Source organism: Pseudolysinimonas kribbensis, from assembly GCF_039531715.1.
Lineage (GTDB): Bacteria > Actinomycetota > Actinomycetes > Actinomycetales > Microbacteriaceae > Pseudolysinimonas > Pseudolysinimonas kribbensis.
On record NZ_BAAAQO010000002.1, the window covers coordinates 590,495 to 641,843 of the forward strand.

The 51,349-nt window shown below is 72.5% G+C and carries 46 protein-coding genes and 1 pseudogene (1 of these 47 only partly in view); 16 read left to right on the forward strand and 31 right to left on the reverse strand.

Annotated features, from left to right (window positions below):
• A protein-coding gene (locus tag ABD285_RS03535) for a MarR family winged helix-turn-helix transcriptional regulator (protein WP_344200344.1) crosses the window boundary here: on the forward strand, positions 1–399 show its 3' portion. It extends 108 nt beyond the left edge of the window; only the last 399 of its 507 coding nucleotides appear in the window; its start codon lies beyond the left edge, outside the window; it ends in the stop codon at positions 397–399.
• Between the two features lie 12 nt (positions 400–411).
• On the opposite strand, the gene ABD285_RS03540 is transcribed toward ABD285_RS03535, so the two are convergent.
• The gene (locus tag ABD285_RS03540) at positions 412–1,179 is read right to left on the reverse strand and encodes an SDR family NAD(P)-dependent oxidoreductase (protein ID WP_344200347.1); all 768 of its coding nucleotides are present in this window, start codon (positions 1,177–1,179) and stop codon (positions 412–414) included.
• A gap of 155 nt (positions 1,180–1,334) precedes the next feature.
• Here ABD285_RS03540 and ABD285_RS03545 point away from each other — a divergent pair, with 155 nt between their 5' ends.
• Positions 1,335–2,693 (forward strand): FAD-binding oxidoreductase, encoded by a 1,359-nt coding sequence (locus ABD285_RS03545; protein WP_344200350.1) that lies wholly within the window; start codon positions 1,335–1,337, stop codon positions 2,691–2,693.
• 3 nt (positions 2,694–2,696) lie between these two features.
• Here ABD285_RS03545 and ABD285_RS03550 read toward each other — a convergent pair whose 3' ends face one another.
• Both ABD285_RS03550 and ABD285_RS03555 read right to left on the reverse strand, forming a co-directional pair.
• Positions 2,697–3,728: an NAD-dependent epimerase/dehydratase family protein gene (locus ABD285_RS03550; RefSeq protein WP_284253921.1), complete on the reverse strand. Its 1,032-nt coding sequence runs from the start codon at positions 3,726–3,728 to the stop codon at positions 2,697–2,699.
• A gap of 62 nt (positions 3,729–3,790) precedes the next feature.
• The gene (locus ABD285_RS03555) at positions 3,791–4,732 is read right to left on the reverse strand and encodes a DNA-3-methyladenine glycosylase family protein (protein WP_344200361.1); all 942 of its coding nucleotides are present in this window, start codon (positions 4,730–4,732) and stop codon (positions 3,791–3,793) included.
• A gap of 76 nt (positions 4,733–4,808) precedes the next feature.
• Between ABD285_RS03555 and ABD285_RS03560 the strand changes: the two genes are divergently transcribed.
• From ABD285_RS03560 to ABD285_RS03570, 3 genes are read left to right on the forward strand one after another with little or no spacing between them, the layout of a single operon-like run.
• The gene (locus ABD285_RS03560) at positions 4,809–5,351 is read left to right on the forward strand and encodes a GNAT family N-acetyltransferase (RefSeq protein ID WP_344200367.1); all 543 of its coding nucleotides are present in this window, start codon (positions 4,809–4,811) and stop codon (positions 5,349–5,351) included.
• A 47-nt stretch (positions 5,352–5,398) separates the two neighbouring features.
• A complete protein-coding gene (locus tag ABD285_RS03565) occupies positions 5,399–6,421 on the forward strand; it encodes a 6-phosphofructokinase (RefSeq protein ID WP_284253925.1) in 1,023 nt (340 codons plus the stop codon).
• A 35-nt stretch (positions 6,422–6,456) separates the two neighbouring features.
• Positions 6,457–6,861 (forward strand): DUF1304 domain-containing protein, encoded by a 405-nt coding sequence (locus ABD285_RS03570; RefSeq protein WP_344200372.1) that lies wholly within the window; start codon positions 6,457–6,459, stop codon positions 6,859–6,861.
• 52 nt (positions 6,862–6,913) lie between these two features.
• On the opposite strand, the gene ABD285_RS03575 is transcribed toward ABD285_RS03570, so the two are convergent.
• From ABD285_RS03575 to hemE, 11 genes are all read right to left on the reverse strand, one after another.
• The gene (locus tag ABD285_RS03575) at positions 6,914–8,221 is read right to left on the reverse strand and encodes a glutamate-1-semialdehyde 2,1-aminomutase (protein WP_344200375.1); all 1,308 of its coding nucleotides are present in this window, start codon (positions 8,219–8,221) and stop codon (positions 6,914–6,916) included.
• Positions 8,218–9,201, reverse strand: a complete 984-nt coding sequence (gene hemB / locus ABD285_RS03580; RefSeq protein WP_344200378.1) for a porphobilinogen synthase — start codon at positions 9,199–9,201, stop codon at positions 8,218–8,220. Before hemB ends, ABD285_RS03575 begins: the two co-directional genes overlap by 4 nt.
• Entirely contained in the window at positions 9,198–9,959 is a 762-nt protein-coding gene (locus ABD285_RS03585; protein WP_284253927.1) for a uroporphyrinogen-III synthase, read from the reverse strand. Before ABD285_RS03585 ends, hemB begins: the two co-directional genes overlap by 4 nt.
• Positions 9,956–10,966, reverse strand: a complete 1,011-nt coding sequence (hemC, locus tag ABD285_RS03590) for a hydroxymethylbilane synthase (RefSeq protein WP_425564930.1) — start codon at positions 10,964–10,966, stop codon at positions 9,956–9,958. Before hemC ends, ABD285_RS03585 begins: the two co-directional genes overlap by 4 nt.
• A complete protein-coding gene (locus ABD285_RS03595; protein ID WP_425564931.1) occupies positions 10,909–12,081 on the reverse strand; it encodes a ferrochelatase in 1,173 nt (390 codons plus the stop codon). Before ABD285_RS03595 ends, hemC begins: the two co-directional genes overlap by 58 nt.
• Positions 12,078–12,734 (reverse strand): hydrogen peroxide-dependent heme synthase, encoded by a 657-nt coding sequence (hemQ, locus tag ABD285_RS03600; protein ID WP_344200382.1) that lies wholly within the window; start codon positions 12,732–12,734, stop codon positions 12,078–12,080. The genes ABD285_RS03595 and hemQ overlap by 4 nt, the downstream gene beginning before the upstream one ends.
• Positions 12,735–12,904: 170 nt before the next feature.
• Entirely contained in the window at positions 12,905–13,111 is a 207-nt protein-coding gene (locus tag ABD285_RS03605) for a hypothetical protein (protein WP_284253929.1), read from the reverse strand.
• A complete protein-coding gene (locus ABD285_RS03610; RefSeq protein ID WP_284253930.1) occupies positions 13,108–13,539 on the reverse strand; it encodes a phage holin family protein in 432 nt (143 codons plus the stop codon). The genes ABD285_RS03605 and ABD285_RS03610 overlap by 4 nt, the downstream gene beginning before the upstream one ends.
• Before the next feature lie 16 nt (positions 13,540–13,555).
• A complete protein-coding gene (locus tag ABD285_RS03615; protein ID WP_284253931.1) occupies positions 13,556–13,906 on the reverse strand; it encodes a YtxH domain-containing protein in 351 nt (116 codons plus the stop codon).
• Between the two features lie 47 nt (positions 13,907–13,953).
• Positions 13,954–15,219, reverse strand: a complete 1,266-nt coding sequence (locus tag ABD285_RS03620; RefSeq protein WP_344200386.1) for a protoporphyrinogen/coproporphyrinogen oxidase — start codon at positions 15,217–15,219, stop codon at positions 13,954–13,956.
• Positions 15,220–15,221: 2 nt separating this feature from the next.
• Entirely contained in the window at positions 15,222–16,280 is a 1,059-nt protein-coding gene (hemE, locus tag ABD285_RS03625; RefSeq protein ID WP_284253932.1) for a uroporphyrinogen decarboxylase, read from the reverse strand.
• Positions 16,281–16,339: 59 nt separating this feature from the next.
• Here hemE and ABD285_RS03630 point away from each other — a divergent pair, with 59 nt between their 5' ends.
• Positions 16,340–17,566 (forward strand): glutamyl-tRNA reductase, encoded by a 1,227-nt coding sequence (locus ABD285_RS03630; RefSeq protein WP_344200389.1) that lies wholly within the window; start codon positions 16,340–16,342, stop codon positions 17,564–17,566.
• Between the two features lie 96 nt (positions 17,567–17,662).
• A pseudogene (locus ABD285_RS03635) lies at positions 17,663–18,605 on the forward strand (IS481 family transposase).
• On the opposite strand, the gene ABD285_RS03640 reads toward ABD285_RS03635, so the two are convergent.
• From ABD285_RS03640 to ABD285_RS03660, 5 genes are all read right to left on the reverse strand, one after another.
• Positions 18,547–20,769 carry a hypothetical protein gene (locus ABD285_RS03640; RefSeq protein WP_344200392.1) on the reverse strand — a complete coding sequence of 741 codons (2,223 nt, stop codon included), beginning with the start codon at positions 20,767–20,769 and terminating at the stop codon, positions 18,547–18,549. The pseudogene ABD285_RS03635 and the gene ABD285_RS03640 sit on opposite strands and share 59 nt — an antisense overlap.
• A gap of 308 nt (positions 20,770–21,077) precedes the next feature.
• Positions 21,078–24,050, reverse strand: coding sequence for a hypothetical protein (locus ABD285_RS03645; protein WP_344200395.1), 2,973 nt, complete (start codon positions 24,048–24,050; stop codon positions 21,078–21,080).
• A gap of 327 nt (positions 24,051–24,377) precedes the next feature.
• Entirely contained in the window at positions 24,378–26,651 is a 2,274-nt protein-coding gene (locus ABD285_RS03650; RefSeq protein WP_344200398.1) for a hypothetical protein, read from the reverse strand.
• Between the two features lie 178 nt (positions 26,652–26,829).
• Positions 26,830–27,699, reverse strand: a complete 870-nt coding sequence (locus ABD285_RS03655) for a serine hydrolase (protein WP_344200401.1) — start codon at positions 27,697–27,699, stop codon at positions 26,830–26,832.
• Positions 27,700–27,731: 32 nt separating this feature from the next.
• On the reverse strand, positions 27,732–29,714 hold the full coding sequence (locus ABD285_RS03660; protein WP_284253941.1) for a M13 family metallopeptidase: 1,983 nt from the start codon (positions 29,712–29,714) through the stop codon (positions 27,732–27,734).
• A 287-nt stretch (positions 29,715–30,001) separates the two neighbouring features.
• Between ABD285_RS03660 and ABD285_RS03665 the strand changes: the two genes are divergently transcribed.
• Entirely contained in the window at positions 30,002–30,979 is a 978-nt protein-coding gene (locus ABD285_RS03665; RefSeq protein WP_344201267.1) for an SDR family oxidoreductase, read from the forward strand.
• A 55-nt stretch (positions 30,980–31,034) separates the two neighbouring features.
• On the opposite strand, the gene ABD285_RS03670 is transcribed toward ABD285_RS03665, so the two are convergent.
• Genes ABD285_RS03670 through ABD285_RS03685 form a run of 4 tightly spaced genes read right to left on the reverse strand, consistent with a single transcriptional unit; the run spans position 31,035 to position 35,116 of the window.
• Positions 31,035–31,490 (reverse strand): GbsR/MarR family transcriptional regulator, encoded by a 456-nt coding sequence (locus tag ABD285_RS03670; protein WP_284253942.1) that lies wholly within the window; start codon positions 31,488–31,490, stop codon positions 31,035–31,037.
• Positions 31,487–33,091: an ABC transporter permease gene (locus ABD285_RS03675; protein ID WP_344200406.1), complete on the reverse strand. Its 1,605-nt coding sequence runs from the start codon at positions 33,089–33,091 to the stop codon at positions 31,487–31,489. Before ABD285_RS03675 ends, ABD285_RS03670 begins: the two co-directional genes overlap by 4 nt.
• Positions 33,088–34,008 carry an ABC transporter ATP-binding protein gene (locus tag ABD285_RS03680; RefSeq protein ID WP_284253945.1) on the reverse strand — a complete coding sequence of 307 codons (921 nt, stop codon included), beginning with the start codon at positions 34,006–34,008 and terminating at the stop codon, positions 33,088–33,090. Before ABD285_RS03680 ends, ABD285_RS03675 begins: the two co-directional genes overlap by 4 nt.
• Positions 34,009–34,045: 37 nt before the next feature.
• A complete protein-coding gene (locus ABD285_RS03685) occupies positions 34,046–35,116 on the reverse strand; it encodes a LacI family DNA-binding transcriptional regulator (protein ID WP_284253946.1) in 1,071 nt (356 codons plus the stop codon).
• 6 nt (positions 35,117–35,122) lie between these two features.
• Between ABD285_RS03685 and ABD285_RS03690 the strand changes: the two genes are divergently transcribed.
• Genes ABD285_RS03690 through ABD285_RS03700 form a run of 3 tightly spaced genes read left to right on the forward strand, consistent with a single transcriptional unit; the run spans position 35,123 to position 37,791 of the window.
• Positions 35,123–36,427 (forward strand): MFS transporter, encoded by a 1,305-nt coding sequence (locus tag ABD285_RS03690; protein WP_344201271.1) that lies wholly within the window; start codon positions 35,123–35,125, stop codon positions 36,425–36,427.
• A 9-nt stretch (positions 36,428–36,436) separates the two neighbouring features.
• Positions 36,437–37,132: an endonuclease NucS gene (gene nucS, locus ABD285_RS03695; protein ID WP_344200411.1), complete on the forward strand. Its 696-nt coding sequence runs from the start codon at positions 36,437–36,439 to the stop codon at positions 37,130–37,132.
• On the forward strand, positions 37,132–37,791 hold the full coding sequence (locus ABD285_RS03700) for an HAD hydrolase-like protein (RefSeq protein WP_284253947.1): 660 nt from the start codon (positions 37,132–37,134) through the stop codon (positions 37,789–37,791). Before nucS ends, ABD285_RS03700 begins: the two co-directional genes overlap by 1 nt.
• Before the next feature lie 94 nt (positions 37,792–37,885).
• Here ABD285_RS03700 and ABD285_RS03705 read toward each other — a convergent pair whose 3' ends face one another.
• The 4 genes from ABD285_RS03705 to ABD285_RS03720 form a co-directional block, all read right to left on the reverse strand.
• Positions 37,886–38,908, reverse strand: coding sequence for an NAD(P)/FAD-dependent oxidoreductase (locus tag ABD285_RS03705; RefSeq protein WP_284253948.1), 1,023 nt, complete (start codon positions 38,906–38,908; stop codon positions 37,886–37,888).
• Positions 38,905–39,495 carry an isoprenylcysteine carboxyl methyltransferase family protein gene (locus ABD285_RS03710; RefSeq protein ID WP_284253949.1) on the reverse strand — a complete coding sequence of 197 codons (591 nt, stop codon included), beginning with the start codon at positions 39,493–39,495 and terminating at the stop codon, positions 38,905–38,907. Before ABD285_RS03710 ends, ABD285_RS03705 begins: the two co-directional genes overlap by 4 nt.
• Positions 39,496–39,499: 4 nt before the next feature.
• Positions 39,500–40,561: a type III polyketide synthase gene (locus ABD285_RS03715; protein WP_284253950.1), complete on the reverse strand. Its 1,062-nt coding sequence runs from the start codon at positions 40,559–40,561 to the stop codon at positions 39,500–39,502.
• A 63-nt stretch (positions 40,562–40,624) separates the two neighbouring features.
• Entirely contained in the window at positions 40,625–41,554 is a 930-nt protein-coding gene (locus tag ABD285_RS03720; protein WP_284253951.1) for an aldo/keto reductase, read from the reverse strand.
• A gap of 58 nt (positions 41,555–41,612) precedes the next feature.
• Between ABD285_RS03720 and ABD285_RS03725 the strand changes: the two genes are divergently transcribed.
• The gene (locus ABD285_RS03725) at positions 41,613–42,959 is read left to right on the forward strand and encodes an MFS transporter (RefSeq protein ID WP_344200419.1); all 1,347 of its coding nucleotides are present in this window, start codon (positions 41,613–41,615) and stop codon (positions 42,957–42,959) included.
• Between the two features lie 43 nt (positions 42,960–43,002).
• Here ABD285_RS03725 and ABD285_RS03730 read toward each other — a convergent pair whose 3' ends face one another.
• From ABD285_RS03730 to ABD285_RS03740, 3 genes are read right to left on the reverse strand one after another with little or no spacing between them, the layout of a single operon-like run.
• Positions 43,003–43,644, reverse strand: a complete 642-nt coding sequence (locus tag ABD285_RS03730; protein WP_284253952.1) for a LysE family translocator — start codon at positions 43,642–43,644, stop codon at positions 43,003–43,005.
• A 9-nt stretch (positions 43,645–43,653) separates the two neighbouring features.
• Positions 43,654–43,956 (reverse strand): hypothetical protein, encoded by a 303-nt coding sequence (locus ABD285_RS03735; protein WP_284253954.1) that lies wholly within the window; start codon positions 43,954–43,956, stop codon positions 43,654–43,656.
• Positions 43,953–45,461 (reverse strand): PspC domain-containing protein, encoded by a 1,509-nt coding sequence (locus ABD285_RS03740; protein WP_344200423.1) that lies wholly within the window; start codon positions 45,459–45,461, stop codon positions 43,953–43,955. The genes ABD285_RS03735 and ABD285_RS03740 overlap by 4 nt, the downstream gene beginning before the upstream one ends.
• A 103-nt stretch (positions 45,462–45,564) precedes the next feature.
• Here ABD285_RS03740 and ABD285_RS03745 point away from each other — a divergent pair, with 103 nt between their 5' ends.
• From ABD285_RS03745 to ABD285_RS03755, 3 genes are all read left to right on the forward strand, one after another.
• Positions 45,565–46,728, forward strand: coding sequence for an ATP-binding protein (locus ABD285_RS03745; protein WP_284253957.1), 1,164 nt, complete (start codon positions 45,565–45,567; stop codon positions 46,726–46,728).
• Positions 46,725–47,366 carry a response regulator gene (locus ABD285_RS03750; protein ID WP_284253958.1) on the forward strand — a complete coding sequence of 214 codons (642 nt, stop codon included), beginning with the start codon at positions 46,725–46,727 and terminating at the stop codon, positions 47,364–47,366. The genes ABD285_RS03745 and ABD285_RS03750 overlap by 4 nt, the downstream gene beginning before the upstream one ends.
• A gap of 66 nt (positions 47,367–47,432) precedes the next feature.
• Positions 47,433–48,974 (forward strand): molybdopterin-dependent oxidoreductase, encoded by a 1,542-nt coding sequence (locus ABD285_RS03755; RefSeq protein WP_344200427.1) that lies wholly within the window; start codon positions 47,433–47,435, stop codon positions 48,972–48,974.
• Here the strand turns inward: ABD285_RS03755 and ABD285_RS03760 are convergent.
• Positions 48,971–50,383 (reverse strand): LLM class flavin-dependent oxidoreductase, encoded by a 1,413-nt coding sequence (locus tag ABD285_RS03760; RefSeq protein WP_344200430.1) that lies wholly within the window; start codon positions 50,381–50,383, stop codon positions 48,971–48,973. The genes ABD285_RS03755 and ABD285_RS03760 overlap by 4 nt on opposite strands.
• Positions 50,384–50,504: 121 nt before the next feature.
• Here ABD285_RS03760 and msuE point away from each other — a divergent pair, with 121 nt between their 5' ends.
• The gene (gene msuE / locus ABD285_RS03765) at positions 50,505–51,086 is read left to right on the forward strand and encodes an FMN reductase (protein ID WP_284253961.1); all 582 of its coding nucleotides are present in this window, start codon (positions 50,505–50,507) and stop codon (positions 51,084–51,086) included.
• Positions 51,087–51,349: the final 263 nt, after the last annotated feature.

The following is a 51,349-nucleotide window of genomic DNA, read 5'->3' on the forward strand; positions in this document are numbered from 1 at the left end:
GCCGGCATCTCCAGCGCCGATTACTCGGTGCTCATCACCCTCTTCGAGGCGCCGGATCGCCGGCTGCGCACGGGGGAGCTCGCCGAGCTGCTGACCTGGGAGAAGAGCCGCGTCTCGCACCAGATCTCGCGCATGGAGGCCCGCGGCCTCGTCGCGCGCGCGGAGTGCGCCGAGGACGGCCGCGGCACCTGGATCATCCTGACGACCGACGGACGCCGCGCGACCCTCGGCGCCATGCGCGACCACGCGGCGAAGCTGCGCGAGATCTTCTTCGACGTGCTGGACGACGACGAGAAGGACGCCTTCCGCTCGGGGGCGGCGCGCGTGCTCGAGAAGATCAACCTGCCCGGGTGCGAGGCCGCCGTGGAGGCCTTCGGGCGCGAGAAGGTCGGGGCGTAGCGGCTCGCGCCGTCACAACCCGACGCTGCCCTGCATGATCCCCCCGTCGATGACGACGGTCGTCGAGGTCATGTACGACGCCTTGCCGGATGCGAGGAACACCGCGACATCGGCGATGTCCTCCGGCTTGGCCATGCGGTGCAGCGGGATCGCGTCGTTCAGCTTCTCCAGCTCCGCGGGGTCGCTCATGGTCGACGCGTTGAGCGGCGTCTCGACCGCGCCCGGCGCGATGTTCACGACCCGGATGCCGTACGGGCCGAGCTCGACGCCGGCGGTCCGGGCCAGCATCCGCATCCCTCCCTTGGAGACGCAGTAGGCGATGTTGCCGGGCATCGGCCAGTCCTCGTGCACCGACGAGATGTTGAGGATCAGCCCCGGCGTCTTCTGCTTCAGGAACTGCCGCGCCGCCGCCTGCGTCGCGAAGAACGCGCTCTTCATGTTGACGGCCATGACCCGGTCGTAGCCCTCCTCGGTCTCCTCGAGCAGCGAGTGGCGATCCTCGATGCCCGCGTTGTTGACGAGCACATCGAGGCGGCCGAAGCGGTCGACGGCGCCCCGGATCAGGCGCTCCAGGTCGGCGGCGCGGGTGATGTCGGCCTCGAGCGCGACGGCCGAGCCGCCCGCCTTCTCGATCCGCTCGACCAGGTCGGAGGCGTCGTCCGCGTGCGCCACGTAGTCGACGACGACGTTCGCCCCCTCGGCCGCGGCGGCCACGCAGATCTGCTCCCCGATCCCGCTGTTCCCGCCGGTGACGACGATGGTCTTGCCGCTCAGCAGCATGTGCGCCCTTCCTCTCGCGGTCGTCTCGATGATCCCGACCGCTCCACGCGGCAGGCTAGGCGCGCATCCTCGGTACCGACCGGATGCGACGCCGGCTCACAGCCCGCGCACGTCGGCACTGGTCCCGCGTCACCGGTGCGCCGTAACCTCGGCGCATGCCCGACCTCTCCCCCCTCGCCCGCTCCGTGTCCGGATCCGTCCTCGTCCCCGCCGACGACGGGTACGCCGCCGCCTGCACCGGCTTCAACCTGGCCGTCGTGCCGCGCCCGGATGCCGTGCTCGTCGCGCGCGACGAGGCCGACGTGGCGGCGGGCGTGCGGTTCGCGCGCGACACGGGGCTGGCGATCCGGGTCATCGCCACCGGGCACGGTGCCGCGCCGGTGCCGGACGGCGGCCTGCTCATCAACGTGAGCGGCCTGGATTCCGTGAGCGTCGAGCCGTTCGCGCGCACCGCGACGGTGGGCGGCGGCGCCCCGTGGCGGGAGGTCGTCGCGCAGGCCGCACCGCACGGTCTGGCTCCGATCACCGGATCGTCGGCCGGCGTCGGCGCCGTCGGCTTCCTGTTGGGCGGCGGCCTCGGCCCGCTCTCGCGGCACTTCGGCGTCGGCTCCGACCAGCTCGTCTCGGCGCGGATCGTCACCGGCTCCGGCGAGGTCGTCACGGCCTCCGCCGACGAGAACCCCGACCTGTTCTGGGCGCTGCGCGGCGGCAAGAGCGGCCTCGGCATCGTCACCTCCGCGACGGTGCGGCTCGTCGAGGTCGCCGAGCTCTACGGAGGCGCGCTCCTGTTCGACGCGAACGATGCCCGCGCCGTGCTCACCGGCTGGCTCGCGTGGGGCGCCGACGCCGACGCGCGCATCACGACGAGCGTCGCGGTCATGCGCTTCCCCGACCTCGACGAGGTGCCGCCGCCGCTGCGCGGCCGCCATCTCGTGAGCGTGCGGTTCGCCGCCCCGGTGGATGCGGCATCCGGCGAACAGCTCGCGGCACCGCTGCGTGCCCTTGCGCCCGTGTACCTCGACGCGCTCGGCCCGCTGCCGATCGCCGAGATCGCCAAGGTGCACAGTGACCCCGACGGTCCGCTGCCCGGCTGGATGCGGGGCATCATGCTGGGAGAGCTCGACGAGCGCTTCGTCGACGCCCTGCTCGGGCTCGTCGGCGCGGGCACCGAGTCGCCGTTCCTGGGCGTCGAGGTGCGTCAGCTCGGCGGCGCCGTCGCCGACCCGTCCGGCGACAGCGCGATGGGCGGGCGCGAGAATCCGTTCACGCTCTCGGTGATCGGTGCGCCGAACCCGGCCCTGTTCGCGACCGTGCTGCCCGGTGCGTTCGCCGGGCTCCGCGCGCGTCTCGGCGAGTGGATCGCGCCGACCACGACCATCAACTGGCTCGGCGAGTCGGAGGACCCGACCGAGTACCGCTCGGCATGGTCGCCCGCGGCGTTCGCGCGGCTGGCCGAGGTGCGCCGGCGTTACGACCCCTCGGGGGTGTTCACGTTCGGGCCGACGGAGGCGTGAGGCTCAGGCGTCGGCCGCGAGTTCGGCGAGCAGCGCGCGTTCGGCGTCGTCGGTGAGCCCGGCGCGCCGTTCTCCCGTGGTGGGGCCGGCGACGGCATCCGCGGCGGCCTGATCTGCGCCATCGCGCAGGGTCTGCTCGAGCGGGCGACGGCGCAGCCCGAGGGCGACCGCGCGCGAGCTGTCGTGCGCCGCGAGCGCGACCAGCTCGGTCGGCAGCCACAGCGGCAGGGATCGCGGCCCGGCCCAGTACCCGACCTCGCGCTCGGCGATCCACGCCTCGTCCGCCGCGACCAGGGTGCCGCTCCAGCCGACCGCGCGCTGCGCGATCGAGAGGTGCTCGGAGAACGGCAGCGTCTCGCCGGTCACGTTCGCGATCCCGGTGAAGCGTCGCTCCGCGGCCTCCACCAGGAAGGCGGCGAGGTCGCGCACGTCGGTGACCTGTGTCGGCCGGTCGGGGGTGTCGGGCACGAGCACCTGCCGCTCCGGATTCGACGGATGCGCGAAGCGGGCCGGCCAGTAGGTCGTGCGCTGCGAGGGATCGCCGGGTCCGCCGATGAGGCTCGGCCGCGCGATGAACGAGCGCGCCTCGCCGAACGCGGAGCGCACCGCCTCCTCGCACGCGACCTTCGCGGCTCCGTACTCCTCGAGCGAGGCCATCGTGTCGGCGGCGAGCGCGGGGTGCACCGGCGCCGACTCGTCGGCGCCCAGATCTCCCGTGCCTCCCTCGTTCGCGCGCAGGTAGACCGAGCAGGTCGAGACGTACACGACGTGCCGCGCGCGTCCGGCGAGCACGGACGCCGCTGCCCGCACGTGGCCGGGATGCGTCGCGAGGTCGACGACGGCATCCCAGTCCTCGCCGGTCACCGCGGCGTAGGCGTCCGGCGCATCGCGGTCGGCGCGCACGAACCTCGCGCCGTCCGGCGGCGCACCCGCCTCGCCCCGAGCCAGCGCGGTCACGTCGTGGCCGCGGCGCAGCGCCTCGCCGACGACCTCGCGTCCCACCCACGCCGTGCCACCGAGCACCAGGATCCGCATGGCCCCATGCAACGACGGATCCGCTGCGCAGGTCAACGCGGCTCTGCCGAGAGCGAAGCCGGCTACCGGGTGCGGTGCGCGGGGATCGCCATCCGCGGCGCCCGCCGCTCGTACCCGACCCCGGACACCTCGAGGTAGCGCACCACCCGGTGCCGGTGGCCGCGCCACGGCTCGAGCAGTTCGAGCATCCCGTCGTCGTCGACGCGCTGCCCCGCGAGCGCCATGCCGACCTGCTTCGCGAGGTGCAGGTCGCCGATGCTCACCGAGTCCGGGTCGCCGTGCGAGCGCTGCACCGTCTCGTGCGCGGTCCAGACGCCGATGCCGGTGACCGTCCGCATCCGGCGCACCGCCGCCGCCGCCGGCAGCGCGGCGGAGCGCTCGAGCGTGTCGCCCACGGCCATGACCCGCATGAGCGTGTCGGCGCGCTGCGGCGTGACGCCGGCACGGTGCCACTCCCACGACGGGACACGCCGCCAGGTCGCCGCATCCGGCGGGATGCGCATGCCCTCCGGCGCGGGTCCGGGCGCCGGCGTGCCGTGCCGGTGCACGAGCACCCGCCAGGCGCGCATCGCCTCGACGGAGGTCACCTTCTGCCCCATGATCGTCGGCACCAGGTGCGGCAGGAGCCGGCCGGTGCGCGCCAGCCGCAGCCCCGGCATCCGGTGATGCAGGTCGCGGATCACCGGATGCCGCGAGGGGTCGAATCCGGTCGGGTCGTCATCGGCGCCGAGCAGCCGCGGCATCGCGTCGAGGGCGGCGCCGGCCCCCGGGCCCCAGGCGCTCCCGGCGATGCCGTGGGCGCTCTCGGTCAGCCGCAGCGTCGCGTCGCCCTCGGGCGTGCGGAACGCGAGCCACCAGCCGCGCGCGTCCCGGCGCGCGGCCGGGTCGCGCGGGCCGAAGACCAGCGGGGCGAGGGTGGCGTCCACCGCGACCCGCTGGGCGGGCCGGTAGATCCCGGTGAGCATCACGAGCCGGCCGGAGCGGCACCCGGCGAGGCGCCGCATCCGGTGGTCGACGTGGCCGTGCTCATGCGCGGACTCTAGCGCGAGGTTCCGTCGCCGTCGGACGTAGGGTCGACGGATGGCCGATCTGACGACCGAGCGGCTCAGCCTCCGCTCCTTCGGTCCCGACGACGTCGACTTCGTCTTCGACATGTACTCGCGCTGGGAGGTCCAGCGCTTCATCGGCCTCGTGCCCCGGGTGATGACCGATCGCGCCGAGGCCGTCGAGCGGGTCGAGCGCTACGCCGCGCTCGAGCATCCCGTCCACGGCATCTGGGCGATCACCGACCGGGTCACGGGCGGGCGACTCGGCGTCGCGCTCCTCAAGCCGCTGCCGGCCTCCGGCCCCGAGAGCCCGCTCCTGCCGTCGGGGGACGTCGAGATCGGATGGCACCTGCATCCCGACGCGTGGGGCCACGGCTACGCCTCGGAGGCCGCGCGCGCCGTGCTCGACCACGCGTTCGCCGGCGGACTGCCCCGCGTGCTCGCCGTGACGAACCCCGGCAACCGCGCGTCGCAGGTGGTCGCGCTGCGGATCGGGATGACGCACCTGGGCACGACCGACGCGTACTACAACGCGACCTGCGAACTCTTCGGCATCGACCGCCCGGCGGCCCCCTAGCCCGGCCGGTCGGAGGCCGGTGTCGCGGCGCGGCATGATGGAGGACGATGAGCATCGGCATCCTGACCTCCGGGGGCGACTGCCCCGGCCTCAACGCGGTCATCCGCGCCGCCGTCCTCACCGGCTCGAAGCTGCACGACATGGAGTTCGTCGGCTTCCGCAACGGGTGGAGGGGCGTCGTCGAGGCCGACCTCATGCCGCTCGGCCGGCCCGAGGTCATGGGCATCTCGAAGCAGGGCGGCACGATCCTCGGCAGCTCGCGCACCAACCCGTTCGACGGCGGCGGCGCGGCGCGGGTCGCTCAGGTCATGGACGAGAACGGGATCGACTCGATCATCGCGATCGGCGGGGAGGGCACGCTCGCCGCGGCGAAGCGGCTGACCGATGAGGGCATCCGGATCGTCGGGGTGCCGAAGACCATCGACAACGACCTCTCGGCGACCGATTACACGTTCGGCTTCGACACCGCGGTGCAGATCGCGACCGAGTCGATGGACCGGCTGCGCACCACCGGCGACTCGCACGGCCGCTGCATGGTGGCGGAGGTCATGGGCCGGCACGTGGGGTGGATCGCGCTGCACTCGGGCATGGCGGCCGGCGCCCACGCGATCCTGATCCCCGAACGCAAGACGAGCATGGACCAGATCATCGAGTGGGTGGAGTCGGCCCGGGATCGCGGCCGCGCGCCGCTCATCTGCGTGGCCGAGGGATTCCAGCTCGACACCATGGACGACGCGCACTCCGAGCGCGGCCTCGACGCGTTCGGGCGCCCGCGGCTCGGCGGCATCGGCGACCAGCTGGCGCCCGAGATCGAGCACCGCACCGGCATCGAGACCCGCGCGACGACGCTCGGCCACATCCAGCGCGGCGGCACGCCGTCGGCCTACGACCGCGTGCTGGCGACGCGCTACGGGATGGCGTCGGTCACCTCGATCCTCGAGGGGCATTGGGGTCGCATGGTCGCCCTTCGCGGCACGCAGATCGTGCACGTGCCGTTCGAGGACGCGCTCGGGCGCCTCAAGACCGTGCCGGAGAGCCGGTACGAGGAGGCGTCGGTGCTCTTCGGCTGAGCCGTAGCCCCAGCGCGCGGTGCGACACTGAGGGGATGGACACCGCGTTCCTCGTCATCGCGCTGATCTTCGCCGTGCTGGCCGCGCTCATCCACGTCGTGATCTTCTTCCTCGAGAGCGTGCTCTGGTCGAAGCCGACGATCTGGCGCCGGTTCGGTGTCGCGTCGCGGGACGACGCCGCCGTGCTGCAGCCGATGGCCTACAACCAGGGCTTCTACAACCTCTTCCTCGCGATCGCGACGGGCCTCGGCATCGTGCTGATCGCCGCGGCGCCCGTGCACAACGTCGGCGTCGGCATCGCGGGGGTCGCGCTCGCGAGCATGCTGCTCGCGTCGATCGTGCTCATCACGTCGAACCCGAAGCTCGCCCGCGCGGCGCTCACGCAGGGCCTCCCCCCGCTGATCGCGCTGATCTTCGGCGTCCTCTGGGTCGTGCTCTAGCCCCCGTGGCCAAAAACGCCCAGTGTCGCGCGCCGCGAGTGGGCGTTTTCGGCTAGGGACGGGATGCGGCGGCAGCGGCGGCGGCAGCGGGGAGCGCGGCTTCGATGCGCTCGAGGGATTCGTCGTCGTGGGCGGCGGAGAGGAACCACGCCTCGAAGACGCTCGGCGGAGGCGCGACGCCCGCGTCAAGGAGGGCGTGGAAGAAGGCCGCATACCGGAACGCGTCCTGCGCGCGGGCGTCGGTGTAGTCGCGCACGGGCTCGGAGCGGAACGCGATCGAGAACAGCGAGCCGGCCCGGGAGATGACATGCGGGATGCCGGCGGCGGTGAGGGCGGCATCCACCGCGCCGGAGACGCGGGCGGCGGCCGCGTCGACCCGGGCGTACACGTCGGCGTCGGCGAGGCGCAGCGTGGCGATGCCGGCGGCGACCGCGAGCGGGTTCCCGCTGAGGGTGCCCGCCTGGTACACCGGGCCGAGCGGCGCGAGCCGATCCATGAGCTCGGCGCAACCGCCGAGGCCGGCGAGCGGGAGGCCGCCGCCGAGCACCTTGCCCCAGGTGACGAGGTCGGGGAGGTAGCTCGGGTCGAGGCCCCACCAGCCGGCCGGGCCGACCCGGAACCCGGTGAGCACCTCGTCGAGGATCACGAGCGCGCCCGCGGCGTGGGCGAGGTCGACGAGCGCCGCGTTGAACCCGGAGTCCGGCACGAGAACGCCGGCGTTGGCGCCCGCGGCCTCCGCGATGATCGCGGCGATCCGCCCCGGATGCGCCGCGAACGCCGCCCGCACCGCGTCGAGATCGTTGTAGGGCAGCACGAGGGTGAGCCCGGCGATCGGCTCCGGCACGCCGGCCGACCCCGGCAGCCCGAGCGTCGCGACGCCGGAGCCCGACTCGGCGAGCAGGCCGTCGGAGTGCCCGTGGTAGTGCCCCGCGAACTTGATGAGCAGATCGCGCCCCGTCGCGCCGCGGGCCAGCCGGATCGCCGTCATGGTCGCCTCGGTGCCGGTCGACACGAGGCGCACCTTCTCGACCGCGCGGGTGGCGCCCACCGTCATCCGGTCGATCACCAGCTCGGCGAGCTCGGCCTCGCCCTCGGTCGGGGCGCCGAACGACAGCCCGCGCGATGCGGCCTCCCGCACCGCCTCGACGACCTCCGGATGGGCGTGCCCGAGCAGCGCAGGACCCCACGACCCGACGAGGTCCACGTACTCGATCCCGTCGACGTCGGTCACGTACGCGCCGCGCGCCGACGCGATCGTGCGGGGCAGCCCGCCGACCGAGCCGAACGCGCGCACCGGCGAGTTGACTCCCCCCGGCAGCACCGCTCGCGAGCGGGCGACGACGTCGTCGTTGCGACTCACGAACGCGCCCAGCGCTCGGCCGCCTCGATCGCCCAGTAGGTGAGGATCGCCTCGGCGCCCGCGCGCGCGATCGAGACGAGCGACTCGTCGATCGCGCGCTCACGCTCGATCCAGCCGTGCGCCGCCGCGGCCTCGACCATCGCGTACTCGCCGCTCACCTGGTACGCCCACACCGGCACGGGCGACGCCGCCGCCGCGTCGGCGAGCACATCGAGATACGACATCGCCGGTTTGACCATGACGACGTCGGCGCCCTCGTCGACGTCGAGCAGCACCTCGCGCAAGCCCTCGCGCCGGTTCGCCGGGTCGAGCTGGTAGCTGCGCCGGTCGCCCTGCAGCGACGACTGCACCGCCTCGCGGAACGGCCCGTAGAACGTACTGGCATATTTGGCGGCGTAACCGAGCAGGACGGTGTCGGGATGCCCGGCCGAGTCGAGCGCGGACCGTACCGCGCCGACCTGCCCGTCCATCATCCCGCTGAGTCCTAGCACCGCCGACCCGGCCTCGGCCTGGGCGAGTCCCATGTCGCGGTAGCGCGCGAGCGAGGCGTCGTTGTCGACGCGACCGCGCGCATCGAGCACGCCGCAGTGCCCGTGGTCGGTGAATTCGTCGAGGCACAGGTCGGTCTGCACGACGAGCGCGTCGCCCGCCTCGGCGACCGCGACCCGCGTCGCGACGTTGAGGATGCCATCCGGATCGGTCGCCCCCGATCCGATCGCGTCCTTGTGCTCCGGCACGCCGAAGAGCATGACGCCCCCGATGCCGGCCGCGGCCGCGCGCGCGACCTCGGCCCGCAGCGAGTCGAGGGTGTGCTGCACGACGCCGGGCATCGACCCGATCGGCACGGACTCGGCCGCGCCCTCGCGCACGAACATCGGCAGGATCAGCTGCGCGGGATGCAGACGCGTCTCGGCCACGAGTCGCCGCAGCGCGGGGGTCGCCCGCAGCCGCCGCGGTCGCACGGTCGGGAATCCGCTCATCCGAGCGCCTCCACGTGCTCGGCGAGCGCGGCGACGAGCGCCTCGGCCGTGCGCTCCTCCGGGATGACGTGCACGGTGAGCCCGGCCGCGCGTGCATCGACGGCGGTGCGCGGCCCGATGCAGGCGACGACGGTGGCCTCCGGCAGCGGCGCGAGCTGCGCCGCGATCTGGCGCGCGACGCTGCCCGAGGTCACGAGCACGGCGCCGATCCGGCCCGAGGCGACATCGCTCCGGATGTCGTCCGCGACCGGCAGGCCCACGGTGCGGTATGCGGTCACGTACTCCACCGCGAAGCCGAGCTCCTCGAGCCCGGCGACGAGCGTGGGCTCCGCGATGTCGGACTGCGGGATCAGCACGCGGCCCCGGATGTCGCTGGCCGGCCACTCCTTGATGAGCCCGCGCGCCGAGTTGTCGCGGCTCGGCATGTAGTCGACGCGGTAGCCGGCGAGCGAGAGCGCCGCCCCGGTGGTCTCGCCGACGGCGGCGATGCGGGTCGCATCCGGCACGGTCGTCCCCTGGCTCACGAGCACGTCGACCGTCGTGGCGCTCGTGACGACGAGCCAGTCGTAGGCGCCGGCGCCCAGCTCCTGCAGGGCGTGCCCGAGGCGGGTCGGGTCCTCCGGCGACGCGAAGTTGATGAGGGGCGCGACCACCGGCACGGCGCCGTAGCCGCGCAGCGACGCCGACACGTTGTCGCCCCACTTACCACCGCGCGGCACGAGCACGCGCCACCCGGCGAGGGGCTTGGGCGCGGTCACGACGCAGCTCCGCCGGGACCGAGCGGCGCGAGCTCCGCGGCGCCCTGGTCGAGCAGCTCGCCCGCGACTCGGGCCGCCAGCTCACCGGCCGGATCGCGCACGTCGGCCGCATACATCGCGTGGGAGCTCGTGAGGTGCGCACTGCCGTCGAGCGCGTAGACCCGGGCGCTCACGAACAGCAGGCCGTCGTCGAGCAGTGCGTGCACGCCGAGCGGGGCGGCACATCCCGCCTCGAGCCGCGCGAGCACCGCGCGCTCGGCCTCGGCGGTGAGGCGCGACGGCTGGTGGTCGACCGAGCGCAGCGCACGCGGCACGGCGCCGGTGCGCGCCTCGACGGCGAGCGCGCCCTGCGCCGGCGCGGTCGGCCACGGGTCGAGCGGGAAGAGCTCGGTCGCCTCGGCGGAGCGGCCGAGCCGGTCGAGCCCCGCGGCCGCGAGCACGATCGCGTCGAGCCGGCGTTCGGGATCGATCCCGGCATCCGCGCCGCCGACGCGGCCGAGGCGGGTGTCGATGTTGCCGCGCAGGCCGACGACGTCGAGATCCGCGCGACGGGCCAGCAGCTGCGCGCGGCGGCGTGGCGAGCCGGTGCCGATCCGCGCGCCCTGGGGCAGGTGCTCGAGCGTCAGTCCGTCGCGGGCGGCGAGAGCATCGCGGGCGTCGGCGCGCCGGGGCACCGCGGCGATCTCGAGGCCGTCGGCGGGCGCGGTCGGGAGGTCCTTGTACGAGTGGATGAGCGCATCCACCTCGCCGGCCAGCAGCGCCTCGCGCAGGGCCGTCACGAACACGCCCGTGCCGCCGAAGTCGGCGAGCGGCGTGCTGCGATCGCGGTCGCCACCGGACTGGATCACGACGAGCTCGGCCCCGAGCTTCTCGGCGACGGGTGTCGCCTGCGCCAGCGCCAGCGCGGACCCGCGCGTGCCGATGCGCAGCGCCGACCCGCTCGCCGCGGTCACGGCGCCACCCCCGCGATCGCGGGCTTGAAGCCCAGGCGCGCGTTCTCGCAGCATCCCGGGCGGCACACGTCGTACCAGGGCCCCAGCTCGGTGAGGGCCGGGCGCTCGGCGGTCGGCGTGCCGTTCACCCGTTCGAGGACGAGGTCGACCAGCCCGCTCACGTACGCCGGGTGCGTGCCGGGGGTCGGGGTCCGGATGACCACGAGACCGTGCTCCGCCGCCGTCGCGGTGGCCTCGGTGTCGAGGTCCCAGAGCACCTCCATGTGGTCGCTCACGAAGCCGAGCGGCACGATCACGACGGCCTCGACGCCCTGCGCCGGCAATCCGGCGATCACGTCGTTGACGTCGGGCTCGAGCCACGGCTGGGTCGCCGGCCCGGAGCGGCTCTGGTACACGAGCTGCCACGCGGCGTCGGCGCCGGCGTCGCGCATGACGACCTCGGCGACCGCGCGGTGCTGGGCGGCGTAGGCGCCGCCGTCGCCGAAGTCGCGGTCCCGCGGGCCGGAGCGCTCGGCGTCGGCGGTGGGGATGCTGTGGGTCGCGAACAGCACCCGGATCGCGCTCTCGGCGATCCCGCGCTCCGCGAGGTCGGCGAGCGCGGCGCGCAGGCCCTCGACGAACGGCTCGACGAAGCCCGGATGGTCGAAGTACTGGCGCACCTTGTCGATGCGCAGCGCGTCGCCCAGGCCGGTCTCGGCGAGCGCGCCCGCGAAGTCCTCGCGGTACTGCCGGCAGCTCGAGTAGGAGCTGTAGGCGCTGGTGGCCAGGCCGAGGAGCGTCGAGAGACCGCGCTCGCTCGCCTCACGCAGCGCGTCGGCCACATAGGGACCCCAGTTGCGGTTGCCCCAGACGACCGGCAGGTCGATGCCGCGGGATGCCAGCTCGGCCTCGACCGCCGCCTTCAGCCGGCGGTTCTGCTCGTTGATCGGGCTCACCCCGCCGAAGTGCCGGTAGTGGTGCGCGACCTCCTCGAGCCGCTCGTCGGGGATGCCGCGGCCGCGCGTCACGTTCCGCAGGAAGGGGATGACGTCGTCCTGCCCCTCCGGGCCGCCGAAGCCGGCGAGCACGATCGCGTCGTAGGCGACGGGCGTCTCGACGTGCTCCGGACCGCGCTCGGCCCCCGGCGTCGCCGCGGGCACGACGACGCCGTTGTTCGTGATGCTGCTCACGCGATGAGCTCCGCGAGCTCGGCCGCCTCCACCCGGCGGCCGGTGAAGAACGGCACCTCCTCGCGCACGTGGCGACGGGCCTCGGCCTGCCGCAGGTGCCGCATGAGGTCGACGAGCTCGATCGGATCGTCGGCCTCGAGCGCGAGGATCCACTCGTAGTCGTTCAGGGCGAACGCCGCGACGGTGTTGGCCTGCACGGCGCGGTGCTCGGCACCCATGCCGCCGTGCTCGGCGAGCATCGCGCGGCGCTGCTCGTCGGGCAGCAGGTACCACTCGTAGCTGCGCACGAAGGGGTAGACGGTGATCCAGTCCTTGGGTGCGAGACCGCGCGCGTAGGCGGGGGAGTGGTTCGGGCTGAACTCGGCGTCGCGGTGCACGCCCATGACGTTCCACACCGGCGCCATCGACGTGAACGGCGCCGCGCGCCGCAGCCGCCGCAGCGCCTGCTGCAGGTCGGCCGCCTGCCGCCCGACGAGCCAGACGAGCACGTCGGCGTCGGCTCGCAGGCCGGAGACGTCGTAGAAGCCGCGCACCTCGACGGTGTCGCCGACGGCGTCCGCGAGGTCGTGCTGGGGCTCGGCGCGCCACGACGGATCGCGCCGGAAGACCGCCCACAGCGCGTACGCGGCGGGCTCGGGTGTCGGGCCGGTCACCCGACCATCCTAGCCCCGGTCGGCGCCCGGGGGTTAATCAGCGCGTACTCAGGCTCGCGGCCCGCGATCCGATCCGGTGTTCGCCATCCGATTCAGTCCGCGCGGTCTGCGACCGATGGCAAACCGTGGATCGGTTGTGGCGCACCGGGCCGCGCCACCACGGCGCGGAGTCAGTCGCGCACGACGCGCCACGCGATGACGCCCGCGATCGCGGCCGCGACGCCGATGCCGACCCCGATCACCATCAACGGGTTGCGCCGGTACGCGTTCGCCACGCGCTTCGGAACGTTCAGCTTGTCTTCCAGCCCGTTGAGATTCGCCTCGAGCGCAGCCCGGGCCCGGGCCGCGTTGTCGCGGGCCTCATCCAACGTCGTCATGCTGCTCCTCGCTTTCCGAGTCCGCGAACGGTGCGCAGATCGCTCCGCAGGCTGCGCAGCGACTCCTGCGGCACCGGCGGCAGACCCTTCTTCAGCACCCGCCAGCCGATGAGCCCCACGACGACCGCGACGATCAGCAGGAACGCCGCGACGATGAGCGCCGCGAGCCAGCCCGGCAGCACGAGGGAGAGTGCGAGCACCGCCGCGGTGAGCAGCACCCCGACCATGAAGCCCAGGATGATCACGGCGGCCAGCAGCAGCCCTGCGCCGATCCCGAGCGCCTTCGCCTTGCCGATGACCTCGGTCTTGATGAGATCGAGCTCAGCGTGGACGAGCGCGGTGACCCGGTTGGGCAGATCGGTCAGGAGCTCGACGAGCGAGGGTGTGCGCTGCCGCGGGCGCGGCTGCTGCGGGGATGCGGTGGCCATGCGATCGGCCCTCCGGTCAGTCGTTCGCGGTGGAGGTCGATCCGCCGCGCGAACCCGAGCCCGTCGATCGGGTGCCTCCGGAGCGCGTGGTGCTCGACCGGGTGCCGGCCGAGCGCGACCGCGTCGGCGCCTTGCGGTTCGAGACCTGGCTGACGACCTTCTTGGCGCCGTCGGTCACGAACTCGGCGACATCCGGTGCCTTGTCCTTCACGAACTCCTCGACCGCGTCGACCTGCTTCTGCACGCGCGGGTCGTTCCACAGCCGGGCGGCCTGCGCCTTGAGCCGCTCGTACTGCTCGCGGCCGGCACGGGTGCCGAGCACGTAGCCGATGCCGAGGCCGGCGACGAAGAGGATCTTGCCTTTCATGGCGTGCTCCCTGTTTCTCGAGGGGAAGTCCGGGGCGGAGGACCGGATCAGTCTGTCGCGACCCCGTCCTCCTCCGCGCGCTCGTCCAGGAGCCTCCCGGCTTCGCGCTCGGCGGCGGCGACCACCGCGGCCAGGCCCGTCCCGCTCTCAGCCTCCCCGATCCGACGCATTCCGTCAACGGCATGTGTTGCCGGCGCAGCCCGCACCCAGGGGACGATCGCGACGTCGAGCGGCGCGTCGAGGGTCACGCCGAGCAGTGTCGCGGCGTCGCGGCGCGCGACATCGGCCAGGTCCGGGATGCCGTGCCCGTCGTACGAGAGGCGCAGAACGTGGCGCCCCGCAGCCTGTTCGCCCACCCACGCCCACTTGGCGGTGAGGTGGGTGAGCGCCCGCGCGCGCACCCCCGGCGCGTCCGTCGCGACGAGCATCCCCGTGCCGCGCGGCGCGGCGTCGAGCGCGGGCTGGTCGACCGCGAGGAGCACGATCGTGACCCGGTGCTCGCCCGCCGTCGGCGGCGCCGCGGCGAGGACGACACGGCCCTCGACATCGCCCGCGCGCTGCCGGGTGAGCTCGTCGAACGCGATCCGCGCGCCGAGCCGCACGTCGACGCCGAACAGTTCGAGATCGGCGATGAGCTCGTCAGCGAGCCGCGCCATCCCGCCCCGGATGCCGCCCACCTGCGATCCGGCCGCGGCCCCCGCGCGCAGGCTCAGGACGCCGTGCGAGAGCGATCCCTCCCGCAGCAGGGCGGTGCGCAGTCCCGGGTGCGCGCGCTCCAGCGGCAGCTGATCGGCGCTCGTCGAGTGGACGCCGCGCACGACGGGGTCGACGAGTCCGCGCAGCACCGCCGAGCCCATCCGGCGGCGGACCAGCTCACCGAGGGTCGCCGCCTTCGCGCCGACGGTCGGCGGCATGGCGACGTCGAGCTCCGCGCGCATCGCGGCGCGGGTGCCGATCGCCGCGATCACGTCGGCCGCGAGCGGCACCCCCGGGATGCCGAGCAGACTCGTCGCCGGCAGCGCGATCGCCGAGCCGTCGTCGCGGTACAGCCATGCGGGCGCGTCGAGCGGGCTCACGAGGTCGGCGCCCAGGCCGATCTCGGTCGCGAGCTGCGCGACGACGCCGCCGCGCGTCGCGAACGACTCGGCCCCGGCATCCACCGTGATGCCGGCGACCTCGATGCGCAGCAGCTGCCCGCCCAGCCGATCCGACGCCTCGAGGAGCGCGACCTTGCGGCCCGCCATCGCGAGGCGGCGGGCGAGCACCAGGCCCGCGATCCCGCCGCCGACCACGACCTCGTCGACGCGGGACATGGCTACGGCTCCGCGTGCACGAGTTCGACGAGCCGGGCGAGCACGTCGGGGTCCGTCTCGGGCGGCACCCCGTGACCGAGGTTGACGATGTGCCCGGGAAGTGCGTCGCCGCGGCGCATGACGTCGCGCGCGTGGGCCGCGAGCAGATCCCACGGAGCCCCGAGGTAGGCCGGGTCGATGTTGCCCTGCAGGGGCAACGGCGCGCCGATGCGCTCGGCCGCGGCCTCCAGCGGCAGGCGCCAGTCGATGCCGATCACCTCGGCGCCGATCGCGGGCAGCAGGTCGAGCACCTCGCCCGCCCCCAGCCCGAAGTGCACGCGCGGCACCTCGGTGCCCCGGAGCGCGTCGAACGCGCGACGGGAGTGCGGCGCGACCCGCTTCTGGTAGTCGCCGCGTGACAGGGTGCCCATCCACGAGTCGAACAGCTGGGCCGCGCTCGCTCCCGCCTCGACCTGCGCGCGCAGGAACGCGCCCGTCACGTCGGCGCACCAGTTGAGCAGGGCGGCCCAGGTGTGCGGATCGGAGACCATGAGCGCCCGGGTGCGCAGCTGGTCCTTCGACGGTCCGCCCTCGACCAGATAGGACGCCAGAGTATATGGAGCGCCGCCGAATGCGATCAGCGGCGTCGACCCGAGCCCGTCGACGACGATGCCGACCGCCTCGCGGATCGGGGCGAGGGCATCCGGGTCGAGCGGGCGAAGCCTCAGCACGTCGGATGCCGATCGCACGGGCTCGTCGACGACCGGCCCGCGACCGGAGACGATCCGCACCCCCACGCCGGCGAGCAGCACCGGCACGACGATGTCGCTGAAGTACACGGCGGCGTCCACGCCGAGCCGCCGCACGGGTTGCAGCGTGATCTCGGCCGCGAGATCCGGCGTCAGACAGGCCTCGAGCATCTCGGTGCCCTCGCGTGCCGCGCGGTACTCGGGCAGCGAGCGGCCCGCCTGCCGCATGAACCAGACCGGGCGCGTCGCCGGTCGGTCGCCGCGCATCGCGCGCACGAGCAGGGAGGCGCTCGTGCGCCCGTCGACGAGGGGATGGCCGGCGGGCAGGGTCACCCTCCCAGCGTACGGTCGCGCGGCTGAGCATTCAGGCTCGCAGGTTTACCCTGGGGGACGTGTTGTTCTGCGTGACCGCGAGTCACCGCGACACCGAGTTCGACGTGCTCGACCGGGTGTCTCGGCGCACCGAGCGCACCGCGCGAGAGCTGACCGGCCGCCCCGGGATCCGGGGGGCGATCGTGCTCGCCACCTGCAATCGCTTCGAGGCCTACCTCGAGGTGGAGCCGGATGCCGTGCCGTCGGCGGCCGACGCGGTGTTCGACGCGCTCGGCGACGCGACGGGCGACGACGCGCGGGCCGTCCGTGCGACCGCGCGCGTTCTCGAGGGCGACGCCGCCCTGCAGCACCTCTTCGCGGTCGCCGCGGGTCTCGAGTCGATGGTCGTCGGCGAGGACGAGATCAGCGGCCAGGTGCAGCGCGCCCTCGCCGCCGCGCGCGCCGACGGCACCGTGAGCGCGCACCTGGATGCCGCCTTCCAGCGCGCCGCCCGCACGTCGCGCACCGTGCGCTCGGCCGTCGATCTCGGCGGCGCCGGCCGCTCCATCGCCCGCCTCGCCCTCGACCTCGCGTCGAGCCGGATCGCGGACTGGTCTGCCGCCGCGGTGCTCGTCGTGGGCACCGGCCAGTACGCGGCGACGACGATCGCCGGGCTGCGCGCCCGGGGGGCGACCGACATCCGGGTGTTCTCGGCGACGGGCCGCGCCGACGGTTTCGCGACCCGCTTCGGCGTGCGCGCCGAGCACGACCTGCCGACCGCGATCGGCGGTGCGGATCTCGTCATCACCTGCACCGCGCGCTACACCGTGCTGCCGGAGCACGTGCCCGACGAACGCGAGCGCCTCATCATCGACCTGGGCCTGCCGCGCAATGTCGACCCGGCCGTTGCGCGGGTGCCGGGGGTGGAGCTGCTCGATCTCGAGCTGCTGGCCCTGCACGCCCCGCTGCCCGAGCTGGGTGGCGACGCCCACCGCATCGTCGACGACGCGGTCGCCGAATACGCGGCCGAGCGCGCCGCGGCGCCCGGCATCGTCGCGTTCCGCCGGCACGTGCTCGGCGTGCTCGGCGCCGAGCTCGAGCGCGCCCGGGCGCACGGTGCCGACGAGGCGACCCTGACGGCGATGCGCCACCTGACCGGTGTGCTCGTGCACGGCCCCTCGGTGCGCGCCCGGGAGCTCGCAGCATCCGGCCGCGCGGCCGAGTTCGAGGCCGGTCTCGAGGCGATCTTCGACATCCGGGTGGAGGCCGAAGACCGCCTCGGCGACCAGCGCGACGCGACCGCCTAGGTGTAGTTCCTCGGGACGTTGTGATCGCGTGACGTGAGCGAAGGCCTCCGCGGAGGATGTGGGTTACCACACTCACGTCCCACAACGGAGGCCTTCGTGACTCACGCTAATGCGCCGTTCACGCCGGAGGGCAGGCTGCGGCTTGCTCGGTTGATCGTCGAGCAGGGATGGTCGGCTCGGCGTGCTGCGGAGCGGTTCCAATGCTCGCCGGCGACCGCGTCGAAATGGGCGGGTCGCTATCGACGGCAGTTGCCGATGACGGACCGCAGTTCCCGTCCGCTGCGGTCGCCTGGTCGCTGTCCGATGCGTTTAGAGCGCAGGATCATCGCGTTGCGGTTCACGCGCCGGTGGGGTCCGCACCGGATCGGCTATCACCTCGGTGTTTCCCCGGTCGACGGTCGGGCGGGTGCTCGAGCGCTATCGGATGCCGCTGCTGCAGCACCTCGACCAGGCGACAGGGCTCCCGGTCCGCAGGCCGCGTCTGATTCGCTATGAGAAGGTCGCACCCGGCGAGCTGGTCCATGTCGATATCAAGAAGCTCGGCCGCATCCCCGACGGCGGCGGCCATCGAGTCGTCGGTCGACAGCAGGGCAGACGACACAACGACGGGCACGGTCGAGGGGGTCGCGGCTATTCGTTCTTGCATCACGCGGTCGATGACCACTCCCGGCTGGCCTACTCCGAGATCCACACCGACGAACGCAAAGAAACAGCGGCCGGCTTCTGGATCCGAGCCGCCGCTTTCTTCGCCGCCGCCGGCATCCGCGTCCAGGCAGTGATGACCGACAACGGCTCTTGCTACCGGTCCAGAGCCTTCGCTGCCGCGCTCGGCGGCATCAAACATCGCCGGACACGCCCTTATCGACCGCAAACCAACGGGCCGGACCACCGGTCTCGATGCGGAGTCCGCACGAGGCGACGCCCCGCCGGCCTGTGTCTCAGCACACAGGGCCGGCGGGGCGCCGCCGTTCAGTCGGTTATCACTCCGCCGTGCGGCGACGGCGGATCAGCGGCACGGCGGCGAGCGCGAGTCCGATGATCAGCAGGAGGTAACCGAGGCCGATCCACCCGGTCGGGTTGCCCGTCCCGGTCAGCGCGAGCGTCTTGAGGTCGCACGGGCTGGAGCTCGCCGTCGGCGTGAAGGTGAACGTCGTCGTCGTCACGCTCGGGTCGATGCCGTTGCCCTTCGTCGCCGCAGCGACCGCGGTGTAGGTGGTGCCCACCTTCGCCGGGTACGTGCCCGCGGCGACGGTCGAGCCGTTCACGGTCCAGATGACGTCCTCGGTGTCGCCGTTCAGCTCACCGAGCGTGAAGCTCGCCGAGGTGAAGCAGCCGGCCTGCTGGTCGCGGAACGTCGGCGTCACGAGCGCATGCGACGGCAGGGGCCCGCACACCTTCAGGGCGTCGGCGTCGACCGCGTCGACCACGACCGTGATCGGGAAGTCGACCACCGCGTACCCGGTCTCCGTCTGCACCGCCACGAGGTAGCTGCCGGGCTGCTCGGGCACGGTGACCGTGCCGTTGACCGCCTTCGTCATGTCGACCGGCGTGCCGTTGATCGTGTAGCCGACCACGTGCGGCTCCACCGTGACGACGATGGCACCGTCCCTGACGACCGCGAAGCCGTCCGCGTCGGTGGTGCAGGTCTGCGGGTCGCCCTGCGCCACCGCGGCCACGGCCAGCAGGCAGGAGCCCGCATCCGGTCCGAACGTGTGCGCGTAGCCCTCAGCCGGGTAGCCCGCGTCGAGCGAGAAGCCCTGCTGCGCGGTCTCGGTCACCACCACGACGTCACCCGGCTCGGTCGAATAGGTGCCCGCGTCGGTCGTGATGGGCTTCGCACCGTTCAGGGACACCTGGTAGACCACGCCGGTCGCCGCCGGGAGGATGTAGTCGCCGCTGAAGATCTGACCCGGATGGGTCGGCAGTTCGCATCGCGAGTCCTCGAAGGTGGGCACGCCGTGCACGGCGCTCAGCACGCAGCCATCGCTCGAGAGCGTGTCGAAGTGCAGGGTGTAGACCGTCGGATTGCTCGTGCCGGTCGGGAACTGGTAGCCCTTCGCGGCATCCGGTGTGGCGAAGACCTTCACGGTCGTTCCCGGCTGGGCGACCTGCTTACCCGTGAGCACGCTGCCCGAGGCGTCCTTGTAGACGACGCCGGTCGTCGCGGGGACGGTGTACGAGGCCTCCGGGACCTGGCCCGGGTTCTGCGCGTCGCAGACGGCCTGCGTCTGGGTGAGGTGCGCCGGCGGGGTCACGCAGTCGGAGCCGTGCAGCACCTTCAGGGTCAGCGTGAAGGGCCCGGTCGCGCCCGGGTTGGTGATGACGTACCCGGAGCCGGTGACGGTGATCCGCGCCCAGACGGTGCTGCCGGCCGCGAGGCCCCTGAGCGTGCTCGATGCGTCGTTCCAGGGGCCGGTCGACGAGTCGGTGCTGTATTGCCACTTGGCTCCCGCCGGAAGGGCGGGGAAGCTCACGGCGCCCGTGCCGGCGGTGCCGACCGCGTCGCAGACGGCCTCCGTGACGGTCGGGGTGCCGCTCACGGTGATGTGGCTCAGGCAGTCACCGGCGACCGCGGCGAGGGTGAACGACCATGCGGTCGCGTCGTACGACGGGAGCTTGTATCCGCTCGTGGCCGTCGGGGTGATGACGACCGCGACGGAGCCGCCGCTCACATCCACCGGCACGGAGCTGCCGACGGTCGCAGCCTGCGCGGAGCCGCCGTTGAGCGTGTAGCTGTAGGTCACGTGGTCGCCGCCGATGATGACGAACGATGCGCTCGTCGTCGCTCCGGGGTGCTGCGCGTCGCACGCGGCCTGGTGCGGCGTGACCGCTCCGAGCGTCGCGCTCGGCTTCTCGCAGGCCTTCTGGGTCAGCGTTCCCGTGTCGAACGAGTACGCATCGCTGTCCCAGGCCTTCACGACGACGCGGTAGGTGTTGTCCCGCGTGTCGTCCCACGTCTTCGAGAGGTGGAAGCTCGAGCCGAAGTCGGGGTTGCTGGCGACCGGCGCGTCGTTGATGGTCACGACGACGGAGTTCTTATGACCGGGCTGGCTGTCGTCGGCGTAGTTCGTCAGATTGACCGTGAGGCCGGAACAGGTGGCGTTGACGGAGTGATCGTGCGCCTGCGCCGGGACCGTCGCGAGGGCGACGATTCCGAGGGCGACCGCGAGGGTCGCGCCCGCAGCGATGAGCTTCTTGAACATCGAGGGGTGGTTCCTTGCTGAGAGGGAGAGAGGTGAGCGGCCCGGGAAGGGCCTGCCCGCGCGCGTCGGCGCACAGGGGTTCACGGCACAGGGGGACGGCCGAGGGGGGACGGGGATACGGGGGATGGCTCCCACCATGCGGAGGACATGGTACGAGCAGCACTCACGAACGTAGCAGGTCCCTCAAAGGGGGGACAACTCGCGCGGGGGGTTAACGCCGGGTGATTCATCCGGCGCTCGCGCGCGGACAGATGGATGCCCCGCCCCGGTTCTCAGCGCCCGGGACGGGGCATCCGGCTTTTCGGTGACTACACCTGGTCGCGGCGCCGGCGCAGCATCTGCACCGAGAGCAACGACAGCCCGGCCACCAGCAGGAGGGCCCCGCCGCCGATCAGGCCGGTGGGCAGAGAACCTCCCGTGAGGGCGAGGGTCTTCAGGTCACCGCAGGTGGCGGCGTTGGTGAAGGCCACGGTCCAGTCCTTCTGCTGGTCTTCGGTGAACCCGAAGACCGGCCCGTTCGGCTCCGCGTGGACGTGCACCGAGGTGCCGACCGCGATGGAGTGCGACCCGGCGTTCGCGGGCTGGCCGTCGATCGTCCAGATCACGGCGTCCGCGACGTCCAGGTTGTTGCCGAGGGTGAAGGTGGCGGTCGCGGCGCACCCCTGCGGGTCACCGATCTCCGGCAGCACGATCGGGTGCGACGGGAGGTCGCCGCACACCGGCGCCAGCTTGCTCGTGAGGGTCCACGGGCCGGTGTAGTCCGCCAGCTTGTAGTTCTCCAGCGCGATCGCGGCGACGATGTGATCGCCGGGCGTGACCGAGTGCGGGCCGGCGTCGACGTCCTCCCCGTCGAGCGTGTACTGCACGCCCGTCGTGCTCGGGATGGTGACGACGCCGTCGGTGTAGACGCCCTGCTTGAACTCACCCACCGTGCAGATCTGATCGGTGACCGTCGCCTCGACAGGGCTCACCGCGCACAGACCGTCGGACACGAAGTCGAAGATCCACTTCACGGTGCGTCCGGCGTCGCCGAAGTTCCAGCCCTTGTCGGCCACCGTGGTCACGACGACGTGGTCGCCGTTGTCCGCGGTGTAGGTGCCGGGAGCGACGTTCTTCGTGAGCACGCCGTTGACGCGCACGTTGTAGGTGACGTGCTCGACGTCGGCCAGCGTGTAGCTGCCCGGCGTCACGTCACCCTCGGTGCAGGTCGCGTCGGTGGCGGTGGGCTGCACGTAGTCGATCGTCAGCTCGCAGTTGCCGGGGTCGACGAACTCGTGCTTCAGGATGCTCGAGTCGGTCAACTGGTAGCCGGGGTCGGCGATCGGCTGGACCCACACCACCGCATCCGGAGCGACCTTCACGACGACGCCGGGAGTGGCGTCCGTCCAGGTCGCGCCGAGGTCGGTGCTCACCTTGTAGTGAACGCCCTCCGCCGCGATGACCGTGTAGGTCGCGTGGGTGTGACCGGGACGCGCATCGTGGCAGACGGCGTCGACCCAGGCGGGGGTCGCCGGAGTCGCGTCGTAGTCGCACGTGACACCGAGATCGGCGGACGTGAAGTCCCACTCTCCGGGCCCGACCAGGATGTAGCCGGGATCCGCCAGGGCGTGGATCCAGACGTGCTGGCCCGGGTCGAGGTTCCAGGTGCCGACGGCCTTCGGCGCGAACGTCACGTTGTCGGTGCTGACCTCATACGAGATGTGGTCGGCGGCGTAGAGCGTGTAGGCCGCGGGGGTGATGCCGCCGGGCACGTACACGTTGCAGGCCGTCTGCGAGAAGGTCGGCACGGTGCTCACGCCGGCATCCACGAGGCAGGCACCCGGATCGGTGTAGCTCCACGTGTTGTGGCCCGGCGACGTCAGGCGGTAGCCCGGGTCGGCGGTCACGTCCACGACGATCGAGGCGTTCTTCGGGACCACCACATGCGTGCCCACCGAGCTGTCAGCCGCGACGCCGTTGATCGTCACGGAGTACGAGACGCCCTTGACATCCGGCAGCGTGTAGGTCGCGTCGGTCGAGGTGCTCGGAGCCGTGCAGATCGCGTTCTCGAAGCCCACGGTCACCGAGACGTCCTGGAGGCAGTCGCCGGGGTCGGCGAAGGTGAGGGTGAACGACGACGGTCCGACGAGGATGTAGCCGTAGGAGACCACCGCGGTGACGGTCACCGTCTTCGGCAGTGCGCCGTAGACGAGCTTGGTGCCGGAGACGGTCGAGTTCCCCACCTTGTAGGTGACGTGGTCGGTCGCGATGATCGTGTAGCTCGGAACACCGTGCTCACCGGGGGCGGTGCACGTCGACTGAACGACCGTGGGCTGCACCGGCTGAACGCACTTGCTGGCCACATTCGTGAAGGGGTGCGAAGCGAACTCGACCGGCTTGATCGACAGTTCGTAGCCGGAAAGCGGCGTCACCTTGACGCGCACGGTGGTACCGGCCGGGAAGGAGGCCGTGGTTCCTTGCGCGATGGTCGCGTAGGTGTTGCCGGTGTTGCTCGACTTGATCCAGTACTGCGCGCCCGTGACGCCCGAGGGGATCGTCACGGTGGCGTCACCGGTCTGACCGGTCGCCGTGCACACGGCTTCGGTGTAGGTCGGGCCCCGGGGCGCGCCGGGCTGCGTGCAGTCGTTGTTCCAGATCTGCTGGCCACCCGCGCTCCAGTTGTTGCCGTCGTAGTGCTTCACGACGCCGTTCTGGGTGTAGTCGAAGGGCGGGATGATGTCGTCCACGTTCACGCCGGACGACCCGTGGCCACCCAGCCCCTGGATGATCGAGCTCACGTTCGGGGTCTGCTTGACCCACGGGTTGCTCCCGCTCGCCGTGGCATGGCAGATGGTGATCTTCTTGGTCGTGTCGTCGCCGCAGGTGCCGTCGAGCGGCTGCAGCAGCTGACCGTCCGAACCGACGAAGTAGTTGTCGGTGAAGGTCGTCTGCGCGTAGACCCAGGGGCCGTATCCGGTGGTGCTTCCCGGCAGGGAGAAGGTCGTCAGCGTGATCGTGCTCGGGTTGTTCGTCGAGACGATCGCGGCACCCGAGAACGTCGGGTCCGACTGCTTCGGCGTGTGGTCGAACGTCGAGGTGCCGACCTTGTAGTGGGTCGAGCCGTTCAGCGACGTCTGCGCGATCTTGAGCTTCGCGGTGAAGTCGTACTGGTGGGTCTGGGTGTTACAGACGGCGGTGACGTCGAGGTCACCGGTGTGCGCGGAGGCCGGAGCGGCCACCAGCGACACCAGGCCGAGTGCGAGCAACGCTGTCGTCGCACCAGCCAGGAATTTCTTCAACATGGGGGATCCCTTTGCTGAGAGGGCGCACGCAGGCGTGCGCAAGGGGGGAACAGGCGGAACTGTCATGCCGGCACAGGGGTGGCCGGTGAAGGGGCAAGCAGGCCTCGAGCGCGCTCTTCGGGGGTGGCGCTCGAGCCGATCTCGTGGGGGCGGATCAGCTGATGTGGGTATCACCTCGTGACTGCCGGGTCGGGGGGCGAGCGTTCCGCGGGGGACGGAACGTTCTGGCAGTCGATCGAAAGCTAGCGTGTCCCCCTTTCTGCGGACAAGGCGTCTACCCCAGGAAGGGGGGGGGTAGACGCCTTGTTTCCCGCTGGTGCTGTGGCTCTAGTGCCGACCTCGCGTCCGCCGGCGCAGCGCGGGCGCCACGGTGAGCGCCATCCCGGCGCCGAAGAGGAGCACGCCCGCCGCGATCCACGGCGCCGGCGACGTCGTGCCGGTGATGGCGAGCGTCTTCAGGTCGGTCGGGCACAGCCCGGGCGGCGCGATGTCGAACGACCAGGACGACTCACCATCCAGACCGTCCCTCGGGTCGTGCGGCGCCGCGGTCACCGTGTGGTGACCGGGTGCGACCGTGACCGTCTGCTGCGTGAGGGGGGTCGTCGAACCGTCCAGGAAGTAATCCACCTGGCCGGTGAAGAACGAGACGCCGTCCACCATGCCCACGGTGAAGGAACCGCCCGTCACCGTGCCCTGCGTGCACACCGGGTCGCTCCACGTGAGGTTCGTCGGGAAGTCGGCCAGGGTGCCGAGATCGGTGAGCGGGAACGAGCCGCAGCCGGTGACCGCACTCACGACGGTGCTCTGCTCCGCGGTCGAGTTCGTGCCCAGGTGCAGGCCCTGCGAGAGCAGGGTGTTGCCGGGCATGAGCGCGGTCATCGCGTCGATCGAGACCGGCTGCGACTGCGATCCGGGCCCGCTGGTGATCTTGCTGGTCCAGACGAGCGTCGAGTGCGTCACCGTGAAGGTGCCGGTCTGTCCCTGGGCCCAGCCGTTCATGTAGGGCTCGATCGAGATGGTCGCATAGTGGACCACGGGGCCGCCCGTGTTGAGCACCGCATCGGGGTTCACCTCGTAGACCAGTGCGGCCTGATAGCCGCTGGCTTCGGCGATCGTGTACGACGAGCCGACGACGCCCTCGAGATTGCCGCTCACCGGGTGGTAGTAGTCCACCGCCGCGGTGTTCGGACCGGCGAACAGCATGCCGGCGGGGATCGCCGTCGGGGCGATGTCACCGGCCTCCTGGGACCAGGTGTTCCCCTGCGAGACGCACAGGGCGGTGACGTAGTCCTTGAAGTCGAGGACGCACGCCGAGTTGTCGCTGGTCAGCGAGAGCGAGGAGATCGCAGCCGTGCCCTGCACGCCCGAGCCGAGGCTGTATCCGATGGACTTCACGTGCGCGGTCGGCAGGGCGGCGAGCCAGACGTTCAGGTTCGCGCTGGCCGGATAGCCGTCGGCGGCGGGCACGCCCGAGATCGCGGGCTTCGACCACCAGCGGTCGCCGTAGGCCCCCGGCTCGCCGACCAGGATGCGGCCGTCGTCGAGCACGAGCTGGAAGCCCGGCAGCACGCCGGCCGGCGTCGACGCGTAGTTCAGGTGCGGGCTGCCGATGCTCGCGAGCGGGATGTCGACCGCGTAGTACGCGGCGGCCTTCGACTCCCCGGAGCTGTCCTGCGTCGCGACGTTCAGCACGCCGCCCGTCACGGTGTTGCTGCCCTTGCTGCGGGTGTCGGACGTGTTCCACGTCGACGGGAGGGTGCCATCCGGGTTCGCCATCGTTGTGATGGTGCCGAACGCGGAGCAGGGCTGCACGCAGTCGGCGTACTTGTCGGTGTCGTGCGCGGCGGTGTCGACGACCTTGCGCTCGTCGAACTGGGCCCACGGCGCGCCGGGTGCGGCCGTCTCCCAGGTGGCCGCGTCGACGTCGGTGCTCGGCGAGTGGCCGTGCACGTAGTAGAGCGTGTACTCGGTCGTGCCGTCGTGGTTCGAGACCTGCTCGGACTGGACCTCCATGGTGTCGGTCGACGCCCCGGGGTTGGTCGTCGACCAGTCGGACCACGGACCGTAGTCGGTGTATCCGCCGGTGATCGTCTCCTCGCTCGCGTAGTACGACACCGAGACGTTCGGGCCGCCGTACACGCTCAAGGGCACCATGCCCTTCGGGTGATCCTCCGAGCCTCCCAGGAGGCTCTGCGTGATGCCGCCGGCGCCCCAGTACGCGTTGATCACGCTGTCGGGGATCTGGTGCCAGCCGTCCGACTTCACCCAGTGCCCGGAGACGGTCTGCGAGTGGTTGTTCTGGTCGCGGAAGGTCACCGTGCCGCCGTCGACGAAGTCGTACCCCTTGACGAACTTGCGCTCCACCGTGTTGTCGGGTCGGTGCACCCGGGTGTGGAACCGGTACTCGGTGTGGAACGTCTCGGCCTTCGCCGGAACGACCTGGTCGTACCGGTACTCCTGGTGCGACACCTCGTCGACGTGCGTCGTGCCGACCACGCACTGCGTGGGCTCGGTGGCGTGGGCCGCGGTGGCGGCCGCGGCGACCGAGATGCCGGCGCCCAGGGCGACCGCGGCGATCCCGGCAAGGATCTTCTTCAACATGGGCAGGGGATGTCCTAGCGGAGAGGCGTCGATGCCGCGCGGGTACGCGGGAACGGCGGGGGGACACGGGACGTGGGGGGCGTCCCGGTGGTGCGCATCGGGGGAACGCGCATCGGGTGATGCTGAATCTAGCGAGTCGGCACTTGTGAGGACAACTCCCACTTTTCCGGGGCACGTCTCAGTGCAGGTACTCCAGCAGGTCGAGCCCGACGGTGTGCAGCGCATCGCGCACCCGCAGACGCGCGGCGATGCCGTGGTCGCGGAACTGCACCGACACCGCGTACGCGACCGCCGCCCGCGGTCCGCGCACCACGCCGGCCTCGCTGCGCACGCCGGCATCCGTGCCCGTCTTGTTGACGAGCAGGATGCCGTGGTCGGTGCCGCGGTGCGCGAGCGGATCGAGGCCGAAGGCGCTCGCGACCATCGAGAGGTCCGAGCCGAGCGAGAGCCAGCCGAGCACGCGGCTGGAGGTGAGGCTGTCGACCACCTCGCCGCGTGCGAGGGCGCCGAACAGCCAGGCGAGCTCCGCGGTCGAACCCACCGAGAGCTGCGGGGCGTCGTCGGGGCCGCGGGTGTCGCGCACGAGGTCGAGCAGCGCGGTGCGCAGCAGTCCGAGCGACTCGGTGCGCTCCCGCACGGCCTGCAGACCGACCTGGCGCAGCAGCACGTTGGTGGCGAGATTGTCGCTGGTCGCGCCCACGAGGGTGGCGAGGTCGGCGACCGGAAGGGCGGGCGCCTGCAGGTGCTGCCACAGGCCCGACCGGCCCACGGCATCCCGAGCGGTCTTGTCGAGGATCCCGTACGCGGATGCCTCGCGCTCGCTCAACCGGGCCGACACCTCGATGAGCAGCAGGATCTTGCCGATGGATGCCGTGGGCAGCACGATCCGCTCGTCGATCGCGAGCAGGCTGCGCCCGGTGTCGAGATCGGAGACCGAGGCCGACACCCGCGCGCCCTCGTACGCGAGACCGCCGAGCGCCGTGAAGCTGGAGCTGAAGTTCTCGACCGTGGATCCGGCGCGATGACGGGGCGTGCGGGGGGTGCGCACGCGCTGACTTCGCTCACCAGCGGTCGAGACGTCTACCAAATGGTCACTCTGTCTTCCGGGTCAAGCCAGAGGGCGTCGTCGGCCGTCGTGCCGAACGTCGCGTGGAACACGTCGATGTTACGGACGATCTGGTTGCACCGGAACTCGGTCGGCGAGTGCGGGTCGATCGACAGCAGCCGCAGGGCCTCCTCGTCGCGCAGCTTCGCCCGCCAGGCCTGCGCCCAGCTCAGGAAGAAGCGCTCGGCGGCGGTGAGCCCGTCGATGACCGGCGGCTCGGCCCCGTCGAGGGACAGCAGGTACGCCTTCCACGCGATGCTCAAGCCCCCGAGGTCGCCGATGTTCTCGCCGATCGTGAGCGCGCCGTTGACGTGATGGCCCGGCAGCTGCCGGGGCTCGAGCGCGTCGTACTGCGCGATGAGCGCCTTGGTGCGCTGCTCGAAGGCGGCGCGGTCGTCGTCGGTCCACCAGTTGGTGAGGCGGCCGTCGCCGTCGTACTGCGAGCCCTGGTCGTCGAACCCGTGGCCGATCTCGTGGCCGATCACCGCACCGATCGCGCCGAAGTTGGCGGCGGCATCCCGGTTCTCGTCGAAGAAGGGCAGCTGCAGGATCGCGGCCGGGAACACGATCTCGTTGAACCCCGGGTTGTAGTACGCGTTGATCGTCTGCGGGGTCATGAACCACTCGTCGCGGTCGATCGGCCGGCCGATCTTGCCGAGCTCGCGCTGGAACTCGAACTCGGTCGAGGCGCGCATGTTGGCGATGAGGTCGTCGGGCGTGATCTGCAGCGACGAGTAGTCGCGCCACCGGTCGGGGTACCCGATCTTCGGCGTGAACTTGCCGAGCTTGTCGAGCGCGCGCTGCCGGGTCTGCTCGGTCATCCACTCGAGGCCCGTGATCGAGTCGCGGTAGGCGTCGACGAGCCGCTCGACGAGCGCGTCCATCGCCGTCTTGGCGCTCGGGGCGAAGTGCTCGTCGACGTAGATGCGGCCGACCGCCTCGCCGAGCGCCCCCTCGGTGATCGAGACGCCGCGCTTCCACCTGTCGCGCAGCTGCGGCGCACCGGTGAGGGTCGTGCCGTAGAAGTCGAAATTCGCCTGCACGACCTCGCGGTGCAGGTAGGGCGCCGACGACCGGATGACCTGCCAACGCAACCAGTCGCGCCAGGCCGGCAGGTGCGCGTCGTCGAGCAGCGCGCCGAGGCCGGTCACGAAGCTCGGCTGGCGCACGACGACCTCGTCGAGCGATCCGGCGGGCACGCCCATGGCATCCCGCCAGGTGGTCAGGTCGGCGCCCCCGGCAGCGACCGGGCCGAGCTCGAGCAGCTTCGCCCACGGCATCGGGTTGTACGTCGCCTGGCTGTCGCGCGAGCGCACGTTGTCCCAGTGCTGTCTCGCGAGCTCGGTCTCGAGGTCGAAGACTCCCTGCGCGTCGGCCTCGACGCCGGCGAGCGCGAACATCCGGCCGAGGAACGCGAGGTACTTCGCACGGATCTCGGCGAAGGTCTCCTCGCGGTAGTAGCTCTCGTCCGGCAGCCCGAGGCCGGCCTGCTCGAGGAAGACGAGGTAGCGCTCCGGATCGCCGGGATCGTTGTCGACGAACGCCTGGAAGAATCCGCTGACCCCCTTGCGCTCGAGCGCGCCGAGCGCCGTCAGCAGGCTCGGGATGTCGTGCACGGCGTCGGCCTGCGCGAGGTCGCCCGCGATCGCCGACCATCCGCGCTCCTCGATGCGCTCCTCGTCCATGAAGCTCGCGTAGAGGTCGCCGATCTTGCGCGCCTCGGTGCCGGGCTCCGCATCCTGCGACCGCTCGACGATCTCGCGCACGGCCCGCTCGGCCTGCTCGGCGAGGATGTAGAAGGAGCCGTACCGCGCCTTGTCCGCCGGGATCTCGGTGCGGTCGATCCAGCGTCCGTTGACATGGCGGAAGAGGTCGTCCTGGGGGCGGATCGCGGGGTCGAGCTCGTCGGTCTCGATCCCGGATGTCGTCTCGATGCCGGATGCGGTCGCGTCGGTCATGCGCACGAGCCTAGAACGACGCGTCGTCGTCAAACCTTCAGGAGGGCCACGGCGATCCGGTGCCCGCGACGGCGAACACGCCGCCGGGCTCCTGAAGTTTTGACGGGGAGCGTCGGGTTGACGGGGAGCGTCGGGTTGACGGGGAGCATCGCGTTTGACGGGGGGCGTTGCGTTTGACGGGGGGGGCGTTGCGTCGACGGGGAGCGTCGCGTCGACGGGGAGCGTCGCGTGGACGGGAGCGTCGGGGCCGCGCGCGCAGGACTAGCCTCGAAATCGTGACTCTGCGCATGCTCTTCATCGGCGGAACCGGCACCATCAGCACCTCGGTGAGCGCGCTCGCGCTGGCCCGCGGGCACGACCTCACGATCGTGAACCGCGGCACGACACCGGTGCCCCCGGAGCTCGACGGCGTGAAGGAGCTGCGCGGCGACGCCGGCGATCCGGCGTCGATCCGGGATGCCGTGGGCGACCGCGAGTTCGACGTCGTCGTGAACTTCCGCGCGTTCCACACCGACCAGGTCGCGGCCGACATCGAGACGTTCCGCGGGCGGACCGGGCAATACGTCTTCATCTCGTCGGCATCGGCGTACCAGAAGCCGGTCGAGCGCCTGCCGATCACCGAGTCGACGCCGCTGCGCAACCCGTTCTGGCAGTACTCGCGCGAGAAGATCGCGTGCGAGGACCTGCTGGTCGCCGCGTACCGCGACTCCGGGTTCCCGATGACGATCATCCGGCCCTCGCACACCTACACGCGCAACTCCGTGCCGATCTTCGGCCGCTGGACCGCGATCGAGCGCATGCGCGCCGGCAAGCCCGTCGTGGTCCAGGGCGACGGCACGAGCCTCTGGCACCTCACGCACTCGCGCGACCTCGCCGTCGCGCTCGTCGGGCTGCTCGGCAACCGTCGCGCCCTCGGCGAGGCGTTCCACATCACGGGCGACGAGGCGCTCACCTGGAACCAGATCTTCCAGATCATCGCCCGCGCCGCGGGCGCCCCGGAGCCCGAGCTCGTGCACGTCGCGAGCGAGGCGATCGCCCGGAACTATCCCGACGAGGGCCCGGGCCTCGTCGGCGACAAGGCGCACTCGGTGCTCTTCGACAACAGCAAGGTCAAGGCGCTCGTGCCGGAGTACACGGCGACGACGCCGTACTGGCGCGGCGCCGCCGAGATGGTCGGCTGGCACGACGCCGACCCGGCGCGCGGCGGGATCGACCCGGCGCAGGATGCGATGCTCGACGCGCTCATCGCGAAGTACGGGAGCTGAGGGCCCGGCACTGAGGGCCCGGGGACGGACGGCCCGGCGCTGACGACCGCAGGGGTCAACCGCGCCCCCGCGACTCCTCCCACTCGGTGAGCAGGGTCGGCATCCGGTCGCGCAGGAAGGCGAGGAACGATGCCATCTCGTGGGCCCGCGCCCCGGCTTCCGACTCGGGCAGCAGCACCGCCTCGCGCTCGACCAGGTCGGCGAGCGCGCTGTAGACCGACGGGCGCACGAGCGACGCCGCGTACCACGGGCGATCGGGCAGCCGGTAGATGTGCCGGCGCGTGCCGGGCACGGTCGACGAGACGACCATCCCGAGCGTCGTCAGGTACTTGATCGCCCCCGACACGGCAGCTGGGCTGATCCCCAGCCGCTCGGAGAGCTGCGCCGAGGTCAGCCGGCCCTCCTCGCTCACGGTGAGCGCCATGACCACGTTCGCGGCCATCCGCGGGAAGCCGAGGGTGGCGAACGCGTCCGCCACCCTCTCCGCGAATCGCGCGAACGGGTCGGTCATGTCGACAAGTCTCGCCGACGGATCAGCACGACCGCCGCCGCGGCGAGCACGACGTCGACCCCGATGAGGATCAGCGTGGGCCCCCAGTCGTCGAACGGCACGGCCGGCACGTGGTCGAACGGACTGCTCCGGATGACGGCCTTCGGCAGTTTGAGCAGCTGGCCGAGCAGCCCGATCCCGACGCCGATCGCGTAGAGGGCCCACGCGATGGCGATTGCCGCGCGCGGCAGCACGGCGACCGCGAGTGCCGCCAGTCCGGCGAACACGAGGGCAGCCGGCAGCTCGACGAGCGCCTGCCCGAACGCCCGGGCCGCGGGACCGCCGTCGCCGTATGCGAGGAAGCTCAGCCACGCGAAGAACCCGGCCGCGACCATGATGACGATCGCCGCGACCATGGCGACGACCACCGAGCCGAGCATGACGCGCGAGCGGGGGACGGGACCGGCGAGCAGCAGCTCCGCGCGACCCTCCGCCTCCTCCTGTCGGAGGCGCAGCGCACCCTGCGCGCCGGCGGCGGCCGCGAGCAACCCGCCCAGCAGCATGAGCACGCCGACCAGCAGATCCAGGATCTCGGTGCGACCCCCGGGCAGCATGAGCCGGAGCGTCTCGATCACCTGCGGGTCCTTCGAGTGGGTGATCTGACCCGCCGCCTGCGCAAGCGATCCCGTCGCGAGCCCGAGCACGGCGCCGCCGATGCCCCAGCCGATCAGCGCGGGGCGCTGGAGCCGCCAGGCCAGTCCGAACGGTCCCGCCAGGGCGTGCGACGCGGTGGCGCGACCCGGGCGGTCGGGCAGGATGCTCGCCCCGAGGTCGCGTCGGGCGTGGATCGCGAAGGCGGCGACGACGGCCACGATCGCGAGGCCGACCCCGAGCAGGAGGAGGGCCCACCGGTTCTCGGTGCCGGCGAGCACCTGTTCGCCCCAGCCGATCGGGTTGACCCACGTCGGCCACGCCGGATCGAGCGTGAGGGAGTCGAGGTGCGGCGTGCCGGCGGTGTCGCCGGCGGCACGCAGGACGTAGGAGCCGACGACGATCGCGGCGCCGATCCCGTTCGCGGCGCGGCCGGTCGGGGCGAGCTCGCCCACGAGCATGCCGACGCCGAGGAACGCGATGCCGGTGACCGCGAACGTCGCGCCCGCGGCGAGCGAACCGGCGCCATCCACCTTGCCGGTGGCGAACGCGCCCGCGAGCAGGAGGCCGAGAACGACGTTCGCGACCACGCCGAACACGAGCGTCGCGGCGAGCGGCGCCGAGCGCATCACGGGCGTCGCCCCGATCAGCTCGCGCCGGCCGAGCTCTTCGTCGGCGCGGCCGTGCCGCGTGGCGAAGAACGTGTTCATGAGCCCGATCACGACGGCCAGCCAGGTGAACAGCTCGAACCACATGATCGATCCGGTCGACGCTCCTGACGGCGTGCCGCGGAACGCGAGCACCGACGGCGCCGCGAGCGCGAGCTGGAGCACGTTCTGCTGCTCGGCGTGGGTTCCGTACTCCTTCGCGATCGCCGCGACGCTGCCGAACGCGAGCAGCGCGGTGCCGAGGATCCAGACCGCCATGATCAGGCGGTCGCGCCGCAGCTGCAGCGCGAGCAGGCGGATCATCGGGTCGCCGCCTCCTCCTCGCGCTCGATCTCGACCCGGTCGCCGTAGTGCCGCAGGAAGAGCTCCTCGAGCGAGGGCGGCGTCGCGGTGAGCGTGCTGACGCCGGCCCGGGTGAGCACGGCGAGTGCCTCGTCGAGCCGGTCGGTGTCGACGTCGAAGACGAGCGCCCCGGCCTCCTGCTGCAGGTCGTGCACGCCCTCGATCCGCCGCAGCTCGTCGGGCGACGCCGACGTGGTCACCCGGATGCTCGTGCGGGTCAGGTGCCGCAACTCGGTGAGGGTTCCGGTCTCGACGGCGCGGCCGGCGCGCACGATCGTCACCCGCTGGCAGAGCTGCTCGACCTCGCTCAGGATGTGGCTCGACAGCAGCACCGTCGCTCCCTCCCTCTGCACCCGCTCGATCTGGGCCCGGAACACCGACTCCATGACGGGGTCGAGCCCGCTGGTCGGCTCGTCGAGGATGTAGAGCTTCGCGGGCCGCGCGAACGCGGCGACGAGCGCGACCTTCTGCCGGTTGCCCTTCGAGTAGCTGCGCCCCTTCTTGCGCGGGTCGAGCTCGAACTCGTCGAGCAGGCGGGCGCGCAGCTTCGGGTCTGCACCGCCGCGCAGCCGCGTCAACAGGTCGACGCTCTCGCCGCCCGACAGGTTCGGCCAGAGCGCGACGTCGCCCGGCACGTAGGCGAGGTCGCGGTGGATGTCGACGGCGTCCCGCCAGGGATCGCGCCCGAGCACGGTGGCGCTCCCGCCGCGTGCCCGGAGCAGGCCGAGCAGGACGCGGATCGTCGTGGACTTCCCGGCGCCGTTCGGGCCGAGGAATCCGTGCACCTCGCCCTCGGCCACCGAGAGGTCGAGCCCGTCGAGGGCTCGGGTGCGGCCGAAGGTCTTGACGAGGCCGGCGGCCTCGATCGCATTGGTCATGCGCGCGACCATACGCTTCTTTCACAAGTTTGTGAAGTTAGCGAAAGCTAGTGTCATCCGGGGCCGGTCCGGTCGTCGATCCGACGCGCAGCTCGCACTGCAGCAGCCGGTCGGGAGCCCGTTCTCCGCGGAGCGCGGCGAGCACCGCCCGGCCTGCCGCACGACCCTTCTCCTCCACCGGCTGGGCGAGCGTCGTGAGGGCGCGCGAGAGCAGTCCGTCGACGGCGATCCCGTCGAAGCCGACCACGCTCACGTCCTCCGGCACCCGCAGCCCGCGCTCCTCCGCCGCGAGCACGATGCCGACGGCGAGCAGATCGCTCTGCGCGAGTACGGCGGTGGGGCGCGATGCGGCGGGGCCGTCCAGCAGCGAGCGGCCGGCGATCATCCCCTCGTCGACCGCGCTGGATGCCGCCGAGACGCCGCCCGCATCCGGGAACACGGTGCGCACCCCGGCCAGCCGCTCGCGCGCGACGAAGCTCGTCGACGCCGCCTCCCGTGCGGGGTCGAGCGGGGCGCGCCGGCGACCCGGGTCGAGCGGCAGGGTGACCACGGCCACGCGCCGGTGCCCGAGCCGCGCGAGGAGCCGCGCGGCGGCGGCGCACGCCTCGCGGTTGTCGATGTCGATGGCGGTGACGCCGTCGAGCGGCTCGGTCTCGACGCCGACGAACGGCACGCCGCGGCGCCGCAGCGACGCGACCGAGTCGGCGACGTTGGTCGTGCAGCCGATGAGGATCGCGGCGTCGATCGCCGCGTCGCCCGGGTCGGGACCGCCGACCCCGGCCATCGGGATCACGAGGAGGCTCAGCCGCGCGTCGCTCAGCTCCTCGCCGATGCCGTCGAGGAGCGCGACGTTCACGGGGTCGCGGAACGTCTCGGCGAGGCGGTCCTCGGTCACCACGCCGATCACCCCGGATCGTCCGCGGCGCAGCGACCGGGCGGTGGGGTCCGGGCCCCCGTAGTCGAGCTCGCGCGCTGCCGTGAGCACCCGCTCGCGCGTCGCCTCGGCGACGGGTCCGCTGCCGCTGAAGACGAGGGAGGCCGTGGATGCCGCGACGCCGGCCCGCCGCGCGACGGCCGCGAGCGTGGGACGGCTTGCCCGCTCCTCCATGCCTGGATACGCTACTCGGAACGATTCGAGTCGAAACGATTCGACCCCTCGTCCGCCTCGCACACCGCCCTCCCCACCGCAAGGACCGCCGCCGCCGTGACCGCCTCCGCGACGACCACCCGCTCACCTCGCGTCACCGCCTGGCGCACCGCCGTCTTCGCGATCTTCGCGACCAACGGCCTCGGCATCTCGGCCGTCATCTCGCGCACCCCCACCATCCGCGACGAGCTGCACATCACGGTCGCCGAGGTCGGGGTGCTCATCGTCGCCGCCTCGATCGGCGCCATCGTCGGGCTGCTGCTCTCGAGCCACATCGTCCATTGGCTCGGCGGCCGGCGCACGATCGCGATCACGCTCTCGGCGTGCGGCATCGGCGTCGCCGGGATCGGCCTCGGCGCGGCGCTCGGATCGTACGCGGTCGCGTGGATCTCGCTCCTGGTCTACGGCGCGGCCAGCTCGATCTGCGATGTCGGCATGAACGTCGAGGGCGCGGGCGTGGAGCGCGCGAGCGGCACGGCGATCATGCCCTGGTTCCACGCCGCGTGGAGTCTCGGCGGGGTCATCAGCGCGGGGCTCGGATCGATCGCCGCGTTCGCCGGCATCCCGCCGGTCGTGCACTTCGCCGTCATCGGCGCCATCATCGTCGCCAGCGCGATCGTCGCGACCCGCTTCATCCCGCGCGTCGACCCGGATGCTGCGGACGAGCCGCGCCTGACCTTCCGCGAGCGCATGTCGGTCTGGCTCGAGCCGCGCACCCTCCTCATCGGCGTCGTCATGCTCGGCATGGCCTTCGCCGAGGGCTCCGCGAACGACTGGCTCGCGCTCGGCGTGCACGACGACCGTCACTTCAACGACGGTCAGGCCGCCCTCGCCTTCGGCACCTTCGCGACGGCGATGACGGTCGGGCGGATCCTCGGGGTGCCGCTCATCAACCGACTCGGCCGCGTCGTCTCGCTGCGCGCCGCCGCGATCGCGGCACTGCTCGGCCTCGCCCTCGTGATCCTCGTGCCGGTGCCCGCGGTCACCTACATCGCCATCGCCGTCTGGGGCCTCGGGGCGTCGCTCGGGTTCCCGGTGGGCATCTCGGCGGCGGGCGACGAACCCGCCAAGGCGGCCGCCCGGGTCAGCGTCGTCGCGACCCTCGCCTACGGCGCGTTCCTCGTCGGGCCGCCGGTCATCGGCTTCGTCGGTCAGCACGTCGGCGTGCTCAACGCGCTCTGGATCGTGTTCGGGCTCATCGTGATCGCGGCCCTCGCGATCCCGGCGGCGCGACCCCCGCGGGCGCCGGACGACGCCGATCCGGGAACCTAGACTCGCGGGGTGCGTCTCGTCATCGCCCGTTGCTCCGTGGACTACGCGGGCCGGCTCTCGGCGCACCTTCCGCTCGCGACGCGGCTGCTCGTACTGAAGGGCGACGGCTCCGTGCTCGTGCACTCCGACTCGCTCAGCTACAAGCCGCTGAACTGGATGAGCCCGCCGGCGACGTTCGCGGTCGAAGAGGTCGACGAGGAGCGCGCCTCCGCCGGCGTCGTCGAGCTGTGGCGGGTGACGCACGCGAAGACCGCCGACATGCTCGTGATCTCGATCCACGAGATCCTGCACGACTCGTCGCACGAGCTCGGCGTCGATCCCGGCCTGCAGAAGTCGGGGGTCGAAGACGATCTGCAGCGCCTGCTGGCGGAGCAGATCGAGCTGCTCGGCGAGGGCTACACGCTCGTGCGGCGCGAGTACATGACCGCGATCGGACCGGTCGACATCCTGGCGCGGGATGCCGCGGGCGGCTCGGTCGCGGTCGAGATCAAGCGCCGCGGCGAGATCGACGGCGTCGAGCAGTTGACGCGCTACCTCGAGCTCATGAACCGCGACCCGCGACTCGCGCCGGTGTCGGGCGTGTACGCGGCGCAGGAGATCAAGCCGCAGGCGCGCACGCTCGCCGAGGACCGCGGCATCCGGTGCGTCGTGCTCGACTACGACGCCATGCGCGGCCTCGAGACCGGCCACGCGAGGCTGTTCTGATGCCGCGCTTCTCGTGCGTGCTCTGGGATCTCGACGGCACCATCGTCGACTCGGCACCCGGCATCACCTCGACGCTCGCGTGGACGTTCGAACAGCTCGGGATGCCGGTGCCCACTGCCGCCCAGATGCTCGTCTGGGTGGGTCCGCCGCTTCTCGACTCGTTCCGCGAGCTCGCGGGACTGCCGGAGGACGAGGCCCGCGCCGCACTGGCCGTGTACCGCGAGCGGTACCGCACGATCGGCGTCTTCGACGCGACGGTGTACGCGGGGGTGGATGCGCTCCTGGGCGAGCTGCACGCCGCGGGGGTGCCGCTCTCGCTGGCGACCTCGAAGCCGGAGTCGCTCGCGCGCGCCATCCTCGAGCACGAGGGGCTGCTCGGCGAACTCGACGTCATCACCGGCGCGAGCGAGGATGAGCGGCGCAGCGCGAAGGCCGACGTCGTGGCGCTCGCCCTGCAGCGTCTGCGCGAACGCGGGTTCGACGTGAGCGCGCCCGTGCTGGTCGGCGACCGGGAGCACGACATCGAGGGCGCCGCCGTGCACGGCGTGCCGACGATCTTCGCCGCGTGGGGCTACGGCTCTCTCGCGGAGTCCGCCGGGGCGATCGCCATCGCGCGCGATCCCGCCGAGCTGCGCACCCTCCTCGGCCTCGTGGGTTGAGGAGCGCCGCGCGCAGCGCGACGCGTCTCGAAACCCACCGCGCGATGAGGGTTTCGAGACGCGTCCGCCTGCGGCGGTCGCTCCTCAACCCGCGTCAGCGGGCGATGCGCTCCACGGCCGCGCGGAAGAGGAACGGCGCCGCACGCGCCGCCGGCACGATGAGCGGCTGCGCCGGCGACGCGGCGAGCGCGGCCAGTGGCGCCGTCAGCATCCGGAACTCGCGCGTGACCCGGCGCCAGGCGCGCTCGTACGAGTGCGGATCGCCGGCGACGAGCGACGCGACGGCGACGCGCGCCTCGGCCAGCCCGATCCGGATGCCCTCCCCGGTGAGCGCGTCGACGTACCCGGATGCGTCGCCCACGAGCAGCACCCGCCCGGCGACCCGGCCGGCCCGTCGCTGCCGGAACGGCCCCGCCCCGCGCAGCCCGCTCCGCGGCGTCGCACCCGCGACCCGCGCCGCGAGCTCCGGCACCGCCTCGAGCGCGTCGTCGAATCGCACCCCCTGCCGCGCGAGCAGCGACAGGCCGACGCCGTCGTCCGCGGTCGGCGTCACGTAGATCTCGCCGAGCGCGCTCCAGTGCACCTCGATGAGGTCGGTCCACGGCGCGAGGTCGTAGTGCCGGCGCTGCCCGTACCGGCGCCGCACGGCGGGCGCACCGCGATCGAGGCCGACGAGCCCGGCGACCGTCGAGTGCAGGCCGTCGGCCGCGATCATCCAGTCGGCCCGGATGCCGGCCGCCTCGACCCCGGCGTCGTCCTGTCGCAGTTCCTCGATCCTCGCCTCGACCGTGCGCACCCCGAGCTCGGCCGCCCGGTCGCGCAACCGGCCGTGCAGCTCGGTGCGGCGCACGCCGAGCGCCGGCGCCCCGCGGAACCGGTGCGTCACGACGCGGCTGCCGTCGCGGTACTGGATGCCCCGTAGCGGGACTCCGCGCGGCGTCACCCCCAGCCGCGCGAGCGCGGGCGGCGCCGCGGGCATGAGGCCCTCGCCGCAGGCCTTGTCGATGACGCCGCGGCGCGGCTCGACGATCGTCGCGTCGAAACCCGCGAGCCGCGCCTCGATCGCCGCCGCCAGACCGATCGGCCCGCCGCCGGCGACGAGGACGTGCCCGCTCACGTCATCCGACGACCGGGACGGTCGTCGGCGCTGGCGTCGCGGCGAAGGCCAGAAATGGCCGTCGCTCCTAGCTCCAGCGCGCGGTTCTCGGCGGGGATCCGGAAGCCGAGCAGCAGCACCGCGTTCAGCACCGTGAAGGCGATCGCGGTGATCCACGCGGCGTGCACGAGCGGCAGCGCGACGCCCTCGATCGCGACGACGAGATAGTTGGGATGCCGCATCCACCGGTACGGACCGGCCGCGACCGGCGGCATCCCGGGCACCACGATGACGCGCGTGTTCCAGCGTCGCCCGAGCGCCTGCACCATCGTGTAGCGCGCGAACTGGCAGCCGAGCGCGATGGCGAGCATCGGCCAGCCGAGCCATGGGATGAACGGCCGACCCAGCAGCCAGACCTCGGCGACGGCGCCCACCAGCATCCCGACGTGCAGCGCGATCATCCACGGCAGCTGGCCGCGGGCCGACTCGACGCCGCCGCGCGCGAACGCCCACGCGGCGTTGCGACGCGAGATGACCAGCTCGACGATGCGCTCGCATCCGACGAGCACGACGAACGCCGTGAACAGCAGCGCGGAGACCGTTCCCACCCGCCTAGGCCGCCCAGTTCAGCAGCACGTACTCGCTCGTGACCCCCGGCCCGAGGGCGAAGAGCAGACCATTCGTTCCGTCGGGCTGCCGGATGACGTCGGCCAGCACGTGCAGCACCGACGACGACGAGAGGTTGCCGACCGCGTCGAGCGAGCGCCAGCTGGGCGCGAGGTCGGCCCGGTCGAGGCCGAGGCCCTTCTCGAAGGCCTCGAGCACGCGCGGCCCGCCCGGATGCGCGATCCACGCCCCGATGTCGCGGCCGGTGAGCGCGTTGCTGGCGAGCAGCCGCTCGACGTCGCCCGCGATGTTCGCGTCGATCGTCTGGGCGACCGCGGCGGTCAGCACGATCCGGAATCCCGTGCCGCCGATGTCCCAGCCGATGACGCTCTCGCTGTCGGGGTAGAGCGCGCTGCGGGTGTCGACGATGTCCGGGCCGGGCAGGCCGAGCGCCTCGGCCCGGCGCGTTCCCGCCACGACGACGGCCGCGGCGCCGTCGCCGAACAGGCCGCTGGCGACGAAGTTGGCGGTCGAGTCGTCGTCGCGCTGCAGCGTGAGCGAGCACAGCTCGACCGAGAGCAGCACGGCGATGTCGTCCGGATGCCCGAGCAGGTAGTCGTGCACCCGCGCCAGCCCCGCCGCACCCGCCACGCACCCGAGGCCGAACGACGGCATGCGCTTGACGTCCGGCCGCAGGCCGATGCGCGAGACGAGCCGCGCGTCGATCGACGGCACCCCGATGCCGGTGACGGAGGTGAAGAGCAGGTGATCGACGTCGGTGGGACGCAGCCCCGCGGCGTCGAGTGCGGCGACCACGGCGCGCGCCGCGAGCGCGGTGCCCTCGCTCAGCCAGAGGTCGTTGGCCTCCTCGAATCCGTGCAGGTCGCGGTAGCGCTCCAGCGGCAGCACGGTGTGCCGGTGACCGATGCCGCTCGCGGCATGGAACCGCGACAGCACCGCGAGGCGGCCGGCGTCGTGGGTGATGAGCGAGCCGATCTCGGCCGCGATCTCCGCCTGCGTGTAGGCGTACTCGGGCAGGGCAGGCGCCACCGCCACGATTCGCGACATGGCCGGACGGTATCACCGGGCGAGTGCGCACCGCTCCCCCAAGGGCCCGCTCCCGGCCGGGGTTCAGGTGAGTGTGGACGCCATCCGGCCGTCGAGGCGGTCGACCTCGTCGCTGCTCAGCTCCAGCCCGAACGACTCGGCGAGCGCCGTCAGCTGCTGCGGGGTGCGAGCGCTCGCGATCGGTGCCGCGACCGCCGGGCGACCGCGCAGCCAGGCCAGGGCCACGGCCGCCGGGCTGACGGAGCGCGCGGCCGCGATCGTGTCGACCAGCTCCAGCAGCGCGAGGTTCGCGGGATCGTCGAGGTGCGTCGACGCCCCCGCCGCGCGGGCCGAGTCGACCGCGACGCCCGGGCGGTACTTGCCGCTGAGGAACCCGCTCGCGAGCGCCGAGTACGGCGTCTCGACGACGCCGAGCTCGAGAAGCGTCGGCACGAGCGTCGACTCGATGGCCCGGTTCACGAGGTTGTACGGGTCCTGCGCGACGGTGAACCCCGCGAACCCGGCGGACCGCGCGATCTCGACGGCGCTGCGCAGGCGCTCGGCCGTGAAGTTCGAGGCACCCGCCTCGAGGATCTTGCCCTCCCGCACGAGCTCGTCGAACACGCCGACGTAGTCGGCCTGGGCGACCTCCGGATCGTCGCGGTGTGCGAAGTAGAGGTCGATGCGGTCGGTCTGCAGGCGCCGCAGCGAGTCGTCGACGGCCCCGCGGACGTTCTCGGGCGAGAGCCCCGGCCGCGCGGGCAGCGAGAACACCTTGGTCGCGATGACCACGTCGTCGCGGCGGCCGCGCGAGGCCAGCCACTCACCGATGATCGTCTCCGACTCGCCACCCGAGTTGCCGGGCGCCCAGCGCGAGTAGACGTCGGCGGTGTCGATCGCCCGGCCGCCCGCCGCGACGAACGCGTCGAGCACGGCGAACGACTGATCGCGATCGGAGGTCCAGCCGAAGGTGTTGCCGCCGAGGACGAGCGGCCCGAGATCGAGAGAGGTCATGGAGGCGGCAACCCCTTGCACCGCGGAACGATTCCCGCCGCCGGTAATCTCGGTCACGGTGTCCGATCCCCAGCCTCCCGCGTCGCCGAGCGCGACCGCGAGGCGACGCCGGTTCGCCGATCTCAGCCCGCTGCGCTCGCGCGCCTTCGCCCGGCTGTGGATCGGATCGACGATCGCCGGGATGGGCGCGCAGCTGACCGTCGTCGCGGTCGGCCTGCAGATCTACGACCTCACGGCGTCGACCCTTGCGGTCTCGCTGGTCGGCGGGATCGCGCTGCTGCCGATGGTCGTGGCGGGCCTCTGGGGCGGCATGCTGGCCGACGCCTTCGACCGCCGGATCGTGCTCATCGTCAGCTCGCTCGTCGGCTGGGTCACGACGCTCGGCCTCATCGCGCTCTCGGTGCTGACGGCGATGGGTCCGGCGCCGGCGCTCTGGGAGTTCTACCTCCTCACGACCCTCAACTCGATCGCCGCGACGGTGTCCAACACGACGCGCTCGGCGGTGTTCCCGCGGATCCTCCCGCCGGAGCACATCGCGCCCGCGAACGCGCTCGGCGGAATCGGATTCGGGCTGCAGCTCACCGTCGGGCCGGCGCTGGCCGGCGTGCTCGTCGCCGCGTTCGGATTCGGGTGGACCTACGCCGTCGACGCCGTGCTGTTCGCGGCCGGGTTCCTCGGCATCCTGAGCCTGCCCTCCCTCACCCCGCTGGAGGACGCGCTGCGGCCCGGTTGGCGGTCGCTGCGCGAGGGGATCGCCTTCCTGCGACGCGCCCCCAACATCCGCTCCGGATTCCTCATCGACGTGATCGCGATGGGGTTCGGCCGCCCGTACACGCTGTTCCCCGCGGTGGCGGCGCTCGCGATCGGCGGCGGCGCCATCACGGTCGGGGTGCTGACGGCGTCGGCCGCGGCCGGCGTGTTCGTGGCGGGACTGTTCAGCGGGCCGGTCGGCCATGTGCATCGCCACGGCGTCGCGATCGGACGCGCCGTGATGGTCTACGGCGGCTGCATTCTGGCGTTCGGCCTCGTGATCGGCGCCATGCAGACCGGGTGGTTCGGCACGGTGACCTCCTCGTTCGCGCACGTCAACCCGGTCGCCCTCGTGCTCGCCGGCGTCGCGCTCGCGGGCAGCGGCGCGGCCGACGAGGTGAGCGCGATCTTCCGCGGCACGATGCTCATCGTCGCCGTGCCGGATGGCATGCGCGGCCGGCTCCAGGGCATCTTCACGGTCGTGGTCACCGGCGGTCCGCGCATCGGCGACCTCTACGCCGGCATCCTCGCCTCGCTCGTCGCGCTCTGGTTCCCCCCGGTGCTCGGCGGGTTCGCGATCGTCGTGGCCGCCGCCACGATCGTGCGGGTGGTGCGTCCGTTCCGCGAGTACGACGCCCGCATGCCCACGCCCTGAATCTCCTCGCGCACCGCCCCGCGAGCCGCGCGCCGGGTTCGGGTCAGACCCGGATGCCGGGGACCCCGCTCACGGCGAGGGTGCCGCCGAGACCGATCATCAGCACCCCGCCCACGAGGCTCGTGCGGGCGATCCGGTGCGGCGAGCGCGCGAACCACTGCCGCGCCGTGCCCGCGATGATCACCCACACGCTGTCGGAGAGGAAGCCGAGCACGACGCCCATCCCGCCGAGGATCAGCAGCTGCGGGATCGCGGCCTGCCGCGGGTCGAGGAACTGCGGCAGCACGGCGCTGTAGAGCACGATCGCCTTCGGGTTGGTGATCCCGACGAGGAAGCCCTGCCCGATGAGCCGCCAGGGCGACCAGGCCACGGGGGTCTCGTCGTCCGTGATCCGGGCGTTGCGGTGCCGGATCGCCTGGATGCCGAGATAGACGAGGTACAGGCCGCCCGCGATCTTGATCACGGTCAGGAGCACGACCGACTGCTGCACGAGGAACCCGATCCCGAACGCGACGGCGAGCACCTGCGGCACGATCCCGAGAGCGTTGCCCACGTCGCTCAGCAGGCCGCCCCGCGTGCCCAGGGCGAGCGAGCGGCCGACGACGAACAGGACGCTCGGCCCCGGGATCACGAAGATGATGAGCGCCGCGCCGAGGAACCCGAGGATGCTGGCGAGCGGCGGCATGCGCCGATGCTATCGATCGTCGGGCTCGCCCTCCGGTGCGCCGGCGGCGGGCATGCTCAGGCGGCGCTCGAGGGCGCGGTCCTGCGCGCGATGCACGACGCTCAGGGCCGACCCGACGACGATGACGGCGCCGACGGCCAGCAGCGCGCCGACCAGGCCGATCGCGATGTCGGCCGGCCGGGCCTCGAGCACGCGGAGGCCGATCGCGGCGATCCGGTGCGGCTCGAGCACGAGCCACGCGACGCCGGCGCCGAGCGCGGCGAGCACGAGGCCCCAGACGATCGCGGCGGTGCGCAGGCGGGGGCGGGTCATGGCCGTGCTCCTTCGGTCGCGGGAGAGGACGGGGTGGGAGTCGGCGCCGAGGTGGACGTCCCCCGGTTCTCGGCGCTCCCGTCGAGGTCGGGATTGGCGCCGAACGCGATCGATCCGCTCTCGAGGCTGATCCGGATGACGACATCGGGATCTCCTGCACCGTACGTCACGTCGTAGCGCGCGATCCCGTCGCGTCGTGAGCCGGGCGCGACCCGATGCACGTCGGTGGGCCGGCCCAGCTTCCACGTGACGCGGCGCACGTCACCGGCGGCCACCGAGGCGACGACGCGTACCGTCTCGCCCGGCGCGATGTCCACGCGCACGTCTCCCGTGCGCTGCCAGAGATCGATCGTGGTGCCGGCAGGCCGGTGCGCCTCACCGACGATGAGATCCGTGGGTCCAAAGACGCGGGCGTACCGGCCGCCGTGCGTCGTGTCGATGCCGTAGTAGCCCACGAAGGGCACGAGGGTGCGATTCACGACGAGGGGCGCGGTGAGCGCGGCGCCGACCAGGGCGAGCACGGCGAGCGCTGCGAGGCCGCCGGCGCGTCGGCGGAACACACCCGCGACCGCCAGGGCGAGACCGAAGACCACCACGGCGGTGCCGAGGCCGGCGGTCCAGCCGACCGCGCGATCCGGGTGCAGCACGGCCGCGGTCAGCCCGACCGCACAGCCGGCGACGACCGCGAGGCCGAAGACGAGGCCGATGACCGCGCCGCCGACGAACGGCTCGCGGCGCCGGCGTGCGGCCAGGCGCGCCTCGCGCTCCTGCGCCCTGGCCGCCTGCTCGGCGGCGCGACGGGCACGGTCGTCGGCGCTCTGCTGAGCCGACCATGCCGCCCGCTGGTGCCGCCACTGCTCCTGCTGCACCCGCCAGCCGGCGAGCTCCGCGTCGCCCTCGGCCGGCGGGGTCGACGGACCGGCGAACTCGGCGGGGGGCGCACCGGGCACCGTCTCGGGCTTGTCATCGGTGGTCGCCGGGACGCTCCGGATGTCGGGGTGCTCCGCCCGGCGCGCCAGCCAGACGATCACGACGATGCCCACCGCGATGACGAGCAGGGTCCAGAGGATCCGCCCGGCCGACGCCCCGAAGTCCGGCTCGCCCCAGTACGCGGCCCCCGCCCACCAGAATCCCTGGGTCAGCGGCAGGAAGGAGAGCAGCGTCAGTCCTGCGATCGCGACGACCGCGCTCTCGACCCGCCCGCGGGCCAGCGTCAGCGCGTGGATCGCGCCCTTCTCGTCGGGCAGCAGGAACCACGCCGCCGCGTACAGCAGCACGATCGGCGCGCCCAGGACGGCGAGGACCACGACGATGCCGCGGACGAGGATCGGGTCGAGCCGGGTGCGATCGGCGATGGCCGCGCAGACCCCGCCCAGCCATCCGGTGCGCCGGACCAGGCCGAGGGTGCGGATCCAGGCGAAGAACCGCGGATCGCGCGGCGCCTCGCCGCTCGCGGTCTCCTCGGCCTCCGGCTCGGCCGGCGGCGGAACACTCTTCGATGCCATGTCTCGATGCTCGCGGTGATGCGCGCGGCGCTCCATGGGGTGTTCCCCTGATCCGACCCTGACTTCCGGCCGGGGGCTCCGCCGCCCGTGCTTGGATCGGGGCATGACCGCGGCCGTCGCCCTCCGCCCCGCGCTCCGGCGTCCGCGGCGGATGCTGCTGGCCGGGGTGTGCGCCGCCGTCGCGCGGCACGTGGGCTGGTCGGCGAGTGCCGTGCGGGTGCTCGCGATCGTGCTCGCGCTGCTGGGCGGGGGCGGCATCCTGCTCTACCTCTGGCTGTGGGCGCTCGTGCCGCTCGCCGACGAGGACGCGCCGCGCGTGCGCCGCGCCGTCCCCGGCGCGGCGATCCTGGTCGGCCTGGCCGGCGTCGCGGCGGTCGTCGCGATCGGCACCGCCCGCACGGGTCTCGTCGAACCGCTGGTGTCGAGTGCCGTGCCGAGTGCGGCGCTGGCGGCCGCGGCCGTCGCCTGGAGCCTCGTGCTCGATCGCGCCGACCCCGCCTACGACGACCGGTACCGGCGCATCGTGGGAATCGTGGCGGGCGCGGTGCTCGTGGTCGAGGGCGTGCTGCTGCTGCCGTCGCCGGCGAATCCCGTCGCCGTGATCCTCGGCGTCCTCATCGCGATGGTGGGCGTGGTGATCCTGATCGTGCCGCGGATCGCCGACCTGTGGACGGAGCTCGGAGCCGAGCGCAGCGCACGCGACCGCGAGGCGCAGCGCGCGGAGATCGCCGCCCACCTGCACGACTCGGTGCTGCAGACCCTCGCGATCATCCAGCACCGCGCGGGACCGCAGAGCGAGGTGGCGCGGCTCGCGCGGGCCCAGGAGCGCGAGCTGCGCGACTGGCTGTTCGCGGGCACGGATCCGTTCGCGGGCGACGCGGCCACCGAGCTGCGGACGATCGCCGGCGAACTGGAGCTCGCTCACCCGGCCCGGTTCGACGTCGTCACGGTCGGCGATGCGACCGAGGTGCGCAGCGCCGCCCTCATCGGGGCCGCGCGCGAGGCGATGCTCAACGCGGCCCGCCACGCGGGCGGCGACGTCTCGGTCTATCTCGAGGTCGCCGACGGCGGGGTCGAGCTCTACGTGCGCGACCGCGGGGCGGGCTTCGACACCACGGACGTGCCCGAGAGCCGGATGGGCGTGCGCGAGTCGATCGTCGGCCGCATGGAGCGCGCCGGTGGCCGGGCGGTGGTGCGCAGCGACGGCGGCGGCACCGAGGTGCGGCTGTCGCTGCCGCTCGCCGTGGCGACGGAGGGCGCGCGATGAGGGTGCTGCTGGTCGACGACCACTCGATCTTCCGCTCCGGCCTGCGTGCCGAGCTCGGAGACGGCGTCGAGGTGGTGGGCGAGGCCGCGACCGCCGACGAGGCCGTGCGGATGGCGCACGAGCTGCGTCCGGACGTCGTGCTGCTCGACGTGCACCTCCCCGGTTCCGACGGCGGCGGTGCGGAGGTGCTGCGCCGCTGCGGCGACCTGCTGGGCGACGTGCGCTTCCTCGCCCTCAGCGTCTCGGATGCCGCCGAGGACGTCGTCGGTGTGATCCGTGCCGGCGCCCGCGGCTACATCACCAAGAGCAGCTCGGGCGACGAGGTCGTGCGGGCGCTGCGCTCGGTCGCCGACGGCGACGCCGTCTTCTCGCCGCGCCTCGCCGGGTTCGTGCTCGACGCGTTCGGCGCGACCCAGGGCGAGCAGGCCGAGTCGAGCGACGAGCTCGATCGGCTGAGCGCACGCGAGCGCGAGGTCATGCGGCTCATCGCGCGCGGCTACGCCTACAAGGAGGTCGCCGCGGAGCTCTACATCTCGATCAAGACGGTCGAGACGCACGTGTCCGCGGTGCTGCGCAAGCTGCAGTTCTCCTCGCGCCACGAGCTCACCGCGTGGGCGCTCGAGCGCAAACTGCTCTAGGTGTAGTTCCGCCCGGTCGACCGCCCCACCCGGCGAGCGCCGAGCCGATCGTCTTATGCTCCGGCCATGGAACGAACGCGCCGGTGGCGCTGGGTGCTGCCGTCGCTGGCCGGGCTCGTCGCCACGGGCGCCGCGCTCGGGATCGCCCAGCTGATCGCGGCGATCGTCGCCCCAACCGCGGGGCCGTTCGTGGTCGTCGGCTCCCTCCTGATCGACGCCTCCCCGGCCTGGTCGAAGCACCTCGCGATCGGCCTGTTCGGCAAGGACGACAAGGGCGCCCTGCTCGTCGGCGTCGGCGTGGCGCTCGCGATCCTCGCGGCCCTCGCTGGCGTGATCGAGGTGCGCCGCCCCCCGCTCGGACGCGTGCTGATCGGCGCCGCCGCGGTGTTCGGCGTGATCGCCGCGGCGACGCGCGCGCACCCCGGTGCGCTCGACCCGGTGCCGGCGGTCGCCGCCGGCCTGATCGGCATCGTCCTGCTGGGCGTGCTCGTGCGCCGGATGCCGGAGCGCGCGGCGCCCGACCCCGCGCCCGACGGCGGCGCGGCGCCCGATCCCAGCCGGCGTCTCTTCGTGGGCTGGGCCGTCGGCGCCGCCGTGACCGGCGCGCTCGCCACGGCGGGCGGCGTCGCACTGGAGGCGGGCTCGCGCACGGTGTCCGCGGTGCGCATGGCGCTCAAGCTGCCGATGCCCGCGGTGGCCGCGCCGGCCGTGCCCGCCGGGGCCGACTTCGGCATCCCGGGCCTGGCCCGCATCGTCACGCCCAGCAGCAGCTTCTACCGCATCGACACCGCGCTCGCCGTGCCGCAGATCGATCCCGACTCGTGGCGGCTCGTGATCACCGGGATGGTCGAGCGCGACATCACCCTCACCTGGAAGGAGCTGCTCGCGCTGCCGCTGGAGGAGAGCTACGCGACGCTCGCCTGCGTCTCGAACGAGGTCGGGGGCGACCTCATCGGCAACGCGCGCTGGCTCGGCTATCCGATCCGGCACCTGCTGGAGCGGGCCGGCCCGTCACCGCGCGCCGATATGGTGCTGTCCTCCAGCCAGGACGGCTTCACCGCCGGGACCCCGATCGAGGCACTCACCGATCCGCAGCGCGCGGCCATCCTGGCGGTCGGCATGAACGGCGAGCCGCTGCCGCCGGAGCACGGGTTCCCGGTGCGGATGGTCGTGCCGGGGCTGTACGGGTACGTCTCGGCGACCAAGTGGGTGGTCAAGCTCGAGGTGACCCGCTACGACAAGGCGGCCGCGTACTGGACCCAGGAGGGCTGGTCGGCCAAGGGTCCGGTGAAGCTCGAGTCGCGTATCGATGTGGTGCGCAAGCAGAAGGACGGCTACGTCGTCGCCGGGGTCGCGTGGCACCAGCACGTCGGCGTGCGGTCGGTCGAGGTGCGCATCGACGGCGGGCCGTGGCAGACCGCGGAGCTCTCGACGCCGATCTCGGCCGACACGTGGGTGCAGTGGCGGCTGCCCTGGCATCCGGAGCACGGGTCGCACACCATCGCGGTGCGCGCCCGCGGTGCCGACGGCGAGCTGCAGACCGCGGCGAGGGCCGACGTGGTGCCGGACGGCGCGACCGGCTACCACACCATCACGGTGACGACCTAGCCGGCGAGCGCCCCCTTGGCCGCGTCGTACCGGTACGACGCGCCCTTGTGCTCCGCGGGCAGCTTGTCACCGCGGCCATGCAGCTTCTGGCGCAGCGTGCCGGCCTCGTACTCCGACGGGTAGACGCCACGCTCACGCAGCACCGGGATCACGAATTCGACGACGTCCTCGAACGTGCCGGGGGTGATCGCGTAGGCGAGGTTGAAGCCGTCGACGTCGGTGAACTCCACCCACTCCTGCAGCTGGTCGGCGATCTGCTCGCCCGACCCGACGATGTACGGACCGAGGCCGCCGATGGCACCATGCCGGCCGATGTCGCCGACGGTGAACTCCTGGCCGTGCTCCTCGGCCGACTCGACGAAGTTCGCGACGACCGACTGGATCGCATTGGAGGGCACGTTGCCGACCGGCTCGTCGAGCGCGTACGTGGAGAGGTCGATGCCCATCCACCCGGACATGAAGACGAGCGCGCCCTCCTCGCTGGCGTAGCTCTGGAAGTCCTCCCACTTGGCCTGCGCCTTCTCGGGCGTCGCGTCGGTCACGATCGTGAGCAGCGTGTAGATCTTCGCGGCGTAGCGGTCGCGGCCGGCCGTCTCCAGAGCGTCCCGGATGCGCGCGACGGTCGACTTCAGGGTCTCCTTGGTCGGCGCCGCGACGAAGATCGCCTCCGCGTTCTCGGCGGCGAAGCTCATCCCGCGCTTCGAGGCGCCCGCCTGGTAGATCACCGGCGTGCGCTGCGGCGACGGCTCCGAGATGTGGATGCCGGGCACCTTGAAGTGCCGGCCCTCGTGTCCGATCTCGTGCACCTTGCTCGGGTCGGTGAAGACGCCGCGCTCGCGGTCCTTCACGACGGCGTCGTCCTCCCACGACCCCTCCCACAGCTTGTAGAGCACCTCGAGGTACTCGTCGGCGTGGTCGTAGCGGTCGTCGTGCTCGAGCTGGTCCTCGGCGCCCATGTTGCGCGCGGCGCTCGGCAGGTAGCCGGTGACGACGTTCCAGCCGATGCGGCCCTTGGTGAGGTGATCCAGCGTCGACATGCGGCGCGCGAACGGGTACGGGTGCTCGTAGGCCGTGCCCGCGGTCACGCCGAACCCGAGGTTCTCGGTGACGAGCGCCATCGCCGGGATCACCATCAGGGGATCGTTCACGGGCACCTGGGCGCCGTGCCGGATCGCGGCCTCGTTCGTGCCGCCGTAGACGTCGTAGGTGCCGAGCACGTCGGCGATGAAGATGCCGTCGAAGGTGCCGCGCTCGAGCAGCTTCGCGAGCTCGGTCCAGTACTCGAGCGTGTTGTAGCTCGCCGACCGGTCGCGCGGGTGGCGCCACATGCCGGAGGACTGGTGGGCGACGCAATTCATGTCGAATGCGTTGAACCGGATCTGCCGGGGGGACGTGGGCTGCGGCGACATGGGCGGCATCCTGTCGCGCGCGCGTGCGGGGCGTCCAGCCGCCGTGAAAGGAAACGTCACACGCGGCAACGCGGCGTCATGCGATGTGCACCGCCCGCGGGCACCGCCCTAGCGTCGGGGCATGACCGCCGTGCTGGAGGACCGTCCGCGCTCGGTCGTCGCGGTCTCCGGCAGCCTGCAGTCGCCGTCGAAGACCTCGGTGCTCGTGCGCTCGGTGGCGGATGCCGTGGCCGCCCGCCGCGACGTCGAGCTGCGCGTGATCGAGGTCTCCGAGCTCGGACCGCTGCTGGCCGGGTCGCTGCGCCGCGACACGATGCCCGCCGCCGCGCAGGACGCGATCGACGCGATCGAGCACGCCGACCTCCTGATCGTCGGCAGCCCCGTCTACCGGGCGTCGTTCACCGGCCTGTTCAAGCACCTGTTCGACTTCGTCGGCCAGTACTCGCTCGTGGGCACCCCGGTGCTGCTGACCGCCACCGGGGGCAGCGAGCGCCACGCGCTCACGATCGAGCACCAGCTGCGGCCGCTGTTCGGGTTCTTCCAGGCGCTCACGCTGCCCCTCGGCGTCTACGGCAGCGACGGCGACTTCGCCGACTACCGCATCGCGTCGGATTCGCTGCGCGAGCGCGTCGAGCAGGCCGCCGACCGCGCCGTGCCGCTGCTCGATCTGCGCGTGACGCAGGCGCGCCCCACGAACTGGTAGCCGCCGCCCGTCCGTTTTCATCCCTCGTTCGTCCCGTTGCCTCGTGCATCTTCTTCCGTTCCTTCTTCCGAAATGCAGGAGACGCGGGCGGTACCGGTCGAGGCGAGCGCGCCGCCACCGCGATCCGCCATCCCCCGATCCTGCATTTCGGAAGGTGGGTGCGCGACGGGATGCCCGCGCGCCCGGCCGGAACCGCTCTCGTCCTAGGGGCAGACGAGCCGCGTGGGCGTGTGCTGGTCGCTCGTGCGCTGCACGATGTGGTC

Bases quoted from the DNA above. Each gene is read 5' to 3' on its own strand.
- hemB (WP_344200378.1), bottom strand. From the start codon at position 9,201: ATGAGCGGATTCCCGACCGTGCGACCGCGGCGGCTGCGGGCGACCCCC.
- ABD285_RS03560 (WP_344200367.1), top strand. From the start codon at position 4,809: ATGGCCGATCTGACGACCGAGCGGCTCAGCCTCCGCTCCTTCGGTCCC.
- ABD285_RS03755 (WP_344200427.1), top strand. From the start codon at position 47,433: ATGGAACGAACGCGCCGGTGGCGCTGGGTGCTGCCGTCGCTGGCCGGG.
- ABD285_RS03615 (WP_284253931.1), bottom strand. From the start codon at position 13,906: ATGAAAGGCAAGATCCTCTTCGTCGCCGGCCTCGGCATCGGCTACGTG.
- ABD285_RS03730 (WP_284253952.1), bottom strand. From the start codon at position 43,644: ATGCCGCCGCTCGCCAGCATCCTCGGGTTCCTCGGCGCGGCGCTCATC.
- ABD285_RS03685 (WP_284253946.1), bottom strand. From the start codon at position 35,116: ATGGAGGAGCGGGCAAGCCGTCCCACGCTCGCGGCCGTCGCGCGGCGG.
- ABD285_RS03760 (WP_344200430.1), bottom strand. From the start codon at position 50,383: ATGTCGCCGCAGCCCACGTCCCCCCGGCAGATCCGGTTCAACGCATTC.
- ABD285_RS03540 (WP_344200347.1), bottom strand. From the start codon at position 1,179: ATGCTGCTGAGCGGCAAGACCATCGTCGTCACCGGCGGGAACAGCGGG.
- ABD285_RS03650 (WP_344200398.1), bottom strand. From the start codon at position 26,651: ATGTTGAAGAAGATCCTTGCCGGGATCGCCGCGGTCGCCCTGGGCGCC.
- ABD285_RS03665 (WP_344201267.1), top strand. From the start codon at position 30,002: ATGCTCTTCATCGGCGGAACCGGCACCATCAGCACCTCGGTGAGCGCG.
- ABD285_RS03610 (WP_284253930.1), bottom strand. From the start codon at position 13,539: ATGGCCACCGCATCCCCGCAGCAGCCGCGCCCGCGGCAGCGCACACCC.
- ABD285_RS03555 (WP_344200361.1), bottom strand. From the start codon at position 4,732: ATGCGGCGCCTCGCCGGGTGCCGCTCCGGCCGGCTCGTGATGCTCACC.
- ABD285_RS03620 (WP_344200386.1), bottom strand. From the start codon at position 15,219: ATGTCCCGCGTCGACGAGGTCGTGGTCGGCGGCGGGATCGCGGGCCTG.
- ABD285_RS03550 (WP_284253921.1), bottom strand. From the start codon at position 3,728: ATGCGGATCCTGGTGCTCGGTGGCACGGCGTGGGTGGGACGCGAGGTC.
- ABD285_RS03670 (WP_284253942.1), bottom strand. From the start codon at position 31,490: ATGACCGACCCGTTCGCGCGATTCGCGGAGAGGGTGGCGGACGCGTTC.
- ABD285_RS03745 (WP_284253957.1), top strand. From the start codon at position 45,565: ATGACCGCGGCCGTCGCCCTCCGCCCCGCGCTCCGGCGTCCGCGGCGG.
- ABD285_RS03715 (WP_284253950.1), bottom strand. From the start codon at position 40,561: ATGTCGCGAATCGTGGCGGTGGCGCCTGCCCTGCCCGAGTACGCCTAC.
- ABD285_RS03735 (WP_284253954.1), bottom strand. From the start codon at position 43,956: ATGACCCGCCCCCGCCTGCGCACCGCCGCGATCGTCTGGGGCCTCGTG.
- ABD285_RS03720 (WP_284253951.1), bottom strand. From the start codon at position 41,554: ATGACCTCTCTCGATCTCGGGCCGCTCGTCCTCGGCGGCAACACCTTC.
- ABD285_RS03570 (WP_344200372.1), top strand. From the start codon at position 6,457: ATGGACACCGCGTTCCTCGTCATCGCGCTGATCTTCGCCGTGCTGGCC.
- ABD285_RS03565 (WP_284253925.1), top strand. From the start codon at position 5,399: ATGAGCATCGGCATCCTGACCTCCGGGGGCGACTGCCCCGGCCTCAAC.
- hemC (WP_425564930.1), bottom strand. From the start codon at position 10,966: ATGCTGCGAGAACGCGCGCCTGGGCTTCAAGCCCGCGATCGCGGGGGT.
- ABD285_RS03680 (WP_284253945.1), bottom strand. From the start codon at position 34,008: ATGACCAATGCGATCGAGGCCGCCGGCCTCGTCAAGACCTTCGGCCGC.
- ABD285_RS03740 (WP_344200423.1), bottom strand. From the start codon at position 45,461: ATGGCATCGAAGAGTGTTCCGCCGCCGGCCGAGCCGGAGGCCGAGGAG.
- ABD285_RS03700 (WP_284253947.1), top strand. From the start codon at position 37,132: ATGCCGCGCTTCTCGTGCGTGCTCTGGGATCTCGACGGCACCATCGTC.
- ABD285_RS03750 (WP_284253958.1), top strand. From the start codon at position 46,725: ATGAGGGTGCTGCTGGTCGACGACCACTCGATCTTCCGCTCCGGCCTG.
- ABD285_RS03545 (WP_344200350.1), top strand. From the start codon at position 1,335: ATGCCCGACCTCTCCCCCCTCGCCCGCTCCGTGTCCGGATCCGTCCTC.
- ABD285_RS03640 (WP_344200392.1), bottom strand. From the start codon at position 20,769: ATGTTCAAGAAGCTCATCGCTGCGGGCGCGACCCTCGCGGTCGCCCTC.
- ABD285_RS03645 (WP_344200395.1), bottom strand. From the start codon at position 24,050: ATGTTGAAGAAATTCCTGGCTGGTGCGACGACAGCGTTGCTCGCACTC.
- ABD285_RS03660 (WP_284253941.1), bottom strand. From the start codon at position 29,714: ATGACCGACGCGACCGCATCCGGCATCGAGACGACATCCGGGATCGAG.
- ABD285_RS03605 (WP_284253929.1), bottom strand. From the start codon at position 13,111: ATGACGACGTTGGATGAGGCCCGCGACAACGCGGCCCGGGCCCGGGCT.
- ABD285_RS03675 (WP_344200406.1), bottom strand. From the start codon at position 33,091: ATGATCCGCCTGCTCGCGCTGCAGCTGCGGCGCGACCGCCTGATCATG.
- msuE (WP_284253961.1), top strand. From the start codon at position 50,505: ATGACCGCCGTGCTGGAGGACCGTCCGCGCTCGGTCGTCGCGGTCTCC.